General features: G+C 54.4%; 62 protein-coding genes, 2 tRNA genes and 3 pseudogenes (1 of these 67 cut by a window edge). 13 read left to right on the forward strand and 54 right to left on the reverse strand.

Translation table 11 applies throughout. The annotated features are described in order from the left end of the window. Window positions 1-167: 167 nt before the first annotated feature. A complete protein-coding gene (locus tag H8S57_RS11590) occupies window positions 168-923 on the reverse strand; it encodes an aminoglycoside adenylyltransferase domain-containing protein (protein ID WP_186908254.1) in 756 nt (251 codons plus the stop codon). A 235-nt stretch (window positions 924-1,158) separates the two neighbouring features. Between H8S57_RS11590 and H8S57_RS11595 the strand changes: the two genes are divergently transcribed. The 5 genes from H8S57_RS11595 (at window position 1,159) to H8S57_RS11615 (ending at window position 6,890) form a co-directional block, all read left to right on the forward strand. Next, window positions 1,159-3,405, forward strand: a complete 2,247-nt coding sequence (locus tag H8S57_RS11595; RefSeq protein WP_186908255.1) for a hydratase — start codon at window positions 1,159-1,161, stop codon at window positions 3,403-3,405. A gap of 27 nt (window positions 3,406-3,432) precedes the next feature. Next, window positions 3,433-4,275, forward strand: coding sequence for a hypothetical protein (locus H8S57_RS11600; protein ID WP_186908256.1), 843 nt, complete (start codon window positions 3,433-3,435; stop codon window positions 4,273-4,275). A 97-nt stretch (window positions 4,276-4,372) separates the two neighbouring features. Then, on the forward strand, window positions 4,373-5,284 hold the full coding sequence (locus H8S57_RS11605) for a metal ABC transporter substrate-binding protein (protein ID WP_186908257.1): 912 nt from the start codon (window positions 4,373-4,375) through the stop codon (window positions 5,282-5,284). Then, on the forward strand, window positions 5,281-6,051 hold the full coding sequence (locus H8S57_RS11610; RefSeq protein WP_186908258.1) for a metal ABC transporter ATP-binding protein: 771 nt from the start codon (window positions 5,281-5,283) through the stop codon (window positions 6,049-6,051). Before H8S57_RS11605 ends, H8S57_RS11610 begins: the two co-directional genes overlap by 4 nt. Continuing rightward, entirely contained in the window at window positions 6,051-6,890 is an 840-nt protein-coding gene (locus tag H8S57_RS11615; RefSeq protein ID WP_186908259.1) for a metal ABC transporter permease, read from the forward strand. The genes H8S57_RS11610 and H8S57_RS11615 overlap by 1 nt, the downstream gene beginning before the upstream one ends. 254 nt (window positions 6,891-7,144) lie before the next feature. Here the strand turns inward: H8S57_RS11615 and upp are convergent, their stop codons facing one another. The 3 genes from upp to tsaE are packed head-to-tail and all read right to left on the reverse strand — an operon-like array spanning window position 7,145 to window position 8,920. Beyond that, window positions 7,145-7,774, reverse strand: coding sequence for a uracil phosphoribosyltransferase (gene upp / locus H8S57_RS11620; protein ID WP_186908290.1), 630 nt, complete (start codon window positions 7,772-7,774; stop codon window positions 7,145-7,147). 10 nt (window positions 7,775-7,784) lie between these two features. Continuing rightward, on the reverse strand, window positions 7,785-8,495 hold the full coding sequence (gene tsaB / locus H8S57_RS11625) for a tRNA (adenosine(37)-N6)-threonylcarbamoyltransferase complex dimerization subunit type 1 TsaB (protein ID WP_186908260.1): 711 nt from the start codon (window positions 8,493-8,495) through the stop codon (window positions 7,785-7,787). After that, window positions 8,492-8,920 (reverse strand): tRNA (adenosine(37)-N6)-threonylcarbamoyltransferase complex ATPase subunit type 1 TsaE, encoded by a 429-nt coding sequence (gene tsaE / locus H8S57_RS11630; RefSeq protein ID WP_186908261.1) that lies wholly within the window; start codon window positions 8,918-8,920, stop codon window positions 8,492-8,494. The genes tsaB and tsaE overlap by 4 nt, the downstream gene beginning before the upstream one ends. 168 nt (window positions 8,921-9,088) lie before the next feature. Here tsaE and H8S57_RS11635 point away from each other — a divergent pair, with 168 nt between their 5' ends. The 4 genes from H8S57_RS11635 (at window position 9,089) to H8S57_RS11650 (ending at window position 12,196) form a co-directional block, all read left to right on the forward strand. Beyond that, on the forward strand, window positions 9,089-10,276 hold the full coding sequence (locus H8S57_RS11635; protein WP_186908262.1) for an FtsW/RodA/SpoVE family cell cycle protein: 1,188 nt from the start codon (window positions 9,089-9,091) through the stop codon (window positions 10,274-10,276). 105 nt (window positions 10,277-10,381) lie between these two features. Next, window positions 10,382-11,698 (forward strand): Ig-like domain-containing protein, encoded by a 1,317-nt coding sequence (locus H8S57_RS11640; protein WP_186908263.1) that lies wholly within the window; start codon window positions 10,382-10,384, stop codon window positions 11,696-11,698. A gap of 150 nt (window positions 11,699-11,848) precedes the next feature. Further along, a tRNA-Ala gene (locus tag H8S57_RS11645) sits at window positions 11,849-11,924 on the forward strand. A gap of 196 nt (window positions 11,925-12,120) precedes the next feature. Beyond that, a tRNA-Ala gene (locus tag H8S57_RS11650) sits at window positions 12,121-12,196 on the forward strand. Window positions 12,197-12,248: 52 nt separating this feature from the next. Here the strand turns inward: H8S57_RS11650 and H8S57_RS11655 are convergent. The 3 genes from H8S57_RS11655 to H8S57_RS11665 form a co-directional block, all read right to left on the reverse strand. Further along, entirely contained in the window at window positions 12,249-13,817 is a 1,569-nt protein-coding gene (locus H8S57_RS11655; protein ID WP_369807618.1) for a recombinase family protein, read from the reverse strand. A gap of 121 nt (window positions 13,818-13,938) precedes the next feature. Next, window positions 13,939-14,151, reverse strand: coding sequence for a hypothetical protein (locus H8S57_RS11660; RefSeq protein WP_186908265.1), 213 nt, complete (start codon window positions 14,149-14,151; stop codon window positions 13,939-13,941). 411 nt (window positions 14,152-14,562) lie between these two features. After that, a complete protein-coding gene (locus H8S57_RS11665) occupies window positions 14,563-14,985 on the reverse strand; it encodes a sigma-70 RNA polymerase sigma factor region 4 domain-containing protein (protein WP_186908266.1) in 423 nt (140 codons plus the stop codon). A gap of 306 nt (window positions 14,986-15,291) precedes the next feature. On the opposite strand from H8S57_RS11665, the gene H8S57_RS11670 reads away from it, so the two are divergent. Next, window positions 15,292-15,642 (forward strand): helix-turn-helix transcriptional regulator, encoded by a 351-nt coding sequence (locus H8S57_RS11670; protein WP_087271471.1) that lies wholly within the window; start codon window positions 15,292-15,294, stop codon window positions 15,640-15,642. Window positions 15,643-15,695: 53 nt separating this feature from the next. On the opposite strand, the gene H8S57_RS11675 is transcribed toward H8S57_RS11670, so the two are convergent. The 5 genes from H8S57_RS11675 to H8S57_RS11695 all read right to left on the reverse strand — a co-directional run bounded on the left by H8S57_RS11675 (window position 15,696) and on the right by H8S57_RS11695 (window position 19,936). Further along, window positions 15,696-15,941: a cysteine-rich KTR domain-containing protein gene (locus H8S57_RS11675; RefSeq protein WP_186908267.1), complete on the reverse strand. Its 246-nt coding sequence runs from the start codon at window positions 15,939-15,941 to the stop codon at window positions 15,696-15,698. A 12-nt stretch (window positions 15,942-15,953) separates the two neighbouring features. After that, on the reverse strand, window positions 15,954-17,015 hold the full coding sequence (locus H8S57_RS11680; protein WP_186908268.1) for a hypothetical protein: 1,062 nt from the start codon (window positions 17,013-17,015) through the stop codon (window positions 15,954-15,956). Then, window positions 17,005-17,556, reverse strand: a complete 552-nt coding sequence (locus tag H8S57_RS11685) for an RNA polymerase sigma factor (protein WP_050618675.1) — start codon at window positions 17,554-17,556, stop codon at window positions 17,005-17,007. The genes H8S57_RS11680 and H8S57_RS11685 overlap by 11 nt, the downstream gene beginning before the upstream one ends. Window positions 17,557-18,151: 595 nt before the next feature. Further along, window positions 18,152-19,498 carry a relaxase/mobilization nuclease domain-containing protein gene (locus H8S57_RS11690; RefSeq protein WP_186908269.1) on the reverse strand — a complete coding sequence of 449 codons (1,347 nt, stop codon included), beginning with the start codon at window positions 19,496-19,498 and terminating at the stop codon, window positions 18,152-18,154. A gap of 147 nt (window positions 19,499-19,645) precedes the next feature. Continuing rightward, window positions 19,646-19,936: a CD1845 family protein gene (locus tag H8S57_RS11695; protein ID WP_186908270.1), complete on the reverse strand. Its 291-nt coding sequence runs from the start codon at window positions 19,934-19,936 to the stop codon at window positions 19,646-19,648. A gap of 172 nt (window positions 19,937-20,108) precedes the next feature. On the opposite strand from H8S57_RS11695, the gene H8S57_RS11700 reads away from it, so the two are divergent. Then, window positions 20,109-20,534 (forward strand): TIR domain-containing protein, encoded by a 426-nt coding sequence (locus tag H8S57_RS11700; RefSeq protein WP_186908271.1) that lies wholly within the window; start codon window positions 20,109-20,111, stop codon window positions 20,532-20,534. 3 nt (window positions 20,535-20,537) lie between these two features. Continuing rightward, window positions 20,538-21,125, forward strand: a complete 588-nt coding sequence (locus tag H8S57_RS11705; protein WP_186908272.1) for a hypothetical protein — start codon at window positions 20,538-20,540, stop codon at window positions 21,123-21,125. A 35-nt stretch (window positions 21,126-21,160) separates the two neighbouring features. Here the strand turns inward: H8S57_RS11705 and H8S57_RS11710 are convergent, their stop codons facing one another. The 23 genes and pseudogenes from H8S57_RS11710 to H8S57_RS11820 form a co-directional block, all read right to left on the reverse strand. Then, window positions 21,161-21,508, reverse strand: coding sequence for a plasmid mobilization protein (locus tag H8S57_RS11710; RefSeq protein WP_186908273.1), 348 nt, complete (start codon window positions 21,506-21,508; stop codon window positions 21,161-21,163). Then, a complete protein-coding gene (locus H8S57_RS11715) occupies window positions 21,505-21,669 on the reverse strand; it encodes a hypothetical protein (protein WP_186908274.1) in 165 nt (54 codons plus the stop codon). Before H8S57_RS11715 ends, H8S57_RS11710 begins: the two co-directional genes overlap by 4 nt. 10 nt (window positions 21,670-21,679) lie before the next feature. Next, window positions 21,680-22,441 (reverse strand): defense against restriction DarA-related protein, encoded by a 762-nt coding sequence (locus tag H8S57_RS11720; RefSeq protein WP_186908275.1) that lies wholly within the window; start codon window positions 22,439-22,441, stop codon window positions 21,680-21,682. Window positions 22,442-22,578: 137 nt separating this feature from the next. Next, entirely contained in the window at window positions 22,579-22,947 is a 369-nt protein-coding gene (locus H8S57_RS11725; RefSeq protein ID WP_006575040.1) for a cysteine-rich VLP domain-containing protein, read from the reverse strand. Window positions 22,948-23,124: 177 nt separating this feature from the next. Further along, complete coding sequence (locus tag H8S57_RS11730; RefSeq protein WP_186908276.1) at window positions 23,125-23,910, reverse strand: DUF4366 domain-containing protein; 786 nt, start codon at window positions 23,908-23,910, stop codon at window positions 23,125-23,127. A gap of 2 nt (window positions 23,911-23,912) precedes the next feature. Next, on the reverse strand, window positions 23,913-24,167 hold the full coding sequence (locus tag H8S57_RS11735; protein ID WP_007491255.1) for a DUF4315 family protein: 255 nt from the start codon (window positions 24,165-24,167) through the stop codon (window positions 23,913-23,915). A gap of 14 nt (window positions 24,168-24,181) precedes the next feature. Further along, window positions 24,182-25,972, reverse strand: a complete 1,791-nt coding sequence (locus tag H8S57_RS11740; protein WP_186908277.1) for a C40 family peptidase — start codon at window positions 25,970-25,972, stop codon at window positions 24,182-24,184. Beyond that, entirely contained in the window at window positions 25,953-28,322 is a 2,370-nt protein-coding gene (locus tag H8S57_RS11745; RefSeq protein WP_369807619.1) for a VirB4-like conjugal transfer ATPase, CD1110 family, read from the reverse strand. Before H8S57_RS11745 ends, H8S57_RS11740 begins: the two co-directional genes overlap by 20 nt. Next, complete coding sequence (locus H8S57_RS11750) at window positions 28,270-28,665, reverse strand: PrgI family protein (RefSeq protein ID WP_186908279.1); 396 nt, start codon at window positions 28,663-28,665, stop codon at window positions 28,270-28,272. Before H8S57_RS11750 ends, H8S57_RS11745 begins: the two co-directional genes overlap by 53 nt. A 3-nt stretch (window positions 28,666-28,668) precedes the next feature. After that, a complete protein-coding gene (locus H8S57_RS11755; protein WP_186908280.1) occupies window positions 28,669-29,226 on the reverse strand; it encodes an MT-A70 family methyltransferase in 558 nt (185 codons plus the stop codon). 17 nt (window positions 29,227-29,243) lie between these two features. Further along, entirely contained in the window at window positions 29,244-30,038 is a 795-nt protein-coding gene (locus H8S57_RS11760) for a DNA-methyltransferase (RefSeq protein WP_186908281.1), read from the reverse strand. After that, window positions 30,028-30,279, reverse strand: coding sequence for a hypothetical protein (locus H8S57_RS11765; protein ID WP_087235237.1), 252 nt, complete (start codon window positions 30,277-30,279; stop codon window positions 30,028-30,030). Before H8S57_RS11765 ends, H8S57_RS11760 begins: the two co-directional genes overlap by 11 nt. Before the next feature lie 14 nt (window positions 30,280-30,293). Further along, entirely contained in the window at window positions 30,294-31,160 is an 867-nt protein-coding gene (locus H8S57_RS11770) for a VirB6/TrbL-like conjugal transfer protein, CD1112 family (protein WP_186908282.1), read from the reverse strand. Between the two features lie 11 nt (window positions 31,161-31,171). Then, window positions 31,172-31,252 (reverse strand): annotated as a pseudogene (locus tag H8S57_RS11775) (Maff2 family mobile element protein); the annotation flags it as partial. 91 nt (window positions 31,253-31,343) lie between these two features. Beyond that, a complete protein-coding gene (locus tag H8S57_RS11780; RefSeq protein ID WP_015514789.1) occupies window positions 31,344-33,008 on the reverse strand; it encodes a recombinase family protein in 1,665 nt (554 codons plus the stop codon). 6 nt (window positions 33,009-33,014) lie between these two features. Then, window positions 33,015-33,212 carry a hypothetical protein gene (locus H8S57_RS11785; RefSeq protein ID WP_015514788.1) on the reverse strand — a complete coding sequence of 66 codons (198 nt, stop codon included), beginning with the start codon at window positions 33,210-33,212 and terminating at the stop codon, window positions 33,015-33,017. A 253-nt stretch (window positions 33,213-33,465) separates the two neighbouring features. Next, entirely contained in the window at window positions 33,466-34,764 is a 1,299-nt protein-coding gene (locus tag H8S57_RS11790) for a virulence-associated E family protein (RefSeq protein WP_025579734.1), read from the reverse strand. A 13-nt stretch (window positions 34,765-34,777) separates the two neighbouring features. Beyond that, window positions 34,778-35,425 (reverse strand): CHC2 zinc finger domain-containing protein, encoded by a 648-nt coding sequence (locus tag H8S57_RS11795; RefSeq protein WP_025579733.1) that lies wholly within the window; start codon window positions 35,423-35,425, stop codon window positions 34,778-34,780. 71 nt (window positions 35,426-35,496) lie between these two features. After that, complete coding sequence (gene mobQ, locus H8S57_RS11800; RefSeq protein ID WP_096241072.1) at window positions 35,497-37,086, reverse strand: MobQ family relaxase; 1,590 nt, start codon at window positions 37,084-37,086, stop codon at window positions 35,497-35,499. Between the two features lie 159 nt (window positions 37,087-37,245). Then, complete coding sequence (locus tag H8S57_RS11805; RefSeq protein ID WP_015514786.1) at window positions 37,246-37,725, reverse strand: MGMT family protein; 480 nt, start codon at window positions 37,723-37,725, stop codon at window positions 37,246-37,248. A gap of 354 nt (window positions 37,726-38,079) precedes the next feature. Further along, a complete protein-coding gene (locus H8S57_RS11810) occupies window positions 38,080-38,394 on the reverse strand; it encodes a DUF3847 domain-containing protein (RefSeq protein ID WP_025579729.1) in 315 nt (104 codons plus the stop codon). Then, the gene (locus H8S57_RS11815; RefSeq protein WP_025579728.1) at window positions 38,391-38,729 is read right to left on the reverse strand and encodes a replication initiator protein A; all 339 of its coding nucleotides are present in this window, start codon (window positions 38,727-38,729) and stop codon (window positions 38,391-38,393) included. The genes H8S57_RS11810 and H8S57_RS11815 overlap by 4 nt, the downstream gene beginning before the upstream one ends. Continuing rightward, on the reverse strand, window positions 38,730-38,921 hold the full coding sequence (locus tag H8S57_RS11820; RefSeq protein ID WP_172455309.1) for a hypothetical protein: 192 nt from the start codon (window positions 38,919-38,921) through the stop codon (window positions 38,730-38,732). A gap of 533 nt (window positions 38,922-39,454) precedes the next feature. On the opposite strand from H8S57_RS11820, the gene H8S57_RS11825 reads away from it, so the two are divergent. Further along, on the forward strand, window positions 39,455-40,276 hold the full coding sequence (locus H8S57_RS11825; protein ID WP_025579723.1) for a helix-turn-helix domain-containing protein: 822 nt from the start codon (window positions 39,455-39,457) through the stop codon (window positions 40,274-40,276). 45 nt (window positions 40,277-40,321) lie between these two features. Here H8S57_RS11825 and H8S57_RS11830 read toward each other — a convergent pair whose 3' ends face one another. The 19 genes and pseudogenes from H8S57_RS11830 to H8S57_RS11915 all read right to left on the reverse strand — a co-directional run. Continuing rightward, window positions 40,322-41,086, reverse strand: coding sequence for an MBL fold metallo-hydrolase (locus tag H8S57_RS11830; protein WP_015540951.1), 765 nt, complete (start codon window positions 41,084-41,086; stop codon window positions 40,322-40,324). Window positions 41,087-41,120: 34 nt separating this feature from the next. Continuing rightward, on the reverse strand, window positions 41,121-41,540 hold the full coding sequence (locus H8S57_RS11835; RefSeq protein ID WP_025579721.1) for a nuclear transport factor 2 family protein: 420 nt from the start codon (window positions 41,538-41,540) through the stop codon (window positions 41,121-41,123). Window positions 41,541-41,558: 18 nt separating this feature from the next. Beyond that, window positions 41,559-41,783, reverse strand: coding sequence for a helix-turn-helix domain-containing protein (locus H8S57_RS11840; RefSeq protein ID WP_015540949.1), 225 nt, complete (start codon window positions 41,781-41,783; stop codon window positions 41,559-41,561). A 262-nt stretch (window positions 41,784-42,045) separates the two neighbouring features. Next, on the reverse strand, window positions 42,046-43,656 hold the full coding sequence (locus H8S57_RS11845; RefSeq protein ID WP_186908283.1) for a recombinase family protein: 1,611 nt from the start codon (window positions 43,654-43,656) through the stop codon (window positions 42,046-42,048). A gap of 111 nt (window positions 43,657-43,767) precedes the next feature. Then, complete coding sequence (locus tag H8S57_RS11850) at window positions 43,768-43,956, reverse strand: transposon-encoded TnpW family protein (RefSeq protein WP_002569233.1); 189 nt, start codon at window positions 43,954-43,956, stop codon at window positions 43,768-43,770. Next, window positions 43,953-44,810: an ATP-binding protein gene (locus tag H8S57_RS11855; RefSeq protein ID WP_138376207.1), complete on the reverse strand. Its 858-nt coding sequence runs from the start codon at window positions 44,808-44,810 to the stop codon at window positions 43,953-43,955. The genes H8S57_RS11850 and H8S57_RS11855 overlap by 4 nt, the downstream gene beginning before the upstream one ends. Further along, window positions 44,807-45,556, reverse strand: a complete 750-nt coding sequence (locus H8S57_RS11860) for a phage replisome organizer N-terminal domain-containing protein (protein ID WP_021610547.1) — start codon at window positions 45,554-45,556, stop codon at window positions 44,807-44,809. Before H8S57_RS11860 ends, H8S57_RS11855 begins: the two co-directional genes overlap by 4 nt. Beyond that, a complete protein-coding gene (locus H8S57_RS11865; protein WP_072851223.1) occupies window positions 45,546-45,758 on the reverse strand; it encodes a hypothetical protein in 213 nt (70 codons plus the stop codon). The genes H8S57_RS11860 and H8S57_RS11865 overlap by 11 nt, the downstream gene beginning before the upstream one ends. Before the next feature lie 184 nt (window positions 45,759-45,942). Next, on the reverse strand, window positions 45,943-47,565 hold the full coding sequence (locus tag H8S57_RS11870) for a relaxase/mobilization nuclease domain-containing protein (RefSeq protein ID WP_186908284.1): 1,623 nt from the start codon (window positions 47,563-47,565) through the stop codon (window positions 45,943-45,945). Continuing rightward, window positions 47,537-47,935 carry a plasmid mobilization protein gene (locus tag H8S57_RS11875; RefSeq protein ID WP_025486349.1) on the reverse strand — a complete coding sequence of 133 codons (399 nt, stop codon included), beginning with the start codon at window positions 47,933-47,935 and terminating at the stop codon, window positions 47,537-47,539. The genes H8S57_RS11870 and H8S57_RS11875 overlap by 29 nt, the downstream gene beginning before the upstream one ends. 35 nt (window positions 47,936-47,970) lie before the next feature. Next, window positions 47,971-48,210 (reverse strand): hypothetical protein, encoded by a 240-nt coding sequence (locus tag H8S57_RS17115; RefSeq protein WP_207723783.1) that lies wholly within the window; start codon window positions 48,208-48,210, stop codon window positions 47,971-47,973. A 313-nt stretch (window positions 48,211-48,523) separates the two neighbouring features. Beyond that, window positions 48,524-48,736 carry a helix-turn-helix domain-containing protein gene (locus H8S57_RS11880; protein WP_002586615.1) on the reverse strand — a complete coding sequence of 71 codons (213 nt, stop codon included), beginning with the start codon at window positions 48,734-48,736 and terminating at the stop codon, window positions 48,524-48,526. Beyond that, window positions 48,729-49,226 carry a sigma-70 RNA polymerase sigma factor region 4 domain-containing protein gene (locus H8S57_RS11885; RefSeq protein ID WP_005876001.1) on the reverse strand — a complete coding sequence of 166 codons (498 nt, stop codon included), beginning with the start codon at window positions 49,224-49,226 and terminating at the stop codon, window positions 48,729-48,731. Before H8S57_RS11885 ends, H8S57_RS11880 begins: the two co-directional genes overlap by 8 nt. Before the next feature lie 96 nt (window positions 49,227-49,322). Then, a complete protein-coding gene (locus tag H8S57_RS11890) occupies window positions 49,323-50,090 on the reverse strand; it encodes a class I SAM-dependent methyltransferase (RefSeq protein WP_002586626.1) in 768 nt (255 codons plus the stop codon). A 50-nt stretch (window positions 50,091-50,140) separates the two neighbouring features. After that, the gene (tet(W), locus tag H8S57_RS11895; RefSeq protein WP_002586627.1) at window positions 50,141-52,060 is read right to left on the reverse strand and encodes a tetracycline resistance ribosomal protection protein Tet(W); all 1,920 of its coding nucleotides are present in this window, start codon (window positions 52,058-52,060) and stop codon (window positions 50,141-50,143) included. Between the two features lie 652 nt (window positions 52,061-52,712). Then, window positions 52,713-52,841, reverse strand: a pseudogene (locus H8S57_RS11900) (Maff2 family mobile element protein); the annotation flags it as partial. A 96-nt stretch (window positions 52,842-52,937) separates the two neighbouring features. Continuing rightward, window positions 52,938-53,825, reverse strand: a pseudogene (locus H8S57_RS11905) (VirD4-like conjugal transfer protein, CD1115 family); the annotation flags it as partial. A gap of 41 nt (window positions 53,826-53,866) precedes the next feature. Then, window positions 53,867-54,025 carry a transposon-encoded TnpW family protein gene (locus H8S57_RS11910; RefSeq protein ID WP_081027740.1) on the reverse strand — a complete coding sequence of 53 codons (159 nt, stop codon included), beginning with the start codon at window positions 54,023-54,025 and terminating at the stop codon, window positions 53,867-53,869. 143 nt (window positions 54,026-54,168) lie between these two features. Then, window positions 54,169-55,480, reverse strand: partial view of an AAA family ATPase gene (locus H8S57_RS11915; protein ID WP_055191777.1) — the 3' portion only. It continues 560 nt past the right edge of the window; the window shows 1,312 of its 1,872 coding nt (coding positions 561-1,872); its start codon lies off the right edge, out of view; its stop codon occupies window positions 54,169-54,171.

The raw sequence follows: 55,480 nt of genomic DNA on the forward strand, positions 1-55,480 counted from the left end.
CGGACATGGTTTACAGACTCCTTTCAGAATGGTGTGTCGCAACTTCATTCTACCAGAGTTCTGCAAACCATGTCTCTTTTTATCCTCTTTTATATTTGCGCAACTTATTTTACCTTATCAACAGGGGCAGCTTCATAGCCGAAGCTGCCCCTACAAACTGGGATTTGTCAAGCTGTAATATGCCCAACCATATATTTTGCATATTCTATAGCTTCTTTTTCGTCAAATTCCATAATGCTAACGGATGCATATTCATCAAGCGCCTGTTGTATTAATTTGCTATATTTTTCGGAAACATGCACCAATCCCCATTTTCCCCCTTCTTGCTTTGACAAAATCAGATTATCTTGTTTATATGCCAAAACTCTACACAGATTAAGTGTTATATAAACAGGGTTTTCAATAATTTCTACTTCTGCCTGTTCAATATCATTCCAAATACTGTCAAAATATACCTCTCGACCAACATCTTCAAAAATAGTACTTATTTCTTGGCCATAAAGGCACAGACCTCTATGATAGATAATCATTACATGAGCCGCCAAATCTTTGTCTATTCCGTTCATTTTCAGGATATAATCACGAGGATTATTTTTATACCACTCTAAATGAGCAACAGAAAAATGTAATTCAAAGGGTGTGGGATATACAAAAGGCTTACAGACAGACTTCTTGATAATACTTAATTCGATACCCTTGGTTGGCGCGAAAGTATTTAGTTCCACAACCATATTCATGTATCGACATTTCTCTTCATCAGACATATCACTATTAATCACAACAAGCAAATCAATATCACTTGTCTTCGCATTGAAGCAGCCCATCACTGCCGAACCATGAAGATATATTCCTACCAGATTATCTCCTAAAATATCTTTACTGTGCTTCACGATTTTTTCTGTAATTATCTGCAATGTATCCATGCTTGTTTACCTGCCTTACTTAACACTTCTCTAACCATTAAAATATCTCCGTCAACTTCTGATTTGTAACTTTTTGACACCTACATGTATTTTATCATGCAGGCAAACTATTTTCAATAGCTGGTCAAATCGCCGGAGATTTTAAGCTGGAGAAAAGAGAAGCGGCGTCCCTTGCGTTTTGGGCAAAAATTTGCTATGATAAAGTATCTTGCAATCACACCTGGAGGGAACCGATATGCTGAACAGTAAGCGCGAGGGCGTCTATTACAAAAACGGCGCCTTTCTCCCGGCCCGGGAAGGCCCCGCCGCCGGGCTGCCCGCACCGGAGGAAGCCAAAAAGGGGACCATGGCCTATGCCATCCTGTCCAAGCACAACACGGCGCGGGGCATGGAAGAGCTGGCGATCCGATTTGACGCCATGGCCTCCCACGACATTACCTATGTGGGCATCATCCAGACGGCCCGTGCCTCCGGCATGACGGAATTCCCGGTGCCCTATGTGCTGACCAACTGTCACAATTCTCTGTGCGCCGTGGGCGGTACCATCAACGAGGACGATCACGTCTTCGGCCTGTCCGCCGCCAAGAAGTACGGCGGCGAGTTCGTCCCCGCCCACCAGAGCGTGATCCACTCCTATATGCGGGAACGCTACGCCGCCCCCGGCAAAATGATCCTGGGATCCGATTCCCACACCCGTTACGGCGCTTACGGGACGATGGCCATCGGCGAGGGCGGGCCCGAGCTGGCCCGGCAGCTGCTGAAAAAAACCTATAACATCGCCTATCCGAAGGTGATCGCCATCTACCTCACCGGGGCGCCCCGGCCCGGCGTGGGCCCGCAGGACGTGGCGCTGGCGCTGGTGAAGGCCACCTTCCAGCAGGGCGTGGTGAAGAACGCCGTCATGGAGTTCTTTGGACCGGGCGTAAAGAGCCTGTCCATGGATTACCGCTCCGGGATCGACGTGATGACCACCGAGACCACCTGCCTGTCCTCCGTGTGGGAGACCGACGACACCCTCAGGGACCATCTGACCGTACTGGGCCGCGGGGACGCGTACCAGCGTCAGGCGCCGGCCGAGGGCGCGTACTATGACGGAGTCATCGAGGTGGCGCTGGACCGGATCGAGCCCATGATCGCTCTGCCGTTCCACCCCTCCAACGCATATACCATCCGGGAGTTCAAAGCCAATCTGGACGAGCTGCTCCATCAGGTGGACGAGGATGCCGTGCGGCAGCTGGGCCTCAAGCACAGGCCGGCCTCTCTGCGGGAGAAGATCGTGGACGGCAAATTCCGGGTGGATCAGGGCGTCATCGCCGGCTGCTCCGGCGGCACGTACCAGAATATCGTCCGGGCGGCCCAGATCCTGGACGGCCACGCCATCGGCTCGGATGAGTTCTGGCTGTCCGTCTACCCCACCAGCCAGCCGGTGAACCTGGAGCTGACCCGCAAGGGGTATATCGCCTCCCTTATGGCCGCCGGCGCGTCCATCCGGTCCTGTTTCTGCGGCCCCTGCTTCGGCGCGGGGGACGTGCCCGCCAACGGGGCCTTCTCCATCCGGCACTCCACCCGGAATTTCCCCAACCGGGAGGGGAGCAAGCCCTCCGATGGACAGGTGTCCTATGTGGCGCTGATGGACGCGCGAAGCATTGCCGCCACCGCACGGAACGGCGGCGTGCTCACCGGCGCGGACGAGCTGCCCGAGATCCCGGCGGACCCGGCGGTGGAGCCCTTCGCCTATGACGACACGCCCTACAAGGCACGGGTCTATTTCGGCGTGGGCAAACCCGATCCGGCGCAGGAGCTGGTGTTCGGCCCCAACATCGCCGACTGGCCGGAGCAGGTGGCCCTGCCGGAAAACCTGCTGCTGACCGTGTGCTCGGCCATCTACGATCCGGTCACCACCACCGATGAGCTCATCCCCTCCGGGGAGACCTCTTCTTACCGCTCCAACCCCATCAAGCTCTCCGAGTTTGCCCTGAGCCGCAAGGATCCCCAGTATGTGCCCCGGGCCAAACAGGTGCTGGCGGTGGAGCGCCTGCGCCGCGCCGACCCCGCCGCCCCTGAGGTCCGGCAGGCCCTGATGGGCCACGACCCCGCCGCCACTGGACTGGGCTCCCTGGTCATGGCCCTCAAGCCCGGCGACGGCTCCGCCCGGGAGCAGGCCGCCTCCTGCCAGCGGGTGCTGGGCGGCGCGGCCAACCTGGCCGCCGAGTATGCCACCAAGCGTTACCGCTCCAACGTGGTCAACTGGGGCATGCTGCCCTTCATCGCCGAAGGTGTGAAGGACTGGGATATCCAGCCCGGCGACAAGCTGTATATCCCCAGTGTCCGGGCCGCCGTGGACGGCGGGGCGGAGGAGATCGACGCTACCCTGATCCAGCACGGAGCGGAAAAGCACGTCACCCTCAAGCTCCCCGGCATGACCCGCGAGGAGCGGGATATCGTTTTGGCCGGCTGCCTGATCAACTACTACGCCAAGTAAAGCCTTCCGTTCGGAAAGGAGGCCCCTATGAAGCGTATCCAGCGTCTCCTCCTCTGCGTCCTGCTCTGCCTGGCGGTGTTGCCGGTCAGCGCCTCCGCCGACACGGGCCCCAAGCCTGCGGTGACCATCACCGTGGTCAACGCCCCGGCGGGGGACTACTACCTGGATCTGCTGATCCAAGACCCGGGGGACTATCCCAACATCGACCCCGAGGACTACGACCCCACCCTGCTGGACGGTCTGCGGAGCTGGGAGGGGGAGGGGTGGTGGCCCGCCCTGCTGGAGGGCACGGATGTACCTCTCTTCGGTGACCTGACGCCGGGGGAGGACGGCACCCACCGCTTCACCTACCACGGCCTGCCCAGGACCTTCCGCATCGCCGTCTCATCCGCCCAGGGGGCCCAGGCCACGGAGAGCTCCTTCACCCGTACGGTGTTCTATACCCACCTGACCTACAACTGGGCCACCAACACCATCACGAAGGCCACCTCCACGGTGGGCTTCTACCTGACCCAGTTCCTCTCCACCCTCATTCCCACCCTGCTGGTGGAGGGGGCGCTGCTGTGGCTGTTCGGCTTCCGCAGCCGGCAGGACTGGCTGGTGTTCGCTCTGGTCAACCTAGCCACCCAGCTGGGGCTCCATGCGGCGCTGGGCTCCACCATGATGGCCACGGGGGGACACTACTTCTACTATCTGATGATACTCCCCTTGGAGGCGATCGTCCTCGTGGTGGAGATCGTGGCCTACCGCATCCTCCTCCAGGAGCACAGCACGGGCCGGCGGGTGGGATATGCCGTGTGCGCCAATGCGGCCAGCTATGCTGTGGGTTACCTGCCTCTCCACTTGGCCGTGTCCTTTTTGGCCCGGTAGGCCAAGAATCATTTTACAGGACGCGGAAAACGCGGTATAATAGGGTATGCCGGGCCATGCGGCCCGGCATACCGTCTTTTTGGAATAGGAGAACTCTATGAAAAAGATCCTTGGGCCGCTCCTGGCCCTGACGCTGCTCATCTCCGCCTGCGGCGCGCCCGCCGCGCCGGAGCAGGACGATACCCTCCATGTGCTGGCCACCACCTACCCGGTCTACCTCTTCACCACGGCGGTGACCGAGGGGGTGGAGGGGGTGGAGGTGAGTCTGCTGGTCAACCAGCAGACCTCTTGCCTGCACGACTATACCCTTACCGTCGGCGACATGAAGGCCATCGAGAGGGCCGACGTGATCGTCAGGAACGGCGCGGGGCTGGAGGACTTCATGGATGACGCCCTGGCCGCCTCGGACGCGCCCGTGATCGACTGCTCGGCGGGCGTCGAGCTGCTGCCCGCCCAGGGTCACGAAGGCCATGACCACGATACCGAGTACGATCCCCACATCTGGATGGATCCCAGCTATGTCCAGGGGATGCTCAGCGCCATCTCTATGGGGCTGGGGGAGCTGGTCTACGGCGACGACTGGGCCTCTCACGGAGAATTCCATACCGGACAGTTGGCGGCAAAGGACATGTTGGAGCAGGCCAGACAGCGCTGGCAGGAGCAGATGGAGCCCCTGCAGGGAAATGGCCTGATCACCTTCCACGACGGTTTCCGGTACTTTGCCCAGGCCTTCGGCCTGGATCTGCTCAAGGCCATCGAGGAGGAGGAGGGCAGCGAGGCCTCCGCCGCTGAGATCAAGGAGATCGTCTCCCTCGTGGAGGAGTACGATATCCCCGCGATCTTTACGGAGGTCAACGGCTCCGACGCCACCGCTCAGGCCATCGCCCGGGAGACCGGCTGTGAGGTGTATGCGCTGGACATGATCATGAGCGGCGACGGCACGGGCATGCAGCCCTATCTCGACGCCATGCAGAAGAACCTTGACACCATCGTGGAGGCATTGGGATGAGCGTACGCAAGCACGAAAACGCGGGAAGCGGCTGCGCGGGCGCCTGCTGCCTGAAGGTGGAGGGGCTGGGTGTGCACTTCGGCGGGGAAGAAGTGCTCCAAAACGTGTCCTTTCACCTTCACTGCGGGGAGATCGTGGCCCTGATCGGCCCCAACGGGGCGGGGAAGAGTTCCCTGTTCCGCACCATTCTGGGACAGGTGCCCCACAGCGGGAGCATCGTGTTCCAGCGCGCGGGGGGCGGCAGGGCGCGGCCCCTGATCGGGTATGTGCCCCAGTCCCCCAGCTTCGACCGGGGGGACCCGGTGAGCGTCCTGGACTTTTTCTCCGCCGCCATTTCGGACTGGCCGGTCTTTCTGCCCACGCCCAGACGCCTGCGCGCACGGGTGCTGGAGTGCCTTGCGCGGGTACATGGGGACAGCCTGATCGACAAACGCCTGGGCGCGCTCTCCGGCGGCGAGCTGCAGCGGGTGCTGCTGGCCCTGGCGCTGGAGCCCCTGCCCCATATCCTCATTTTGGACGAGCCGCTCTCTGGGGTGGACATCGATGGGGAGCGCCAACTGCTGGATATGCTGGACGAGATCCGCAGCCAGTACGACCTGTCCATCCTGCTGTCCACCCACGACTTTGCCACGCTGGATCAGTATGCCGACCAGGTGATCCTGCTGAAAAATTCCGTGCTGCGGGTGGGGCCGCCGGAGCAGGTCCTCTCCTCGCCGGAATTCCGCGCCGTGTTCCACCTGGACCTGGGGAAGGGGGGGACGCGCTGATGGGCGTCTGGAACGTTTTGATGGACCTGCTGCCCTTTGAGTGGGCCGACCACGGCTTTATGCGCTCGGCCCTGCTGGCGGTGCTGGTCATCTCGCCCCTGTTCGGCCTGCTCTCCACCATGGTGGTGGAAAGCCGCATGTCCTTCTTTTCCGATGCGCTGGGGCATTCGGCCTTTACCGGCATCGCCGTGGGCGTGCTGTGCGGCCTGAGCGACCCCATGTGGTGCGCGGTCCTGCTGGCGCTGGTCTTTGCCGTGCTGTTCACCTATGTCCGGCGCAAGTCCAATATGGCCAGCGATACGGTCATCGGCGTCTTTTCTTCCACAGCCGTGGCTTTGGGCATCTTTATCGCGACGCTCAATGGAGGCAGCTTTACGAGATTCAACAGCATTCTCATCGGCGATATCCTCAGCGTGGAGGCGGGGAAGATCGCCCTTCTGGCCGTCATCCTGGCCGTGGTCGTGGTGCTGTGGGTATGCTCCTTCAACCAGCTGATGCTCGCCTCGGTGCACCCCGCCCTGGCGGACAGCCGCGGGATCAAGGTCTTCTGGCAGGAGGCGGTCTTTTCCGCCGCCATCGCCGTGGTGGTCACGGTGGCCATGACCTGGGTGGGACTGCTGGTCATTAACGCTCTGCTGGTGCTCCCAGCGGCGGCGGGGCGCAATCTGGCGAAGAATATGCGGCAGTACCACCTGTTTTCCCTCCTAGGAGCCGTTGCGGCGGGAATCGCGGGACTGATGACCTCCTATTATATCGGCGCCTCCGCCGGGGCCTCCATCACCTTGTATCTGGCGGCCTTCTTCGCCGTGACCTTCCTGTTCCGGAAGCGGCGGATGTAAGACGTGATGTCTCGGGCCGCAGCGTGAGGACCTGCGCCGGCCCGGGAGCCCGGCGTACCGGAAAAAGGGGGCCTGAGGTTGTTGCGCCGCCTGCCTGCACCCGCAGGCGCGTTTCGCAGCGCAGCCGCCGCAGGGCGCCTCCCGGCGCGGAGGTGACGGCGAAGCTCCGCGAGGCGCTCCTGCAGGAGGCGTTTTCGACAAGCGGAACGGCCGGACAGCATTTGCTGTCCGGCCGTTTTTGGGATTGGCGTGTGTTATTTTGTACCGAAAATGCGGTCGCCCGCGTCGCCCAGGCCGGGCACGATGTAGCCGTGGTCGTTGAGCTTTTCATCCAGAGCGGCGCAGTAAATCTCCACGTCGGGATGATCGTGGCGCACCCGCTCGATGCCCTCGGGGGCGGCGATGATGTTCATCAGCTTGATGTGCTTGACCTCGTAGTTTTTGATGAACTGGATGGCCGCGGAGGCGGAGCCGCCGGTGGCCAGCATGGGGTCCAGGATGATCACGTCGCGCTCGGCGATATCGGTGGGCATCTTGCAGTAGTATTCCACCGGTTCCAGGGTCTCCGGGTCCCGGTAAAGGCCGATGTGGCCCACCTTGGCGGAGGGGATGAGGGTGAGGATGCCGTCCACCATGCCCAGACCGGCCCGCAGCACCGGAACGATGGCCAGCTTTTTGCCGGCGATGCTCTTGAAGGTAGCGGTGGTGATGGGCGTCTTGATCTCCACGTCCTCCAGCGGCAGGTCGCGGGTGGCCTCATAGCACATCAGGGTGGCGATCTCGGAGACGACCTCGCGGAAGTCCTTGACGCCGGTGTTCTCATCTCGCAGGATGGAGAGCTTGTGCTGGAGCAGCGGGTGATCCAGAATGTGTACCTTTTCCATGTTCATGGCGCTATTCCCCTTTGTTTTGTTCTTTTGCCAGCCGCTCCCGTTCGGCCTGGGAGAGCCGGTGATAGTCCGGTGAGAGGCTCGCCGCGTCGGTGAGCCGCCCCGTCCTGACCTGCTCCAGCGCACAGCGGGCAACGCCCCAGGCGCTCTGGAAACGCAGATGCGGCGGCGCCAGGCGGACGTCCAGCCCCGATTCCTTGAGGGTAGTATAGCATAAAACCGCGCCGTCTCCAACCAAAATTTGCGGTTTTCCGCTGGTTTTTAATTCTTCGGCCAGTTCGGCCAGGGCGACGGCACGGTCGGGACACAGGCGGAGGAGGCCGTCGCCGGTGGAGCGAAAGCGGGCGTTATAGACCTGATTGCGCCGGGCGTCCATCACGGCGCAGAGCTCCATGCCGGTGTGAGCCAGGCACCAGGCCATGGATTCCAGTGTGGAGCAGGCCGCACAGGGCTTTTCGTCGGGCCAGGCCAGACCCTTTGCTGCGGATACGCCGATCCGAAGCCCCGTAAAGGAGCCGGGGCCGGCCGCTACCGCCACTACGTCCACCTCCGCCAGGGTATGGCCGCAGTGCTCCAGCATGGACTGTACCATGGGCATCAGGGTGCGGGAGTGGGTCAGGCCGCTGTTTTGGAAGGATTGCGCCAGCAAAAATTCGTCCTCGCACAAGGCCGCGGAGCAGGCCGCGGCAGAGGACTCCAGAGCCAGTATCTTCATATTCCATCCACCCCCTGGATCGTGATCACACGCTGTCCGTCTTCCGCGCCCCGGCGCAGGTCTACCCGGACGGTGTCTCTCTCCAGCGCGCCGGCGGCGTTTTCGCTCCACTCCACCGCACACACGCCCCCCCGGCGGAGATAGTCCTCCCAGCCGATCTCAAACAGCTCGTCGGAGGAGGCGAGACGGTACAGATCGAAGTGGAAGAGAGGCAGGCGGCCGCCCTCATACTCGTTGACGATGGTAAAGGTGGGGCTGGTCACCCGCCCGGCCACACCAAGGCCCTGGGCCATCCCGCGTACAAAGGCGGTCTTGCCCGCCCCCAGGTCCCCGGTAAAGGCCACCACTGCGCCCGGCCAAAGCAGTTTGGCCAAAGCCGCGCCGAGCGCCTCGGTTTCCCCGGGGGAATTGGATCGATATTCCATGGAACACCTCAAATGTGAAATTTAACTTAAATATTGTACCACACCCGTTTACCAAATGCAAAAAAGATGATAAACTAAATCCGCTTTCCGATCCAAAGCCGGAAGCGCTGATCCCGGTACAGCCCCAACGCGCAGTCCGCAGTCCAGAGAAAAGGGAGGTGAGAGCGGTTGTCCTGGTTTTCTGATTCCATCCGTGCATTTTTCCGCAAAGGAGACCTGCTGCTGCTCTGCCTGTGTATCCTCGCCAGCGGATACGGCCTGGTCCTGATTTACAGCGCCACCCGCTACCTGGAGTTCAACCGCAACCGCAACATGATCGTCCAGACTGCGGCCATCCTCCTGGGTATCCTGGTCTACGTGGTCATGTCGTCGGTGGATATTGAGCTTTTTACGGAAAAATCCTGGAAGCTGATGCTCCTGTTCAACGCCGCCATCAACGTGCTGGTCCGCACGCCGCTGGGGGTGGAGGTGGGCGGCAACCGCAGCTGGGTCCACATCCCCGGCTTTCCGGTGAATCTCCAGCCTGCGGAGCTTGCCAAGCTCACCTTTGTTCTTCTGCTGGCCTGGCAGATGACCCGCCTGGGCGAACGGGGAATCAGCCGCCCCTGGTCTGTGTTCCAGCTGGCGGGACACACCCTGTTCATGTTCGCCCTCATTGCCGTTACCTCCGGGGATTTTGGCATGGGCCTGACGTATCTGTTGATTTTCGTTATCATGGCCTGGGCGGGCGGGGTGAAAAAGCGCTGGTTTCTGCTGGCTGTGATCCTGGGTGTGATCGCGGTGGCGGTGATCTGGCCCCACATCAGCGACAAATATTTTGCCAAGCGCATCCTGGTGGTGGTAGACCGCCTGCGGGGCAATACGGAGACTCTCTGGGAGCAGACCCAGGGCGCGGGCTGGCAGCAGTATCGCAGCATTCTGGCCATCGGCAGCGGAGGGCTTACCGGCCTGGGTTATCTCCAGGGGATCCAGACCCAGAGCGTCTACGAGAGCTCCCTGCCCGCCCGTGAGACCGATGAGATCTTCGCGGTCTGCGGCGAGGAGTTTGGCCTGGCCGGCTGCCTGCTGCTGCTTTTGATCCTGGCGGCCATCATCCTGCGCTGCATCTGGGTGGCCCGGAGGGCCTGTTCCCCCCAATCGGCACTGATCGCCATGGGCTATGCGGGCATGCTGATGGTACAGGTCGGCGTCAATGTGGGCATGTGCCTGTATGTGTTCCCGGTCGTAGGGCTGACCTTGCCGTTCATCAGCTATGGAGGCTCCTCCATCGTTACCATGTACGCCGCCATGGGCGTGGTTTCCAGCATCAAGATGCGCAGCCTGCCCAGCTGGCTGCGGGACCGCAGCAGGATTTGACACGACCGGGGCGCACGGAGATCCTCCGTGCGCCCCGGCTGCATATTCTCCTTTCTTTGGCAAAGACTATGACTACAGTCTCTACCAAATAAGGAGGTCATTCCCTTGAAACACCGTGTTCTTCTGCGCCGTGCGCTCCCCGCGGCGGCACTGGCGGCCGTCCTGCTCTCCGCGTCGCTTCCCGCGTCCGCGCTTCTCTTTCGCAATGAGGAGGCGGCTCCTACCGTAGCCGCTTTCTCCAAAAACGGCCCTGTTACCGGCGCCATCTCCTTCACACAAGCGGATTTTCGTGTGGAGGACGGTAAGACCACGCTGGACTCCATCGTCATCAGCTCGCTGCCCGACCCGGCGGCCGGCGCCCTCACACTGGGCGGACAGGCGGTGGGCATAGGCGACGTGGTGACGATGAACGCTGTGGACGGACTGCGCTTTACGCCCCTGGCCGCGGCCACAGTCTCCTCCGCCGCATTCTCTTTTGTCCCGATCTTTTCCGACGGCCGGCAGGGGAGCGGCGTGAGTGTGGGTCTCTATCTGCTTGCAGCGGAAAACAGCGCGCCGATTGCAGAAAATCTGGAATTGAGCACCTATAAAAATGTAGCGATTACCGCACAGTTTGCCGCCGTAGACCCGGAAGGGGATCTGCTGACGTTCCACATCGTCGGCAAACCTGCCCGAGGCGCCGTGACCCTATCGGAGGATGGGAGCGGCGAGTTTGTCTACACGCCCTACGAAAACAAGACGGGAAAGGACAGCTTCACGTATGTGGCGGTGGATACCGTGGGCAACTCCTCCGATCCCGCCACGGTCAAGATCCGGATCGCGAAGGCCGATACGAAGGTCACCTACGCGGATCTCTCGGGCCATCCCGCGCACAAAGCCGCTATCCGCCTGGCGGAGGAGGGGATTTTTGTGGGCGAGCGTATGGGCGCGCAGTATTTCTTCCAGCCGGACACGCCGGTCACCCGGAGCCAGTTCGTGGCTATGGCCATGGAGTGCGCCGGAGCGAAAGTACTGGAGGGGGTGGAGCGTACCGGCTTTTATGACGATGACGCCATCCCGACCTGGGCCAAGGGCTATGTATCCTCCGCTTTAAAATCCGGGCTGGTTCAGGGGAGCCGGGATGCGCAGGGACGGGTGGTCTTCAACGCCGGAGACGGCATCACCCGTGCCGAGGCCGCGGTCCTGCTGGATCGGGCTCTCCAGGTCACCGATGTGAGCGCGCCTACGATGGATACGGATGCCGTTCCGACCTGGGCCAGCCAGTCGGCGGCAAATTTGGCCACCTGCGGCGTGCTTCCGGTGAATGGAAGCAGCGCACAGGCCCTGTCGGAAGTCCTGACCCGCGGCGAGGCTGCACAAATGCTGTGTGCCGCGCTGGAACTGATGGATAATCGGGACAACGGCGGCTGGCTTCAGTGGTGAAGACGTTCCCAATGGGGAGTGCGGCAGGGTCGCGCTCCCCATTTTTAAAAATTGCGGGAAGAAATCGTGAAATTGTGTTGACAAACCTACGGGGATTTGCTAAAATAATATGCGTTCGGTCGAGAAAACGGTGTGCGCCGAACGTCATGTGGGGGTATAGCTCAGCTGGGAGAGCGCTTGAATGGCATTCAAGAGGTCAGCGGTTCGATCCCGCTTATCTCCACCAATTACAACTGAATATCGTATCTGGGGGTATAGCTCAGCTGGGAGCCCGGTTGAAGCGGTTACACACCCCTCAGAAAAATTGAATAAGAAATACTCAGCACACCCTTTTATTTGGGGGTATAGCTCAGCTGGGAGCGCGGTACAAGCGTGTAACAGCACCCCTCAACAAAACTAAATAAACGTTCTTTCCCACATCTGGGGGTATAGCTCAGCTGGGAGAGCGCTTGAATGGCATTCAAGAGGTCAGCGGTTCGATCCCGCTTATCTCCACCATATCAAGGGAAAGAACTTTTCCTCGCTTCCGAAAGGAAGCGAGGTTTTGTTTTCATGCGGCGATTTCTACGATGTCCAGTCCCAGGCTGAACTGCGTAAAATCAATGTTGAAATCAATGTGCAGCTTATAGCCCCGATAGACCTCCACCCGGCGGATCAGGCAGTTGACGATCATTTTCTTTGCCTCCAGGCTGGCCGTGTCGTAAAGATCTGCCCAGGAGATTACATTGTCGTACTGCTCCTCCAGGGAGTGCAAAACGGTCTGCCCTTCCTCATAGGCGGCTTGTGCGTCCTCAAACTGCTTTTGTAGTTCGGTGCATTTGGCCTCAGCCTCGGACACCATAGAGCCTAGCAGGTCTTTGGAAAAGGTGCTTTCCCCTCGCAGAGCCTTGATGACTTCCGCTTTGAGCATATCCAGTTCATCGGCTGCCTTGGTGTAGTCGACCCGAATGGAGCGGAGCAGATTTTTTCGTTCTTCCATCTTTTCCCGATAGCGAGCGTTGACAATCTCGCTTTTCGGGATTGCCTTCATGCGCTCAAAGATTTGCCGCACCAGCTTGTCGATGATCCTGTCCAGGATATGTGCCGTGTAGCCCGTCTGCCCGTCGCAGTCAGTCTGCTTGCGGGTTTTGCCATAGCAGATGTACCGCACCCGCTTGATTACCCGGTGGGGATCTTCTTTACAGGGATAGGCCTTGCCGCTGGTGGTGAGGTTGAGCCGGGCACCACAATGGCCGCAGTACACATTCCCGGACAAGAGCGACTGGCCCGCGATGTTGCGGGGAACGGTACGCTCCGTTTCATTGGCCCGGTTAGTACGAATCCGCTGGGCCTCCTCAAACAGTTCCGGCTCTATGATTTGCAGGTGGGGCAGCACCGGGGAGCGGCTTTCCCCGCTGCGGAGTACGCCGGTATAGGTCAGGTTACAGAGGATGCCCCGGATGGTGGCGTGGTACCACATCTTGCCGCTCCGGGCCCGGTAGCCCTGGTTATTCAGGTGGGTGGCGATTCGCTGGGCCCCATAGCCCTCATGCACATACTTGTCAAAGACAATGCGGACAACGGCGGCCTCGGTTTCATTGAGAGCCAGCTCGTAGACCTCATGCTTGCGCTTATTCACGCGCCCGCTTTTCACAAGGTCATAGCCATAGGGGGCGACGCCGCCCTTAAAGCCTCCATCCTCCACAAGCTGCCCCAGGGCAGTTTTGGTACGTATGGAGGTTTTTTCGCTTTCACCGTCCGCTTGCCAGAACCGGATGTAGTTGGTGAGTTTGTCGGTGTGGTTGTCAAACCGCTGCTCGCCCTCCTGGGTGCTCCAGACCCGGACGCCGTTCTTGACGAACCATTCCACCACAAAGGGCGTTTCATCCGCGATCCGCCCGATGCGGTCAAACATGAACACCAGCAGAATATCAAACTTGCCCTGCCGAGCCCGTTCCTTGATGATTTGCAGCTTGTCCCGGTTTTCCGCCCGTACCTTGTGACCGGAAACGCCGTCCTCCTGTTCCTCGTGAACAATTGTCCAGCCCATTTTCTCACAAAAGGCGTGGCAGGCTTTCCGCTGCATGGGAATGTCGGCCTGGTTTTTATCGTTGTGATCCACCTGCTTATCGGTAGACACCCGGTATAAACAATCAACGCGAGTGCCAGTTATCATTTGATTTTCCATGTATAAGCCATCCTTTCAAATGTCATTTAGGCAGGTGAAAAGAGGCTTTTTGTACGCAGGATTTTTGAACTTGTCAAGGTGCATAGGGACTACCCCCACCATTATTATCCCTCTGTTCCGAGGGCTTGACAAGGATGACTCCGGGCCGGGGGGATGAGGTCTGCGCCACAAAGGACGAAAGCAAAATCTGCTTGACCTGCCCGATGGCCGTTGTGTTTTGTGACTCTGCAAAGGTGGCGGATATTTCAAACCCATCAATGGCAAAAACGGCATTTGCTTTTGGCATATACGGCCTCCTCTCTCATGGACGGACTGACATAAACAAACTCCCCGTTGTCCCGTGGGGCAAGGAACAGGGCCAGCACCGTTTCCGATGCTGGCCCTGTTCCTTGCCTCACTTCTGGACAAAGTGTCCATAGGTCTAAAGATGGGGCCGCCGCGCTCATTTCCTTGGCCTGTCGTTAGACAGCAATACTCGGCGCAACGGCCCCGCGCAAAGGGGCGGCGGCCCGGACGGTCAGGCGGCCAGCCTGACCCGGCGGATCGTGGCCGTGGGATGGCCTGTCCCACTTGCGGCGCTGGTGTCAGACACCCGCCGCTAAGCTCCCCACGCTATATCGGGGCCCCGGTGTCCATTTGCGGAGAGGAACCTCCTCTCATATACCCCCAGAAAAAAGGGGCCAAATGGAGATGGCAATTAGAAATTTTCCTGCAAATATTTTTTCATCTGCTTGATACCGCTCTCCACCGAGTGCCGGACGGCGCTTTTGTCTACGCCCTCTTCGCGGGCGATCTGACGGTAGCTTTTGCCCAGAATCAAATAGGCGTCCACGCGGCGCCCCTGGATCTCCGGCAGAGAATTGAGGGCGTTCCACAGACGAAAGAACAACTCCTTGCGATCCATGAGTTCCTGGGGGCTGGGCTCGTGCAGGCAGGCGGAATATTCGATCCCATCGTCACAATCCAGGGAATAATAAGCCTTGTTGTAGCGCGCCCGTTCCGTATGGGCGGCTTCGCGCCGCCTGCTGGCCATGAGCTCCTCGGCCACTTCGTCAGAAACCTCTGTGTATTCATCGTGGGTGTACCACGGGTAAAAGTCTTTCAGATTGATGGTCGTCATTTGTAATTCCTCCGTTCAGATGGTTAGGGGGTGAATGGCAATCTGAACGGGGGAAGGTGGAGAGCGGCATCGAAACTCAACTCGTTTCTTTTTTCTTGATATGAATCGCAGTACACTTTGTTTTCCGTACCGAACTTCTATGCAACATTGAAATTCACATTCGACAACTCAGAAAACCAAAGTGGCCTGGGATTCATCGAAACCTCCCTTCACCAAACAAATGAATTGTAATACCTAAAAAAGGCGCACTGTGATGAATTTAGTCAGAAAAGAGTGTATTGTAAAATATTTTTGAGGTGAATTACAATGCAATCTTATTCTAGGCCTTTAGGCGACGCAGTAAAGCGTGCGCGAGCTGAACTTGGTTTCACCCAGAATCAAGTTGCAGAAGCGGCAGATATTGATGTGCGTACAGTACTGAACATAGAGAACTATAAAGGCAATCCTAAAATGGAAGTGCTCTTCCCTCTTGTACGTGTGTTGAAAATGGACTCTAGAGAGATTTTCTATCCAGAAATGCGTCGTGAAAGTCCAGCAATTCGCCGGTTGCGCTTCTTGATAGAAGAATGTAGCGAAGAAGAAGCAGAGGCTTTAGCACCTGCGATAGAGTCTATTCTGTCTGTATTGAGATCAAAAACAGCTGCTACGGTTGGCTAATCATAAAAAAGAGAGCCTGCGTCCCTTATATTGGGGAAGCAGGCTCTTCATGCCTAAGTGTCAGGCTCTTTGCTTACTACCATTTTCAGTTGTACGACATCTACCCTGATTTCCTTTTTACATTTAGGGCAGTAAAGGGGGAATTTCACAAGGACAGTATCTGCAAATATTTTTGTTCGTGTCTTTCCACCACAAATTGGGCAGCAAACCCACAGTGAGCCTTGTTGATCGTTTTTTACTGGTTCTATTCCGTCGTGTCTCTGCGTTAATCGGCGGGATCTATCAGACGAAATATACATACCCTCAAAAGGTCAGTTGGCTTCAAGCGAGATTTGATGATTTCCGTATTTCACATAGTCTACCTGAGACAGATCCAACGGAGCGGCGAACACATAATACTCCATGCCTTCCATACCCGCAGTCTCACTAATAGCTACTGTGGAGCCGTCCTTTAAGACAACTTCCAAGGGACCGACATACGGAACAATGCGGTTGTTGTTAGGTTCTGTAGCGGAGTAACTGAAAGTAAGGCTCAAAGGCGAAAGAGTTAGGTTCTCCAGCGTACTGGTATATCCGTATTCTTCATCCGTCCAGGTCAGGCCAGCCGTATCCAGCGAGAGTATCTCGGTATCATTATAAAGGGTAATGTCGAAGGAAAACTCTCCACTCAGAATTTGAGTATATTCCTTTTCGGGAGTCTGAAGCCATAGCCCATGAAGGGTAAGCTGCTTGGACACCTCGTCATTGAAACGGACATCGGTTCCGGTTTGAGCTCCAATCCAGATAACAACTTCTTTCAAATTATCCTGGGGATTTTCATCAGGGAGCCAATCACATTTGAGGATGTAACCACTATCGGAATAGGCACCATCCTCAAAGGTAAGCTCCAATGCTTCACCAGGCCCAAAAAGCTGGTAGCATCCATCTGTCTTGCTATCATAATCGGGTAGAATCATATCTTCCGGTGCCTTGATCTGGAGACGGAGATAGTAAACGTTTTCGTCGGCCAGAGCTGCAATAGGTGTAATGGTTGTGCCGTTGCTGGTTACACCATTCTCAAAAGTCTTTCCCATCTGGTCAATGACCTGAATCTGGCCATCCGAAAGAGAGCCATTCTTTTCAGCAAAGAAATTCTGAAGCAGCGCTCCCGCACCGAGTACATGACCAACTGCCAACGCAGAAACAGTAAGTGTAGAAATGATTGCTGCAACCGCCAAAAAACGAAGTGGACGGACGTGTTTCCGCGGTTTATTCATTGATACTTTATTCATAGTTAACTCCTTAATCCGTGACGAGGAGTAAGGAGTAGTAATGCCCAAATCCAAACCCTCTACCGGGTATGAATCCAGCAAATCGGAAATATTACGCTTCATTAACAAATCCCTTCCTCGTCAGTATTTCTTTTAGTTTTGCGCGACCTCTTCTAAGCCTGGTTTTGATGGTTGATTCATTGATTGCCATGCTAAGGGAGATCTCTTGAATCGTTTGAGCGTAGTAATAATATCGTAAAAAAATCTCTTGATCTTGTTCTGGCAACGATTGGATTGCTTTACGAACGAGCTGTTGCTCCTCGGCCTGCTCAACATCATTCAGCGGATCATTGGGGCCGGGAATATCAAGAAAATCATCTTCTAGTGGAAGAGTTTTTCCCATCTTCCGTAACTTGTTTTTTGCTTTATTTCTCGCAACGGCAGCAAGCCACCCTTTTACAAAACCCGGTTTCAATTCGGATGATTGCTGCCATGCAGCCAGAAATACATCTGATACGACCTCCTCTCCGTCCTCCTGGGACATAGCACCGCGAAGAATATTCCATACCACAGTAGAAACATAAGGTATGTAAATATCCATAAGTGATTCTAGCCCAGACGGATCACCGGTTTGCATTTTATGCAATATGGCATCTTCTCTCATAAGAAAGGCTCCTAACTGTCTTTGAAAGCTGCTTTCGCTTATAATATCACACCATTTTGATGCTAGGTTTCAAAAATTTTTGCTTTTGACGGCTACTGAAATCGGTAGCAGTTTTGGGAATATTCATCGATGAATTTGAGATATTGTTCACGGCTCGTAATTTCTAACGGTAGTCCGTTTTCCGTAGTATGAAATGATACAATGTGATTTTCCTCGTCAATCCATACGCGCCATGATTCGCACAGATCTTTTTCTACTTCCATTCAGTATCCCTCCATCTACCATGGTTGCTTAAGAAAATTCTTTATAAAGTTGATTGTTGCAATAAGGACAGAATTTGTTTTATATCGCCTCGCATCACTAATATCACATAAAAACTGTGCGTAGTTTCAAAAATTAAAGAGGAAATATATGGAATATATAGCGCGTGTGGCATTGCAATTTTGGCAAGCAATTCGGGTGTGGCCACACTCCGAAATTTTCACAGGCCGCAGGCCCGTGAAAATGCTTGTTGGGGAGCTCCCCAAACCCGCTGAACTTCTGGACACTTTGTCCAGAAGTCCCGGCGCAAGCGCCTGTTGTCGGTGGCCCGGCGCTAACGCTCCTGGGCCTTATTTTTTTGCTCGTCCGCGTGGCCGAGCAGGTGATCGATATTCGCCTTGACTGCTACGGCCTGCCGCATATCCGCCTGGGCCTTGCGGTATTCCGCATAAAGGGCCTTTTTCTTTTCGGAGAGTTCCCGGTGCTCCTTTTTCAGCGTGTCCATTTTAGGGAGCTTTGCCCCGCCCAAAAGCTCACTCATGGCCACCTTTGCCATCCGGTAGTCTGCCAGCTCCGCCTCGTGCTGGGCCAGATATTTTCTGCTATACCGGGCCGCTTTGTAGCCGTCAAACACGGGCCGCGTCTTTGCGTACTGCACCACCGCGCCCATGAGCTCGGAGGTTTTGGAAAGGGTGGCCTCCGTGTCCCGCAGCTCCTCGGCCAGCTTGTGAGCCCGATCCACCGCCGCCTCGGTGCTTGCCACAAGAGCCTCGTAATCGGCAAGCCCATGCTCCCGGAGATACAGGAGTGCGGCGGCCATCTGCTTTATGTTATAGACTTTGGCCCACCGCTCATAGGCCGGGCCCTTGCCCTGGGCCATGCGTTCTTGAATGTCGATGATCAGATTGACGCGCCGGGCTGGGGCTGGGCTATCCTGGGGGAGCTCTGGGATGGGCCGCTCCCCGGCAATTGCCGCCCGGATGTCATCGGGATCGAAACCTGGGCCCAGGGTGGATGCCCGCAGGCGGGTGTACTTATCCTGCCCCGGCACAAGGAACGAGATTGCACCGCCCCGCCCCTGCTTCACTTGAAAGCCGGACTCCTCCATGAGTCGCAGAAACGCCGGGAAGTCGGCGGGCTTTTGCTCCAGAGCCGCCACGATCCCCAGCCGCACCCGCTGCTGGGCCGAGGGCGGCTTTTCTCCGATCCATTGTCCATAGTGGAGAAAGCGGCCCTTGCTGTGCTGCTTCGGATTTTGAATGACAGACAGCTCGTGCTCAATGCACACCCGGTCAGAAAGCCGCCGCACCGCAAAGCTGGAGCCAATGAAGTTATGGAATTTCCGGGAACAGTCCTGGGCGGTGGAGTTGTAATAGATGTGGTTGTGAATGTGGCCCTTGTCAATGTGGGTACAGACAAAGAACTGATACTTGCCCTTTGTCCAGCGCATGGCTGTTTCATAGCCGATTTTGTTTGCCTCCTCCGGCGTGACCTCACCGGGCGGGAACGCCTGCCGGATCTGAAAGAACAGGGCCCCGCGCTCCACGGCCCGGCCCGTTTCCGCCTGGTACTGGCTTTTCAGCAGCAGGAACTCAGCGGGGGCGGATGCCGGATCACAGAGATAGGCAGACACGGCCCCCAGCTTTTTCGGATTGAGCCCATAGGCAAACCGCTCCTCCATCGTCTGGATGGCCGTTTTCCCAGCGGCTACCTTATAGGGCCGGATGTAGGTTGTAGCGATAGCCGCACCTCCTTTCCCAGCAGAAAAAACGGGCGGCGGTCTGTTCCACCCGCCGCCCGGAACTTCTGGACAAAGCGTCCAGAAGTATCAGCTTGCCATAAAGTCCATCGCCGCATACTTTACACCATACAGGCGCTCCACCAGCCAGCCGCCCAGGGCCGGGAGCCCAAAGGGGGAAACCAGGAACGCCAGCACCAGCATGGCGATACACCCGGTATGCAGCCCTGCAAAAAAGGCGCAGGCCGCCAGCAGGACGAAAACCGTACACGCCAGCCAGCACACCGCCCCCGCTATGCAGGAGAGGAACGAGAGCACCGCCACAGTGAGCATCAGCGCCAGAACAAAGGGGGCTGCGATAATTTTTATGATTGTCCGCATCGTTCATACCTCCTACAAAAGTTCGTTATTTGCCTCTATATGTATATTATAACTCCGCAGGAGAGGGCCAACAAGGATGCCTCCAAGCCCTTATAAAGCAAAGAGAATATTTGACGTGAACCCAGAAAAATGGTAAAATTATCTTAATATAGTTTATAAGGGGTGATTGTTCATGGCAAAGAAAAAGATCTTTGTTTCTTTTGATTTTGAAAAAGATAGGCATTACAAATACGCTTTAAATATGTGGGATAAAAATCCTGAATTTGAGTTTACTTGTGACGATAGATCTCCAAGTGAAATTCAAACGGATAGTGTAGCTGTTGTTAAAAATGTTTTATCTAGAAAAATAAACGAAGCAACTTATGTAATAGTCATTGTCGGCGAAGATGCAAATAAGTTACATAAGGACTGGAGAGAAATTGGCTATCGTAATTGGCAGAATTATGAAATTGCAAAAGCCAAACAACTTGGGAAAAGGATTATTGCTGTTCAGATTAACTCGCACTACGAATATCCGGAAGAATTGAAAGGCGTAAACGCTGTACGGGTGTATAGTTTTACTCAAGATGCTATTATCAAGGCTATAAGAGGTTATTAAGTATTGGAGAAGATTGATTTACTCTACGATCATTATAAAGAAACAATGCAACTAAGCCTCAATATGCAGAAAAAGAGAGGTACGCTTTTTGTTGTATTTTGCATTTTTGAACTACTCAACTTTTCCATGCTACTGTTCCCCGAAAAAATAACAGCAAGTATATCACAATATATCCTTTCACAATATAATATCTCAGTTGATTTTAGCATAGCAATTTTACAATCTGCGATTTGGATTGCCCTATCATATATTATGATCCGCTATTACCAGACAAATATCTATATTGAACGTCAATATAAATATATTGCTGTGTTAGAAGATAAAATATCAACCATGTTGAAAGAACCCTGCTTTAAACGTGAAAGTGATAACTATTTAGAAAAGTATCCCATTGTTTTGGACCTAATTTCCATGTTTTATACATGGATTATCCCTCTTTTGATTATAATTATCAATATAGGAAAACTTTGGATGGAATTTAGGACAGCAAGCAATTTATGGAGCGTAATATTTGATACACTGTGTTGCGGTTTTACAGCAGTGCTAACAATTATGTACTTAGCGATGATGCACCCACGCCATAAAAACTAATAAACGGGTGTAAGAGGGGGGAGAAATCCCCCCTCTTACATATTGATAACGGCGGAGAGCTTTTCCAGTAGATCGGAAAGGGGCCGCCACAGCTTTTCATAGTCCCGTTGCAGAGCTTTGATCTCCTCCGGGTAAATGCCGCCGTAGGTATTCGCCTGGATTGCCACCTGGTTTAGATTGTTGGAGCACCGCCGCTGGAGCGACACCAGCTCCTGGACGGGTGACAGGTCAACGTGGAGCACATACCCATTGAGGGCCATTTTCCGCATATAGGCTCCCATGTTGCGGATGCCCGCCTCGGCCATGCGTTCCCGGATCAGCGCCTGCTCTTCCTCAGACACCATTACATGGAGATGGATGGGGCGGCGGCGTTTCTTTGTCACCGCTCCTCCCGTTCCAGGCTCCGGCAGACGCGGGGCGGCTCCTTTACCTTGTCCAGCGCCTTTTCCCGTTTCGGGGGCTGGGCAGGGATCGGCGTATTGAATACCCCGGAGAGCCGCAGGGCCTCCTGGTTGGCAAAATCCTGTTCACGCTTCTTTTCCATAACAGTTCTCCTATCTGTCACCCCGGTCAGGGGCTTTCTTTTTAGGGCCGTCCGGGGCCCGCTGCTCCTGGGCCTCCCGTTGGGCCGCTTTCAGTTGTTCGGCAATCGGGGGCTGGTGTTTGGCCTCCTTGTGAGCCCGCGCCACCTCCTGGCGTTCAATGCTGTGGACACGAACGGCCAGTTGCTCCGGGGTGATGTATTCTTTCACCACATAACTGCCGAAGTCAGGGTAAAACCATGTCAGCCGTTTCTGATCCGGGACACGGTGAGCATCCTCCCATTTCCCCACCACCTGGGCCTGGGCATCCATCTGCCTCCGAATGTCCAAATTTTCACGGGCGGGCCGAAGCTCATAGTCCTGCATTTCCCGATCTGTCAGGGGATGGGCATAGATGATGGCTCCCCACGCCTGGAACGACTCACCGGGCACTTGCTGTCGGGTAAAGTACAAATCCATGTGGACAGGGCGGTTAAAGTAGCTGTTCGGGTAAGTGCCGATGTCGATGGGCCGCTGGGTGGAGTAGTATTTGTAGGTTTCCTTATCCGGGGCCTGCTCTATCTCAAACACATGATAGCGCCGCTGATAGTCCTCTGCCCGATTGTGCAAATCCCGTTCCGCCATATCGGGCTCGTTGTGGTAGTGGCCCCAAAAGAAGTCGCGGTGTCCGTCCTGCTCATTGAATTGCCATGTCACATAGGGGTTAGGGGCCTTGGGGTTTTCGCCCAGCACAAAGCCGCATTTGTTATCAAACAGGATCGTGCAGCGGATCACATAGCCTTGATTTTCTTCCAGAATAACACCTCCTTGATGTTGACAGCATCCGGGCCAAACAGGGGCAGGCCGTAGAAACACACGGCCCACCCCAAAAGCGGCCCCGAAAAGCCTTGTAATCAGCGGGTTTCGAGGGCCTAATTGTCAACGCCCCAGCCCCGCTTTTTCCGCATATATTCCCGCTGTTGGCGGCGGTGGGCTTTCTTTGCACAGGCCGCCGAGCAGTAAGCCTGCCGCCGATCCGGGGCAACGGGCCCGCCGCAGATAGGGCAAATCTTAAAATCCGGCCTGGGCCCCTCGGTCAAGAGGGCGGCCTCCAGCGCCGGATCGAGGGGCAGCACCGCCTCCCGAAAGTAGCGGCACAGCGCCCCCGTCCAGCATTTCCCCAGCATATAGCACTCGCAGTCCAGGGGCAGGCAGCCGCACTCCCGATCATAGTTGGCACACCATTTTGTTACCAGGGCTCGGATCGCCCGTTTTTCCTCGCGCGTCAGTTCACGGGCCAAGCCGTCACCTCCCGCCAGCCGGGGCCCACATAAGCTCCCGGTAGCAGGACACGCAGCCAATCCCGCGCCAGTAGGGACACCCGGAACACCGGGAGCCCCTAGGCGGCTTTGCCGGGGTCGGAGCCTGGGGGCGGGGCTTCTGCTGCATCATCTTTTCATAGGGGCTGTTGGTAAACCTCATTTGTCCGCCTCCTCTCCGTCCTCGTCCTCCTCGTCCCAGGGCGGGCCGTCATCGTCATCGTCCCCGTAGCCATCCGGCTCGTCATAGTCCGTGAGCTCGTCGCCGTAGTCCTCCTGGGGCGCGGCGGCTTTCTGCTGTTTGGGGCGCAGCACCTTGAAATAGAACGCCGCTCCGCCGCCCACCAGGGCCACAGCCAGCACCGCCAGGAGCATCCCCGTGTTGCCGCTCGTTTCCGGCTCGCCCTCCTCCGGGGCGGGCTCCTCGGTTTCCGTGGGCTCCGGCTCCGGCTCCGGCTCAACACCCACGCACTTGTTCATATTGACAGAGCAGACGGCACAATCCGTATTGACGGCCCCTGCCTCGCATTTTTCAGAGCAGGAGCACACCGCCTGTTCCACGCCAGCGGCCTCCGCCGCAGCCAGCAGATCGGCCTCGTCCACAACGCTGAAAAAGTAGGTTTCGTACTGTTCGCCCTCTTCGTCCACGGGCTTGTCATAGTCAATGACGATATAGAACGTGTTGCCGCCGCTGGTCTGGACGGTAATAAACTGCTTGTTGGTGTGCTCGTCATAGAGCAGATCGCGGGTCACAAGGTTGCCCTCTTCGGAAAAGCCCTCGCCGGGCTTAATGGTGGGCTCCGGGGCGGGAGTTTCCTCCGTCATGGTGGGATCGCCGTAGTCCGCGCCCTCGCCGCCGTCCGCGTAAGCATACGCCGGGACGCTAAAACCGCATAAAAGAACGACGGCGCAAAGCGCCGCCGCCATCACCCGAAAGCGTTTCATCTTCAATTTTCCTCCTTTCCGCCGTCCTCGGACTTCTGGACACTTTGTCCAGAGGTACCGCCGTCCCGGAGCCGCTGGAGCACCAGGGGCAGCTCCTCCAGGGAAACGCTCATGCCCCGCACAATGTCCACGATCTCCTCGTTTTCCGCCTCCCGGTGCTTTTGCTCCAGCTCTTTCAGCCGGGCCTGCTGTTCGCTGATTTTGGCCTTGACCTTATCAATCTCGGCCTGGATTTTTTGGCTTTTGCTTGCCGCCATAGATAACCTCCTTGTCAGGATAAACGCCCGTAGGCGTAGAAATGAGATTGCCAGTAGCTTGTATTCAGGTTTGCATATTGGATGGGATCGCCACAATGGATCATCATCCCGTCCCCCACATAGATGCCACAATGGGACACGCCCGCCGTGTCATAGGTGCCGACAAAGAACACCAGATCGCCGGGGCGGGGTGCGCTGGTGGGGGTGCAGATGTTATAGAGCCCCTGGGCTCCCAAGCGGCCCACATTCCAGCCGGAGTGATTGATCACCCAGGACACAAAACCGGAGCAGTCAAAGGACGTGGCCGGAGAGCTGCCACCCCACACATAGGGATAGCCCAGGTATTTCTCCGCCTCGCCCAAAATGGCCTCAAAGGTTTCATCGTCCAGATATTCCACCGGCACGTCATAGTCAGCGGGCGGGTTTGTGATGTATTTCCCCACATAGGCTGACTCCGGGAACAGATCGGGCCTGTTCCCCAGGGTGGACATATAGAGGGAGTAACGGGCCATTTGTTCCTCGCCCATCATTTCCAGGGGCAGATGGGAAAGGTTTTTGTTTTCCAGCGTGACATAACAGATGTACCAGGAGTAGGGATCGCCGTCGCTGTCATACCGGGTTTCCCGCACCACGCGCTCCGTCAGGATATACTGGCGGTCAAAGAGGTTTTCCAGGGTGCCCTGCACCTCGTCCGCCGTCCATTCCCCCTCATGGAGCACACAGAGGATAGAGATCAGCACATAGGGATCGTGCTCGATCTCGTCCAGGTCAAAATGGTATTCGTCATAGCTGTGGGTGGCGGTATAGGTGTCCAGGTAGCTTTGCAGCTCGGCCTCCATGCCGGAATAGGCCGCCTCCGCCGCCAGGATCTCCCCGTCCTCCGATGGGTAGGTGGTAGCGCCCACGGCCCCCGCGCCGGAATTTCCCAGCATTACCAGGGAGGAAGAACAGGACTGCATCATAAAGAGCAGGAGCACACAGGTCAGGGCCAACAGCACCCCCACGGGATGCCGCTTCACAAAGCCCGCGATCTTCGCCCCGGCCTTTTCTGTGGCGGCGGCGGTCTTTTGGGCCGCGCTTGCCGCTCCCGTCTTTGCCGCCTCCCGCGCCCGCTTTTGATACTGCTTTTTCAAGCGGTGCTTGCGCCACATCCGGGAAACGGGGGTGCCGGACATTTCCGGGTGCTCCTGGGCAGCCATGCGGAAATGATAGTCCGCCGTGGCCTTGACATATTTGGACTCGGCCCGCTGGACAGCCTTTGCCGGGTGCTGCCTGATTTTCTTTTGCACAAACCGCTTGCCATGCCGCAGGACGGACTCGCCCACCAGCTCAGAGCGGTGGGCCCCCTCGATCCCCACGTTTTCCTGTTCATTCTCATAAATCTTGCCATGCACAAAACCGTGGGCGGCCCCGCCAGCGGCCCGGCCTATCCGCCGCACCGGGCCGGGCTTTTTGGGCGGCTTCTGTTTTGCCAGCTTATCCTTTGCCCGTTCCAGCTTTTCCCCGCGCTCCTCCATGCGGAGCTTGGACGCGGCGGCCTGCTCCTGTTTGCTTTTCTGACGGAACTTCGTCGTCGCAAACTTCGCTTTGGCTCCTTCGGCGGCGCTGCCGCCAAAATCCGCCCGCTCCGTTGCTCCTCCTCTCCCCACAAAGTCTTTTGACTTTGCGGGGTACCCCATGTTCTGGACACTTTGTCCAGAAGTGCCGCTGTCCGCAGCCCCGGCCCTGCCAGGATCGGCGGCGCTCTCCCAGGAGCCGGGGCGCTCCCTGGGCTCCTGTTTGGGCTTATTCGGTTTTCGCTTCATTCTTCAAATCCTCCGGGCGGGTAGTCAGCAGGTTATAGATTTCTCCACGGGGGAACCGATCCACAAAGGGGATCGTCACATCCCCATAGAACAGCAGGCCCTCGCCGGAATTGCTATGGGTGATGTAGGAGAGCTGGTGCTCCGAAATGCCGAGCTGCTTTGCCAGAATTGCCCGGTCACTTTGGGCCTGGGACAGCAGGATCATAAAATCCGTGTTGTCCAGAATGGCCTCAATCTCCCGGCTGGCCAAAAGGTCTTTGACGTTCTGCGTCAGGGCCGAGGGTACACAGCCCTTTTTGCGGAGCATTTTCCACACGGCCACAAAGTAGCTGGCGGTGAGCGCGTCCCGGAGCAGGATATGGAACTCGTCAAAATAGCACCAGGTAGAAACGCCGCTGTGAAAATTCACATTGACCGCCGAAGTTACAAAGTCGTTGGTAACGTGCATGGCGATCTTGCGGAGGTTTTCTCCCAGCCCTTTGAGAACGATGCACACGATATGGGACGTGAGCTTTACGTTGGTCTGGTGGTTGAACAGGTTAAGGGAGCCGGTGCAGTAGAGCTCCAGGGCGGTTGCCACACGGCGGGCCTCCGGCTCCGGCTGCTTCAAAAGCTCCTCGTACAAGTCCTGGAGCAAGGGCGGCTTGCCGTCCCCGATCCCCAGGGCCATGTCCCGGTAGATCAGCCGCACACAGCGGTCAATCACGGTTTTTTCGATGGGCTGCAAGCCGTCCTTGCCGCCCACCACCAGCTCACACAGGGACAACAAAAAATCCGCTTTCATGGAAAGCGGGCTTTCGTCATCGTCCAGGTCAAGCTGAATGTCCATAGGGTTAATGTGGCTGGGAGAGCCGGGAGCGATCTCCACCACCTGGCCGCCCAGCCGACGCACCAGCGGGGCATATTCGCCCATCGGATCAACAATGATAATGCGATCCTTTGGGATAGTGAGAAACACATTGATGATCTCACGCTTTGCGGCAAAGGATTTGCCGGAGCCCGTGGAGCCGAGATAGAGCCCGTTGGCCGATTTCAGTTTTTTGCGGTCAGCCATGATGACGTTATGGGAAAGGGCGTTCATGCCGTAGTAGAGGGACGGCCCGGCCATGCGGAGCTCCCTGGTCATAAAGGGAATGAAAATCGCCGTAGAGCTGGTGGTCATGCCCCGCTGGATTTCCACCTCGTTATAGCCCAGGGCCAGAGAGGACACAAACGCCTGCTCCTGCTGCCAGTCCAGCCGCTTCAAGGCACAGTTATATTTCTGCGCGATGCCGCCCACGGTAAACACATCGTTTTCCAACCGCTGCCGGGTGGGGGCGATATTGATGACCGTGAACGTGAGCAGGAACATTCGCTCGTTGCGGGACTGGAGATCAGCCAGGAGCTCCGCCGCGTCCTTGCTAAACGTGATCAGGTCAGGAGGCAGAATGTCGGGATCGTACCCGGCCCGCACCGCCTTGCGCTGTTCCTCCACTTTCATTTTGCCGATGTCGGAGAGCTTTCCCTTGATGGTCTTAATGGCTTTGAGCTGATCCACCGTCTGGATGTGCATGGTAACGGTCATTTCCGCATCCAGCTCCAGGATTTCCGCCAGGAGCTTGTCAGAGAGCTCGGACGCCAAAATCTGCAAGTAGGATGCAGCGCCCCAATACTGACCGATGCGGAATGTCCGGGATTGCCGGAAGTCGAAGCTGTCCGGGGCAATAAAGTCCTTTGTCCCCATGCCCGTCCGGGGAATGTCCTGCCAGGAGAAGCGGAACGGCTCCCGGCTGCCGGGGTGCATCTGACTGTGAAGCAGCGCCAGCCGTTCCTGCCCGTCCATCGGAGCAGAGGGAACGCCCAGCCGTTTCAGATTGCCTGTCACATCGGCCTCCACCCGTTCCAGGCGGGGCCGGGCCTCCGCGATCCCCTCGGCAGGCAGCCCAAACGTGATGTATTTAGACCGCTCGATGCCGTTGTTGCTTTTGGCAATCTGATTTTTCAGCATACTTGTGAACTCGGCCCGGATGCGGTCAAAGTCATCCTGTGCCGGGGGAATATTGACCTTGTACTTGCTCCGGGAACGGGAGCGGCGGTTGATAAAGGAGAGCTGAAACGGTAGGGAGCTGTCAAAGTAATTGAGGAACGAGCTCCACCCGCTGAAAATCGCCGTCTGATCCTCGGTAGAAGCCACGGAATAATTGATGTCCTCATATTCCACGGTTTTCGTGTAGAGCCCACCGGGGAGCTGGCACACCCCGTCCGGGTGCATCACCAGATAGGGGATCGTCTGCTGGGCAGACAAAGCAGCTTTCCGGTTAGCGGCCTTTCCGGGGCCGCGCTTTGGGCTTTTTGCTTTTTGCAATCGCATCCTCCTTTCTCACAGTGCCCCGCTGGGTAAACGGGGCGTAAATATTCTGCGTCTGATAGGGCCTCACCCCAGGCCGCAGGAAACGAGCCCGCAGGACGTTCCGCACCACCTTTTCAAAGGGGAGCCCGTCTTTTTCGTACATCGCCAGCAGGAACGCCGGGAGCGCCACCGCCATCATCAGGAACATGGCTCCCGTGTTGCCGATGGAGCTCCGGGCCAGCAGATAGGACGGGATGCCCACCGCTGCCGCGATCCCGAAACACACAAGCTGGCGTTTCGTCAGGTTAAAGGCCAGTTTGGTCTTGATTTTGGATAAGTCGTTGGGAACATTCACATAGGGCATGGATCAACCTCCTTTCGCGCCCACCTCTGGACACTTTGTCCAGAAGTCCGGGACGGTGCTTTCCACCTCGTTGCCCCACACATCCCAGCCGGGCGGGGACTGCCGGGCAAACAGCTCCACCCTGGGCACATCGCCCATGAGGGCCACGATCTTATCACGGGCCTCGTCCGGCTTTCGGCTGTGCTCCTGGATCGGGGCAATAATGAATTGATGGACATTTGCCGCCTGCCGTTTCGGGTGTCCCCGTGTCGCCAGCAGGCAGATCTCCGCGTTGCCCCTTGTCCAAAAGCCCAGGCCGTAAAACCAGCTCTCGGACTTTCGGTTTTTCTTCAGCCAGACGAAAGCCACGGACTTATATTGAAAGCCCCACGCCTTGATCAGCCGCAGGGCCTCTGGGAGCTGGGGGAACGTGGCCCACAAAAAAAGCACGCTGTCCGGGGCCGCCAGATCAGCCACCGGGAGCGCGCATATCTCGTCAATCCCCATTGTGGGGTAATGCTTCTCCGCCGCACCCTGCAAGCCCTTTTGCGTGTAGCGCCAGGGGGGATCGGCATAGATCACAGAATACTGTCCGATAGTTACACTCCTTTCTCCCCGGCCTCCAATGCTGACCGCGCCAGACGGATGCGCTCTGTGGCGGCGGCGTAGTAGGCGGGGACGGTTTCAAAACAGATGAAGCGGCGGCCCGTATTGAGGGCGGCCACCGCTGTTGTGGCAGAGCCCGCGCAGATGTCTGCCACCACCTCGCCGGGCCGGGTGTAGGTTTTGATGAAATACTCGCACAGGGCCACCGGCTTCTGCGTGGGGTGGGCGGTGCGTTGGACGGCTGGAAAGGTCAGCACGTTTCCGGGAAAGCGCAGGCCGTCCTCCGATCCGCTGCCGGAACGGGTAAATTTCCCGTAGTTGGTGCTGTTCCCACGGTTGCCCGCAATTTTCTTGTAGGGCTTGCCCTGCTCAAACTGCGGATTGTAAAGCGGGAGCTTCTGATAGAATACCAGAATATTCTCCGTCTTTTTCAGCGGAGCGCGGCGGGCGTTGAGAAAGCCTGTGCAGCGGCTTTTGTACCATACCCACTCATAGCGGAGCATGGACAGGTTGGATGCCCCCAGCACCTTGTCATAGGGGCATTGTGCAAAGAACAGTACAGCGCCGTCCGGCTTGACTGCCCACTTGACCGCCTCCCACAGCTCCGGGAGCGGCAGGGGCACATCCCAAAAGTTCCGGGTAGTGCCGTAGGGCGGATCGGTCAAGAGCATATCCACAGAATGACGGGGCAGGGAGCGCAGGCCCTCAATGCCATCCATGAGGAACAGACCCTCCGGGAGCGCCGGGGACTTCTGGACACTTTGTCCAGAGGTGCCCTTATCGGTCATCCCTGGCCTCCTTGCCCTTTGCCGGGGCGGGGCGGGCGGCGTTTTCACGGGCGGCCTGCGCCCGCCCTTCGGCTAACTGCTGGGCAATTTTCTTCGCGTCATCCCTGCCGCCCAGCAATTCCCGCTTTTGCAAAACGGACTCTGTTTCCGCCATAAAGCGGTAAACATCGGCCTGGTTGAAGTCCTCCGGCGCTTTCCCGTTCCACAGGCGCGACCCGTCGGGCCCATATCTTCTCGGCATATAACACCCCTTTCTCAATGTGCGCTAAAGATACTTCGCGCAATCGTCCCGGTTTTGAACAGCATGAAGCAGAGCAAAACCGTATAGCCTACGGTGCCCCATATTGCCCCGATGGGATCTCCGCCCGTGGCAATTCTCTGGATCAGCACCGCATAAATCGCAACACACACCAGAATGAGCAGACCCTGGAAGCCTACGGCAAACAGGGAGCGCAGATAGTTCTGCCCGATCTGTCCCACCTCCCGATGGGAGATTGTTGCCATAGGGATGGGGGCCAAACTGGTGAGCAAATAGATTTCCAACATTCTGCCATACACCAACACAAAAATGACGATGCCCAGCGCCCACATAGTAACGCCAATAATAGAGGATTGGAGCCACAGGCCCAAAAGCGGCCCTAAATCCATCCCCTCCAGGGTGGTTTCCAGCTCCGCCATCATATCCGGCGTGATGTCCGTGGAGCCCTGGATCAGACCGCCCGCCTGGGCGATCACCGTCTGCGACACGTCAAAGACGGCCATCACAATATTAAAGGTGTTTGAGAGAATGAAGATGGCACAAGCCGTTTTGAATATCCATTTGTAGATATTCGCCACGTCAAAATCGTGCATATTGTTTTTTTCCAATAGCATCTGTATCAGCTCATAGGTGGCAACAAAGGTCAGCACCAGCCCGGCAATCGGCAAGATCACCGTTTCGGAAAGCTGGCGGATGAGGGAAAATACCCCGGCGTTCCACGCCGCCGGGGTAGTCCCCACCTGTACCGCAATCTCTCCGACTTGGGTATTGACGTAATCAAAGAGCCCCTCCAGGTTCCCCATGATCCCGCCAATCAGCAGCTCTTTGAGCCAGTCCGTGAGCCAGTCGGTGAGAAAATCCATAGGCCGCTACCTTAAAACAGGCCGGACAGCAGAGGGATCAGGGTGGTGCCCAGCAGGATGATGCCGCCGCCCGCCATGAGCTGTTTCATACCCAAATAGGTGTAGGAAACCGGCTCGATGGCGGGCGGCGGCGTGTCAAGAAATATCTATGGAGTTTTTTTAGAACCGCCCCGGCGGGGCAGGTCAGGCTGTGACCTGCTCCACTTCCGGGAGGGGTTTGAGATTAAAATGAATTTCGATAGAAATGTGTCTTGTTTTATCGCTGTCTATGCTCTCATGGACAACGATTTCTTTAATCAGGCGATTAAGGGTAGCTGCGTCCAGTTCCGTGATGTCGGCGTATTCCTGAATGGCTTCTACCCACTGGCGGGCGTCATACGCAAGCCGGATTTCATCGGCCAGCTTCTTCCGGCCTTCCTCAACCCTCGCCTTCAACTCGGCCTGTTCCTTCTGCGTCTTTTCCATCAGCAGATTGAAGTTTGCTTCGCTGATACGTCCGGCAACCATATCCTCATACAGCCGCAGAACCATCTTTTCCAGAACGTCAATCCGTTCCTCGTCTTTGGCAAGGGAGCGTTCCAACGCTTCCCGCTGGCCTTTCTGCTCGGCTTCGCAGGTGTCGGACAGCTTCCCGGCAACGGCTTCCCCGTCCATCAGGGCGGCTCTGGCACACTCCCGGATTTTGTTCAGTACAAGCCGGTACAGGGTGTCGTACTCAACCCGGTGCTGGGAACAGTGCTGTTTCCCGTAGGCATTGTAGGTCTTACAGGAATAAATCTGCTTCGGGTGCTTCTCGTTGGTGTAGCGGATAGTCAGCGACTTCCCGCACTCGCCGCATTTGATAAGCCCCGCAAACAGGCTGATTTCCCCGGTCTGGCGGGGGCGCTGCCGGGATTTCAGCTTGCGCTGCACGATGTCAAAGGTCTTGCGGTCAACAAGCGGCTCATGCTGGTTCTCCACGACAATCCATTCCTCCGGCTTCTTCTCCCCGATGGTGCCGATTTTGAAGCGGTATTCCTTCTTCTGGGAAGCGATAGCGCCGGTATAGACGGGATTCATCAGGATGTCCTTAATCACGGTAAAGTCCCAGATATACCGCCCATTTACCGGGTCTTTCTTTTCCCACTTGGTTGACACGTTCCGCAGCCCCCGTACCCGGTTCCAGTAGGTCGGACAGGGGATTTTTTCTTCTTCCAGCCTGCGCCGGATGTAGTTGGGGCCGTGTCCTTCCAGCGCCCACGCAAACAGACGCCGGACAATGGGTGCCGTTTCCTCGTCAATCAGCAGGTGGTTTTTGTCCTCCGGGTCTTTCTGGTAGCCGAAGGGGGCAAGGCAGCCGGTAAACTGGCCTTTCTGCGCTTTCAGCAGATAAGAGGAATGAACCTTCTTGGAAATGTCCTTGCTGTACATCTCGTTGAGGATGTTCTTGAACGGCGCAATGTCGTTGTTGTCCCGCATGGTGTCGATACCGTCATTCATGGCGATATAGCGCACGCCGTGGCGGGGGAAGAAATCTTCAATCAGGAAGCCGGTCTGCAAATAATTCCTGCCTAACCTCGATAAATCTTTCGTTATCACAAGGTTGGCCTGCCTGCGCTCGATGGCTTTCAACATCCGTTTCAGGTCGGGGCGCTCCATGTTCAGCCCCGTGTAGCCATCGTCCTGATAGACTGCAACAACCTCCCATCCCTGCTTCTCGCAGTAGTTTTCCAGCATATCCCGCTGGTTTGCAATGCTGGCGCTCTCCCCGTCAAGGTCATCGTCCTTGGAAAGCCTGCAATAAATAGCCGCCCGGAAGCTGCCCGCCAGTATTGCGTCCATGCCTGTATATTCCATTCCGTTCATCATAACCGTTTACCCGCACAATCCAGACGGAACACGGTCATGCTGAACCTTGTCTTTATTATACTCTAAATCTTGCTTTTTCGCAAGATATTCTTTATCATTTCTCTGGCTGTATTTCTGTGCAATCAGGCTCACGAAAACGTCCGTAGCGTCCAGTTCGCCGTCAAATACCGTTGTGACATGGATTTCAGTTTTGTTTTTTGCCATAGGCAGTTACCTCCATAAATGAAATAAGCCAGACAGGAGAGGGTCGGCAACGAAGTCCGGCAACGGGCTTCAAAAAACCTCGAAAACAATCTCTGTCTGGCGGGTTATTGTTTATTTACTTTTTCTTTTATTTTTCTGTTGCTTTGGTTGTCAGAGGGGAGAAAAGCCCGCAGTTACGGGCTTTTTCCCGGCAACCGGCTCGGCAACGGGATAGCAACGGGGTCGGCAACCGGCTGTGATTTTCCCGGATATTTCAGAAGGGAAGTTCCATCTGCTCCGTGACTTCCACAAATCCGTCCGGCGTTTTTTCACGTCCGTTGTCAGCGCCCGTTGCCGGGGCTTCCTGTTCCCAGCCCTTCTGCCTGCCGTATCCTTCAAATATCCGGGGATTGGAGAAATACTTCCATCCCGTGATACAGTGGTTCATGATGTCATTGACCTCCCGGATTTCCCATTGCTTCGGCTCGTCAAAGGGGTGGTTCAGGGCTTCTTTGAAAAGCTGCTTGGAGCATACGGCGCTGCCAGTGTAGCGGTCAAGGTATGCCTGTATCATCCCGGCCTTGGTGTCCTCCGGCATGAAATCCCGCTGGTGTTCTTTGAGGTACTGTATCATTTCGGGCGTAAAAGACAGCTTAAAATCGCCACTTTTGTAGGTTGTCATGGCTTCCGCCCATACCTGTTCAATATAGGCTCTGGAAGCGGCTTCATCGTCCAAAATGTGTATCTCGGCCTGTCCGGGGTAGACCATGACCGGCAGGAAGCGCCGGTTCCCGGAACGGTCAAGGGGCAGGAAGTCCAGCGCATTGGAAGTCCCGCCGAACACGCATTGCCGCAGCCTGTCCTCCGGGTGGGTTTCGTAGGGGATTTTATAGACCTCCTTCTGGCGGCTTAAAAATGACTTGATTTCCTCTATGCTCTTGGCGTTTGCGGTGGCAATCATCTCCGACATTTCAATTATCCAGTGGCCTTGTAGCTTGCGGTACACGTTATCATCGTCCAACTTCCGCAAATCATCGGAAAACCACTCGTCTTTTACGGCCAGCAGCCGGAAGAAGGTGGATTTCCCGGCTCCCTGACCGCCAACCAGACAGAGCATGACCTCAAACTTACAGCCGGGGCAGAAAGCCCGGTGGATGGCTCCCAGCAGGAACAGCCGCAGGGAATGGTAAGTGAAGTTGTCTGTGTCGGCTCCCAGAAAGTGACGCAGGCAGTAGCGGATACGCTCTTTCCCGTCCCAGACAAGGCCGTTCAGGTAGTCCCGGATGGGATGGTAGCTGTTGGCGTCTGCGGCCAGATCAGCGGCGTCTGCTATCTTTTTCTCGCTTGTCAGGCCGTAGGTATCTTCCAGATACAGCCGGATATATTTCATGTCCGTGTCGGTCATGGCCTTGCTGCCGGTTCTGCGTTTCCTGCCGATGGGCTTTAGAAGGTCAATACGCTCGGTCAGGAGATTTTTTGCAACCGCCCCGGAAAGAATGGGGTCATACTGGAACACGGTCAGGCAGTTGTGGATACTGTTCCGCACGCCGCCTTTCTCGGTGCCCTCCAGCATGGCCTTGACTTCCTCAACGCTCCGGGGCGGGGGTGCGGCTTCGATGGTGTCCGTCACGGCCTGCCGCAGTTCGGGCGGCAAGGTCTGCCATTCTCCGCTCAAGGTTCCTCACTTCCTTTCCGTAGCTGGTAATCAGGGCAGCCCGTTCCCCTATGTCGGAGAACAGCAGCACATCCAGCAGATATTCCACATGGGATTGTTTCTGCAAGGCTTCCACGAAAAGCGGGTGCCATTCTTCCTCCGGCGTCTTGGGGGCATAGTCCCGCTTCCAGCGGCGCAGCAGATTGTGATAGTCGGACAGTACCCGGAAGCAATATCGCTCCATGCGCTTAAATTGCTGTTCCGGGCTTTCCTTCCGGGGATTTCGCTTCGGGCGGCTCCTGCTTGGTGGCTCCTTATCCTCATAGGGGATGGAGAAGTCCTGCGCCAGCATGAGGGCGGCTTCCCTGGGGCTGACGTTTTCCAGACGGGAAACAAAGTCAATCACATCCCCGTCTGCCTGACAGCCGAAGCAATGGAAGCGCCGGTCAACCTTCATGCTGGGGTTTTTATCGTCATGGAAGGGGCAGACGCACATCCCGTTTCTCCCTACCAGGATACCGTAATGCTCGGCAGCCTGCCGGGTGGTAACAGACTGTTTCACGGCTTCAAATACATTCAATAGGCAAATCCTCCTGAAAATAGAAAAAGCGCCTGTCATTCTCACGGGGAAAATGGCAAGCGCCTGATTGGTTAAAGTTCCATATCCTGTTTTTGCTGGCGGCGGGGCTGCTGGTGTTTCTCTGCCTGTTCCTCCCGGATACGCTGCTCCCGGCCTTTGACCGCCTGCTGGATGGACGGTTTCTTTCCCGGCTCTGCGGTCTGGCGGTACTGCTCGGATGGTAAAACCTGATTGAGCCAGTGGCGCACATCCCGCAAAATCTTTACATCCTCCTGTACGGCAGTCAGCGCTTCCGTCTTGGAAGCGATATTCTCTGAAAGCTGTGCCTGTTCCCCGGCCAGCTTCTTTGTGCTGTACTTCGCCCCATCAAGGTGAACCTTGAAATACCGCAGGGCAGCGTTGTAGGCGTCCAGTTCCTCCTTATGGTCGGCGGCAAATTTCTCCTTGGGTTTCTTCCAGCGGATAGCGGCATATTTCGCATGAACCGGCTTGTTTGCTTCAAAGTTCCCGATATGGAAAAGCAGCCGGTCAATCTCTTTCACACGTTTCTCCATCGGCCTGATTTCCTCACGGATGGAAACGGCCTGTGCGCTGGCTTCATCCAGATAGGCGTCAAGGCTCTCTACGGTGGAAATCTCTTTCTGCCGCAGGAAGTCAAGGGCTTCCATAACCTTGTTGAAATCGCCAACGGTTCCTTTTAACTTCCCCTTGGAAGTCCAGCCGGTACGTTCCTCGCTCCGTTTATCCAGATACCGGGAAAGCAGTTCGGGGATGGTCGGCTCCTTTGCCTGTTCCAGCGCTTCCAGCAGCGCCGCCTTTTTCTCTTTCAGGCCGGACAGCCAGCCCTTTAAGCTGCGTACCATCTGCCGGATAGACTGCATGAGGGAATTGGCGGCTTTGATGTCCCGGTTCAGGTTGCCGATGTTGGTCTGTATGCCTTTTTTCTCCAACTGGCTGACCGCTGGCCCCATGTGGACAGTGGGGATTTTATCAATCCCCTGTCGGACATAGGAGCGAAGGTCAAGGCGCTCCGGGCTGCCGATGGCTTCCAGATAGCGGTTCGCTGTGTCAGCCCAGCCCTGCCGCCATATCTCAGCGTACTTCTGGTCGTTCCAGTCCACGGTATCCTCCTTGTGGCTTTTCCATCTGCCGGACGCAAGCCGGATACGCTCGCCGTTCTCGTCAAGGTCGTAGACCTTCCGGCTCTTGGGAAGCCACTTGCCCTGTTCGTCCATCGCCCGCATGGTAAGAAGGATGTGGGCGTGGGGATTTCCGTCCCCCTTGTCATGGATGGCAAAATCGGCAATCATGCCCTTGGAAACGAAAAACTCCCGGCAGTAGTCCCGGATAAGGTCGGCGTACTGTGACCGGGGAAGTTCCCTCGGTATGGCAAGCACGAACCTCCGGGCAAGCTGGGAGTTCCATTGTTTTTCGATGGCTTCGGCGGCGTTCCACAAGGTATTCCGGTCTGCGTACTCCGGCGGGGCATGGGGCGGCAGCATGATTTCGGTGTGGACGATTTCGCTTTTATGGGAATAGTATTTCTGTTTCTGGTCGTATTCGGAAAACAGCCGTTCCCCGCTCTGGTAGGCGGCAGACGCAACGGCTGACTGGCGCTTGCTGCGCTGGATGATTTTCACATCAAAGTGCGGGCATGGCAAGTCGTGTCCTCCTTTCTCCCGGCGTCCGGGCAAAAAAAGAGCAGGGAACCTGTTTCAAGATTTCCTGCTCGGTGGTGCCGCCGGTGGGCGGCTGGTATTCAGTTTTGAAAGTTCGGGTCAGGTTGGCCCGATGATGGGATATTTTACAACTCAAAATTCCTATCTCAAATCAAAAAGAACGCTTTCATAGTCCTTTACGAAATACTTTATATTTGTGCGTCCTTTCTGAATAATTGTGTGGCCTTCTGCTTCCAGTTTTTCCTTTTGTGCTTCTATACCGCCGGGATATTTTGCGTTCAATTCCCCGTTTGCCTTTAAGGTTCGCCAATACGGGGTTTCATCTTCGGAACGCTGGTAACTCGCCCATGCTGCAATAGATACAAAAATTCCTGCTGTAATAGGCTCTGTGAAATCCGCTCCATTCAGTTCAGCAAAATATTCACGGATTTTTCCGACAGTAATTACTTTGCCATAAGGAATTAGTTTCATTACCTTGTCATAATCGATTGGCGGGGCAAAATACATTCTGCTTCCGCCATATTTCTCAATGCTTTTCTGGTCGGTAATGGTCTGAAATTTAGGCATATCCTTGCTATCGTGTAGCATGGCATTAAAATCTTTTTTATCTTCATTCGCCATTTCTCAACACCTCCTGCCTTAATTATAGTGGAGTAGACTACTCCATGCAATGAGACGGTTTGAAAATAATCTTGAAAAATGTAATTGTGATTGGATTTGAATAAACTTGCTGAACGGGAACAGCTTGCAGCGCAAGGTGTTTCCGGGCGGCAAGTCCACAAAGGGGTAGCTGGCGGCAGCCAGCGCAGGGGAAGTGTAGCTTCCCCTGTGATGATTGGCTGGAGCCGGAACGCTGCGGGCAATCATCCGCTTTCCGCAGGAAGCCCCGGCAGGGCGCAACACACTACCTTCAGGTGGTGTATAGTTGCGCCCTCTTTCAGAGGGGCAGTCCACGGGCTGCGGCTCTGAAAGCAATCATGGCCGTTTCCGGCCTGCGTCCTCTCCCTGAAAATTACCGTTACCGGCAAATACTTTTTCCATGAGCTGACGAGTGCTGTCTTTGTGGAACAGCAGCTTCAAGAACAAACTGACCTGTTCATCCGTGATGGCTTCCGGGTGGGGAAGGTAGCTTTCCAGCATGGCGGCTCTGGTGCAAAGCCGGTGCGTCCGTTCCTTCCGTGTCAGCGTCTTTATCTGGTGTTCCAACATCTTTTCTTCATGCTGCGCCCTCTGCAGCTTCTTTTCCGTTTTCTCTATCTCCTGATTGAGTGCTTCCAGCTTTTCATTCATAGGCGGCTGTCCTCCTTTTTCGGAATGAGTACATATATCTTGTTGGGTTCCCCGAAGCCCTGACGCACTCGCAGTATCAGTCCGGCGTCCTCCAATTCATTCAGGGAACGCTTCACGGTCATGGTGCTGCGGGCAAGTGCCGCCGCCAGTTCCACGATGGGGAAATGGATAAATAAAATCCCATTGGTGTCCTCTATGCCGGATACAAAAACAATATCCAACATCCGGGCGTACATGACCTTGGCGGTGCTGCTGATCGGGAGCCGCAGCATGGCTCTCGGCAGCGGCATACAGGGCGGCAAGGGGGTGTCTGCGGTCATAAATTCAACTTCCATTCAATCGGTGTCCTCCTTTACTTTTCGTTTTGAGCGTTTGGAAAGATAATGGGGGCAGTCCACAATGACCGCCCGGAAACTCTGCTTGCAAGTACGCTGGCATTTCCGGCAAAGGTCGTTGTACGTTACCCGCCCCCGTTCATTGAGGAAGAAAGACAGTTCCAGCTTCCTCTTTTTCGGCATTCTCGGCATGGTGCCTCCTTAAACAAAAATCCGCCCATTTCAGCCGTAACAGCCGCAATAGACGGATAACAGATTTTAGTGTTGTGTTTCGGGGCGATTTTCAAGGGAAAAGCGGCCATAGAGCCGCCCGGAAATCCCCCGTAGTATTACGGATAGGGTAGACTATGCCCTATCGGATTGTTGTGTTTCGGTATCAATTCGGTGTTCATTTTCGCCGGTTCTCCCTGATGTCGTTCCTGCCCCTGGCTCTCACAACGGCGTTTCGCTCCCTTTGGTACGCTCGTTGCGGTCATGGTTCCTCCATTTCCCTGCCGCAAGTCGTTGCGCTACATCGCCGAGGAGCATATCCCATACAGGCCGGTCATTCGATTGGAATAATCCATCGATGAACTAAGCCCATTATGGCACATTTTTGAGCCTTCTCCCGTATATCCACAAAGTAGGAAAACCGTCCCAAAAACGAAAATTTCCACGATTGCGGAACGGGTATGGTATAATGGGATGGACGGCGGCAGCCAGCCGCAGGAAGGAGCGATGTATCTATGAAAACCCGCATTTCCGTACAGGAACGCCTGAAAGATTTACGGGTGGAACGGGGCTTAAATCTGGAAGAACTGGCGCAGGAAACCGGCATTTCAAAATCAGCCCTCGGCAGCTATGAAAACGACAACGATGAATACAAGGAAATCAATCACGGCAGCCTGTTGAAGCTGGCAGACTTTTATCAGGTGTCCGTTGACTATCTGCTCGGCCTTACCAACAATCGGAAATATGAAAACACGCCGATAGAAGAATTACATTTGAGTGATGAAGTCGTGGAACTGCTGAAAAGTGAACGCTTCAACAACCGGCTGCTGTGTGAGATTATCTCCCATGAAAAATTCAGGGAACTGTTGGCAGACGCAGAAATCTATGTGGACGGGATAGCAACCATGCACTTTCATGACACAAACAGCTCACTGGCTGCTTTACGGGCTATGATACTGGAAGAACATCCCGAAGCTACGGCAGACCGGGCAATCAAAGTATTGGAAGCCTGTCAGGTAGAGGAAGAAGATTTCTTCTGCCATGTGACGCACAAAACATGGGATGCCATTCTCCACGACATACGCAAGGCGCACGAAAATGACAGTGAAAGTGCGCCGGATACCACGCCCGCCGATGAACTGATACGGGAAGTACAAAAGGCCATGCAATCGCCGGGGGACAGGGTTCAGCAATTCACGGAGATATTCTGCAAGGCGTTTCAGCTTAAATATAAGCGGCTCTCACAAGAGGAACGAAGCCTTTTGAAGAAGCTGTTCAAGAAATCCCCGCTGATAAAACAGTCCGGTATGAACTTCCGGCGCAGGCCGTGGAAATGAAAACTGCCGTTGTGGGAATGGTTGTTCCTGCAACGGCAGCTTTGATTATATATGAATTTGGAAATCCTGAAACTTAAACAATCCATTTCCCTGTTTGAGTTTTCCGGCTCTCTCTAATTGTGCAAATCCGGCTTCAATATCGGCTATCAAAGAAACGGGAATATCCAACTGATGGTGTCCGGGCAGAACTTTTTTTATATTGTATTTCCGTATTCGCCTTATAGATTGATAGAATAGCTTCGGGTCGGTAGTTGGGTAAAATGCGTCCAGGCTTCCCTTGTATATCAAATCCCCGGAATACAAATAGTTTCGTTCTGGTTCGTAAAAGCAACAATGTCCGGGAGAATGTCCCGGCGTGTGAACAACTTGAATTTCCCGCCCGCCTAAATTTAGAAAATCGCCATCGTGTAAAATTCTTTGTGGGATACCTTGAAAAATCTGATAAGCGTTAATATCAAAATCTCTTGGAAAATCACAAGGAAGCCTTGTCAAATTATTCTTCACAACTTGCAATGGTATCGGAAACCTGACCGATAGCCAGTCCTTTTCCGCTTCATGTACGGCGATATTATCAAAATACTTATGCCCGCCAATGTGATCCCAATGAACATGAGTTGTAACTGTCATAACAGGCAGCTTTGTCAGAGAGTCCACAATTTTTCTGATGTTGGAAACGCCTAAACCTGTATCAATGAGAATAGCATATTTTTCCCCACATAATAGATAACAATGTGTTTCTTCCCAGTGCTTGTATTCGCTAATAGAGAATGTATCACGGTCTATTTGCTCAATGGTAAACCAATTATCCATTCCGCATAATTACCTCCAGCAACTGAATTTCCAGTTAAAACCACTTTGCATTTTCATCTCTGAAATGTGGTATATTGCCATCTTTATAAGGGTCATACCGATTTTCGTTACAACCAAATTCTTTTAAGAGAGCAATCTTGCCATCTGGCGTCCATTCTATCAGTGACATTCCATCAAACGCTTCTACGTTACCGGCGTCCATCTTATTTTTGAAATACCATTCAACAATGGTTTGATTGCCTTTATGGAAAAATTGCTTGATGTCCCATTGCAAGACAGTTCCACGGGTATTCCATTCCTCAAACCAAAGTTTTATTTTCTTGGAGCCGTGGTACTCTGGCCCCCAACTTTCAATATATACGGCATTATCAGAAAATACATTAAATATACCCAAATCTTTTTTTGCAAGCCACATATCAAACCAAAGTCTGATAATTTTTTCTCTATTGTCCATTTCGCAGCGCCTTCCTTGTCAATTTAATTTTTCAGCGTCTTTGTCCTGCTCTAATTCAATTACATCCAAAATGCCACAATTCAGGGCTTCGCAGATACGAACCAGCGTTTCCATGCTGATGTTTTTGCCTTTACCCATGTTGGCAATCATATTTGTGGTAAGACCGGCGGCAATCCGCAAGTCCTCTTTCCTCATATTGCGCTCAACCAGCGTGTGCCAGAGGGGTTTATAGCTTATGTGCATTTATCCTCCTGCCTTTCTCCCGGTTCCGGGGTTTCTGTTCCCATTATATCAAAGTTCTTGCTATTCCACAAATATTTCTTGACACAACCGCCGGTTCCGTCTGGATTGTGCTTTTCCTTTCTTTTCTTGATTACATCTACTTAGCCATAAGCTGCTTCATGCCCTGGCTTTTTACTGATGTGCGATAAAGAAGTAATAGAAGTGTAAAAAATTTTGCCGTTCCTATCCGGCACTTAGCTCTTGTGTCGGATAGGTCGGGCGGTTATTCGGGCAAGTCCACCTTGCCAACAAAAGAATAATAAATCTCAATGTCCTGTCTGCGGGTCTTGTTCTCGTCATAGCTGCACTCATGTACAACGATTTTCTCTACAAACTCCCGCAGCAGAGTAGGGGTAAGTTCTTCAAAGCTGGTATGCCGCCGAACAACATTCATAAACTTTTCTGCGTTCACGGTGGCTTCCTGTGCTTTGGAAAGCTCCGCTTGGATAGCGGCGGCTTTTTCTTTCAGTTCCCGTTGCTCTGCTTCATAGTCTGCCGACAGCTCTGTGAAACGCTCGTCTGATATGCGCCCGGTCACGCTGTCCTCATACAGCCGCTTGAAGATAGCGGATAACTCGGCTATGCGTTTCTCGGCGGCTTCCAGTTCCTTTTTCTTGGCGGCGTTCCTGCGCTTGCCCCCGTCCTCGTTCTGCTCAATCAAGAGCTTTATAAACCGGGCTTCGTGCTTTGCCGCATAGCTGGTCACTTTCCGCAGATTGGAGAGAACGCCCGCAGTCAAAAGGTCAGTGCGGATAAAATGCGCGGTGCAGTCATGGGTACGCTTCTTGTAATTCCCACAGATATAGCAGTCCTGTTTCCGCTTATCGGTCTGGTAACGCTGCTGATACATGACACTGCCGCAGTCTGCACAGAACAGTATGCCGGAGAACAAGCCCACTTCATCATAGCGGTTGGGGCGTTTGCGCTGCTTGCGAAGCTCCTGCACCCGTTCCCATGTTTGGGTGTCTATGATAGGCTCGTGGTGGTTCTCGAATATCGCTTGCTTTTCCTCCGGGTTTTCTACGCTGTGCTTGACTTTGTAAGAGAGTTTTTCCGTCTTGAAGTTTACCAGACAGCCTGTGTATTCCCGGTTTTCAAGGATATGCACTACGGTATTGGTCGCCCACTTGCACTCATAGCCGGGGTGGTAGCGGCGGGTGCTGCCCGTCCTGCGGTATTCCAGCGTTCCCGGCGTGGGGATTTGCTGCTCTGTGAGCATACGGGCTATCTTGGTCGGACCATTCCCGGCAAGACAGAGGTTGTATATCTGCTTGACTACGGGTGCAGCTTCCTCGTCAATAATGAAATTTTCATCCTCGTCCATGAGGTAGCCATACACAGGCTTGCTTGTGATGGGCTTGCCATTCATGCCTTTTGAGCGTTTTACTGCTTTGATTTTCTTGCTCGTATCTCTCACCAGCCATTCGTTAAAGATATTCCGCAGCGGGGCAAAGTCATTGTCGCCCTGTGCGCTGTCCACTCCATCATTGATAGCGATGAAGCGGACACCTTTCTGTGGGAAAATCATTTCCGTGTACATTCCCACTTGCAGGTAGTTTCGCCCTAACCTCGACATATCCTTTACGATAACTGTCCCGACTTTTCCGGCTTCAATGTCCGCAAGCATGGCTTGAAAACCGGGTCTTTGAAAGTTCGCACCAGAATAACCGTCGTCCGTGTACCAGCGCAGATTGGAAAAGCCGTTCTGCTTTGCATAGGTTTCAAGGATACGCTTCTGATTGGAAATGGAATTGCTCTCGCCTTGCAGCTCGTCCTCATGGGAAAGTCTTGGGTAAAGGGCGGTAATTGGTTGTTGGTTGGTCTGTCTTAACATAAAATCCTCCGTTTCCGACAGCCAGCCCCACTATTCCGTACCTTGATTGTACCACATGGGGCGGCTGTCTGTATAGCGGCAAAAGCGTCAAATCTGCTTCTTTATGGTCGGTCAAATCGCCGTTTTTTGTGTAGCAGCTTCCGCTTCCAGCACTTTCATCATCTTGTCGGCTGCGGTGTCGGTTGCGCCCTGCTTGAAGAAGCCGGAAACGGTAAGGACGGAGTTGCCCATGCGGATTTCCGTTACACAGTCCGGGCGGCGGTCTGTTTTGGTGGTGCTTGTCTGTTTGGTTTCTGTCATAGGCTCTCCTTTCGCTGCTTCATCAGTTGCTTTAATCGTTCCAGCTTTTCCTGTGCGGTTTCCTTTCGGAAGTTGCTGCCCGTGAAGCGGACGGGGGCGCACATGGAAGTCAGCCTGTCATAGATACGGGCGTGGGGCGTGTCCTGCGGGTGCTGCAATTCCTCCAGCGTGAGGTTGGTCGTGGCGATCAGCGGCTTGCCGCTTCGGTAACGGCTGTCAATCACGCTGTAAACCTGTTCCAGCCCGTATTCTGTCCCTCGCTCCATACCGAAATCATCAAGTATCAGCAGGGGGTAGCTGCAAAGGCGGGAAATATACTCGTTCCTGCCCTCAAAGCTGGCGGCAAGGTCATTGAGTATCGTTGCAAAGTTTGTCATGCAGACGGCAACCTCTTTTTCCATAAGGGCGTTGGCGATACAGGCAGCAAGGTAGCTTTTTCCTGTCCCCACACCGCCCCAAAACAGGTAGCCGATATTTTCAGCCTGCATGGTTTCCCAGCTCTCCACATAAAAGCGGGCGGTTTCGGTCTGCGGGTTTCTGCCGTTGTCATGCTCGAATGTCCAGTTCCGCATAGCAGGGTCGGTAAATCCCCGGCGTTTCAAGTCCTCCACTGTTTCAAGGTGCTTCTGTCGGCTTTCAGCGGCTTCCCGTTTTTCACGGGCTGCCCGTTGGCAGTCGCACTCTGCCGGGTGTCGGTCATGCCCTAACCATTGGGCGGTTTCTTTTGAAAAGTAGGCTTCTTTGGGCGTATGGCACTTGCCGCAGTATAAAAGCCCGTCCTCGCCTGTGTAGTCCTCCGCTTCGGCGGTAGTGGTTGTAATGTCCGTAATCATAGCTTCAATCTCGTTTTTCATAAGCTCTCGCCCTCCTTGCATGAATAATCGGGTATGCCCTGTTTCGGGGCAGCCTTGCCTTTGGCAGCGTCCTCCTGCGCCCACTTGTAAATGGTGGCTGCATGGCTGTGGTACTGCTTCCCGGTGGAAGCGATATGGCAGGAAAGCCGGTCAATATAATACTCCCACTTGTCGGGCAGCTCTGTTTTCAGCCCGGAAAGCTCTGTATCGGTCAGTATCACATTGTTGTATCTGCCATAAGCGGCGGGGGCGGGGTGTCCCGTTTCTCCCTCTCTCTCTTTTTCTATCTTTATCTCTTTCTCTAACTCTATCTCTATCTCTGGTGGACGAATGTCGGACAAATGTCCGCCTTTTGTCCGGGACGGTAAAAGTGCCTTGTTTTCCAGCCTTGCAGCCCGTTTCCTTTCGGCTTCGGTAGAGGACTGTCCTATCATCAGTTCAATGTCGGTCATATAGAAAGCCCCGCTGTCAAGCTGCTCCACAAGCCCCAACTGCCGGAAAATCTCTAAAGCCCTCTCAACCGTCCCTATCTGGTGGCGGGTCAGTGTCGCTATCATCTGTGCTGTGTAGGGGATATGCTCGTCAAGCTGCAACTTCCCGCCGTTTTTCAGCGATTTTAAGTACAGCTTCAAGAGGATATTGGAATATAAAATTCCGTCTTTCATATCTTCCAGCAGCACAATGGAGTCGCTGTCAAAAAAGTTCTCTTTCAGCTTGAGGTAGTAATACTTGCGGTTATCTGCCATTGTCCCTGTCCTCCTTTTTCCGGCGTTTGGAGTAGTAGCGGGGGCAGAGTATGATAACCGCCCGAAAGCTCTGCTTGTAGCTATGGGTACAGCCCCGGCAGAGGTCGTTGTATGTGATACGGTCGCAGGTGGTATTTCCGACTTTTACTTGCCGCAGGAAAAAAGACCATTCCAGCCGCCGTTTCTTGCTCATTCTTGGCATGGGTGCGCTCCTTTCTGCCGTTTCCGCTGGTGTGGCGGTATCGGCGGTAATTCTGTATCATCTCGGTATCATTTTCGGGGTTTTTCTGCCCTGTAAGCCCGTTAAAAAATCCTTTGGTATTGCGGATAGGGTGCGGGGCAGCCCCCTTGTTCTGTATGGGTTCGGGTACATTTTGGGGCGGTTTTTATCGCTCCTGTTCCTGCCTTTTCACAGGCTTGCGTTCCCGGCGTAAAATCTGGTCGATATTGCCCTTGACAGTCTGTAAGCGGCGGTATTCCTCCCGTTTTGCCCGGTAATCGTTGTAGCCGCTGTTTTTCTCTTTGATAAGGCTTTCAATCTCTGCTTGCAGGGCTTTATAGCTCGGCAGCTTGGAAATGCCGTTCTCCCTGAAATAACGGGCGGCTGCGTCTGCTATGATAAAGTCGCTTTCGTGCTTCTGACGGTAGGCTGCTTTTGCTTTGGCGTTTTTCTGCTGTTTCAGCCCGTCCCGGACAGGGCGGGTCTTGGAATAGGCAAGCACCTGCCGTTGCAGCTCCTTTTTCCCGTTCAGCGTCTTTTCCACCTGCTTCAGCTCTGTAAGGCTTTCCTGCATGGCGGCATAAGCGGCAGAACAGGCTTCGTCCAGTTCCTCCGGGGAAGAAAAGCCATACTGCTGATAGGCGGTAACGGTAGCTGCCATTTGCTTTAGGTTGTGCTTTGCCGCCCAGCGGTCATAGCCCACGCCCTTGCCCTCGGCTCGCTTGGCTTCCCGGTCAACCATGCGCTGCAAGGTGTTGTCTGCCGGGGTGGTTTTTGCGGCTTTTTCCTCCCGCAAGCGTTCCTTTTGGGTGTGTGGGTATTCGGGTATGTCTGTGGTCTGTTCGGCGGCTCTGTGGGCGTTCTGCGTGAGCAGGGCAAGGACAGCAGCCTTGTCAAAATCGTCCCCCAGCTTCCGGGCTGTGATAGGCTTTGTCCTGTCCGGCGTGAGGTAGGAAAGCCGCCCCCGGCTCTCCTTGACGGTCACGCCCTCCCGCAGCAAAAGGGAAGAAAACTCGTCAAAGCTGGTAGCTTGGGAAAGTGCCTGCCGTATCGTCCGGCGCAGCTTCGCCTTGTCCGTTTCAAACTTGGTGGGCTTGGTCGGCTGTCCTGCGGCTTCTCTGGCAGCGTTCTCTTTATCAAGGGCAAGCTGCCCTTTCTTTGCCGCCCAGTATTCCCGTTCCGTTATCCGTTCCTTGCTGCCGTTCAAAAGATCGATTTGGTAAAGCCCCTCCCGGTGGCACATCTCCATGACTTCACTCTTGAAATATTCCATAGCGGCATTGGTGCAGCGGTGCTTGTAGCCCTCCCGTGTGTCGGCTGGTCTGTCCATGTAGGGCAGAAGCGGGACTTCATAAATCCGCAGGGAGTTGAGGACGATATGCACATGGATATTGCCGCTGTGGTTATGCCCGTCCGGGTGGGTGCATACAAGGGCTTGGTGTCCGGGGAAATGCTCTTTACAGAACTTCTCGCCCAGCTCCTGCGCCCGGTCTACGGTCAAGCCGTTGTCTGTCCCGTCCCGTGGGTCAAAGCTGATGATATAGTGGTGGCTTTTCACATCTTCCCGTTTTTGGTTTTTCTCATAGCGAAGATTGGCTCGCATACAGGCAACGGCGAAATCTTCGTCCCCGCAGTTGATGGAAGAAATGCGGTAATCCTCCCTCGGTATCAGCCGCCCGTTTTCATCAAGAGTGGGCTTCATGGTAAACTCGTCATGCTCAAATGTGAGATAGGCTTCCGCTGCGCCATAGTCGGCATTTTTAGAGCTGATATGTTTGAATGTTGCCAACAGCGTCACCCACTTTCTGCAAAACTTCAAACTTTAGGGCAGCAAGGTCGGAAACCGCCGCCCGTACCTCCCCTGCAAGCTGCGGGTAGGGGCTGTGCCACTCGTTCAGCGTCCGGGCTATCTGGTTTAAGTTGCCGCCGATCCTGCCGTATTCGGCGGTCAGTTTCCCGACAGCGGCAAGCAGCTCGTCATTGACAGGAGAAACGGTTATGATGGGGCGTATGGCTGCCCCGGTTATGGCTTGCCGGATAAACTCGGCTTGGCTCATGTTGTAAGCAGAAAGCCGTTGGGCAAACTCGGCGTATTCTTCCTCGGTCATGCGTGTTTTGACTACCCGGCTGCGGTGCGGTGTGTTGTATCGTTTTCGCATGGTAAAACCTCCTTTCTGTGCGTGGTGTCCTCTCACTAATAGGAGAAAAACGGGGTGTGAAGCGGAACTGTTTTTGAAAAATCCGAAAAAATATTTTGAAGGATTTTTAAGCGGCGCAAGCCGCATAAGCAGGGTTTGGGGAAGGCACTCCCCAACAAGATTCCCGCAGGGGCAAAATGAGCGAAAAGCGAATTTTGGTACTGCGGTAGAATCTTGCTCTCCGTGACTGCAAACTTTCTCTCACTTCCGTCCGCCACTTTTTTGGAAAACTGCAACCACAAAAGTTTGTTTCTCTTTTTCTGCTACTACTAATCCTGTAAAGGGCATTCCTGCCCGCTTTCGCTAAAATGACACCGGACGCAGTGGTTTCTACCCGGTGTTGGAGAAATCCTTTCTCTTTGCCCTCTACTACGGGTAAATGCTCCAAATGCCAAACACCAGGGCAGAAAAATTCCCTCCTCGCTTACTACTACAACCGGCAGGGGGCAAAATGGCCGGGAGCGGAGCCGGACAACAAAAAAAGCAGTAAATCTTTTTCAAGACTTACTGCTTTCGCTGGCCGCGTCGGTGGCGGCTGGTATTCAGTTTTTATGACTTGTCCGGTGGTTCGTCAAGCCGGAACTTGAATTGACAGTCAATTAACCGCTGCTTTACATAGTCCTCCACCTCGGCGTTGACCTGCCCGTTCACTTTTGAGAAATAGCGGATATATCCGGCGTAGTGGAGCAGGACAGCGTTCACGGCTTCTGGGTCGCCCTCACGGGCTTTGAGGATTGTTTCATAGGGGAGAAGTCTACTCATACCGGCTCACCCCCATTTCTTCGCGTAGCCGCTGCAAGGCAAGCTGGATATGCCGCCCCGCTGTGCTGCGTGACCGGCCAATACACGCGCCGATCACGCGCTGCGGCTGGCGCAGAAAGTAATAGCGCAGGATTTCTTCCCGCGTCTGCTCCGGCAAAACAGAGATCGCGTCGGCAAGGGCGGCGTTGCAGAGCAGGACGGTCTGACCGCAGACGGTAAATGGGTATTCCTCGTCCGGCTCCGACGCGGCAAACTGGACAAACTTCTCGTTCATCAGATAGTCAAGGGAAACTTGCCGTTCCCATTGCCGTTTAAGCTTCAAAATCTTGTCCAAGGCGGCACAGCGGATAACAGTCTTGCAAAAGGCGTTGTACCTGCGCTGGATATATTCTTGATAGGCTATCTGGTCGGTCATGGAAATTCCCCTTTCTGAATAATAGTGCGGGGCGGTGGCACTTCTTGCTGTCGCCCCTTGATTGCCTACCAGCAAAGGCGGGCGGGGCTGTCAACGGCTGCGCATATGCGCCGTTCATCTTGACCGTTGACTGGCTCGGCTGGGTTTGCTATTTACCCGACAAACTTGAATTTATTTTAAGCTATCACGTTTTACCTTCTTAAGCCTTACTATCATTACCATAGGAATTTCTTTGTTGGTTTTAAAACATTCTTCATAAAATCCATCAATGACAAATCCAGCTCTAAAACAAAGGTTAAAAATATCTTGTATGGAACGATGATAATAAATCTGCTCTTTCGGTTGCCCTTCAATCGCTATATCATAGTAACTGTGCGGTGTCATATATTTTTCAGTCAACGTGACAAAACAAGGGTGTTGCGTTGCAAAGACAAAAATTCCGCTTTCCTGCAACAGTTCATAAACAGCCATAAGAAGTGGTTCAATATCCGTAATATCCATAATTGCCATATTAGAAACTGCTTTCGTAAAGGCTCGATTTCTTTTTAATTCTAATATACTTTTTCTATCGGTCGCATCCGCCACACAAAATTCAATTTGTTTTGCATATTGTGATTGCCGTCTTTTAGCCAATTCTATCATTTTTTTGCTGTAATCAAAAGCGACAACCGAAGCGCCTCTTTGTGCAAGATACGAAGAATAATTTCCATTGCCACACGCAATATCCAAAATGTAATCCGCAGGATTAGGAGATAGAAGTTCCGTTACTTTGGGACGCACTACCTCTCTGTGAAATTCATTAGATTCGTCACCCATTGCATTATCCCAAAATTGTGCGTTCTCCTCCCAGATTTTTTTACTTTCCTCTGTTCCCATGTTCTCTCCCACTCCCCAAATTTGCTTTTTTGCTTCCATTAAATCTTCCTTACTATATTCCATTGTTACCCTCCATAACTTCTGATTGTTGCCGTCTTGACGATTATGTATCTTTACATTACCTTCTGAAACATATGGCGCACCTTGTCCAGGCGGCTGTTTGGACGGCGGGGCTGGATGACCGGCTGACCGACAGCGGCCTGATATCCTTTCAGCTCTGTAAGGCATACGCTCCGCCCGTTGGTGTAAAAGGCCAGATCAGTACGGTATGCCTGTATACAGCGGGCGGGAATCTCGCCAGTAAAGACAACTTCATCCTTTTTTACCTGGGCCGTTTCGATGGTGGCACAGTATTTCGGTGCATCATGATAAGCCCTGGAAAGGTATTCCTGGGGCGCATAGAGGATGAAGGAGAGATAAGGTTCCAGCAGCTGCGTCCCCGATTCCTTCAATGCCTGTTCCAATACAATCGGGGCCAATGAGCGGAAGTCCGCCGGCGTGCTGACCGGACTGTAATAAAGCCCGTATTCAAAGCAAATCTTACAGTCCGTTACGTTCCAGCCGAACAAGCCCTGCTCCAGCCCGTAACGGATACCATCCCTGACAGCGTTTTGAAAACTCTGGTTCAAGTATCCCAGCGAAACCCGGCTCTCGTATTGTACACCGGAGCCAAGCGAGAGTGGTGTAACAGACAGTCCTATGGATGCCCAAAACGGGTTGGGCGGCACCTCGATATGGATGGTGTGGCTGGCTGCTTTGAGCGGCCGCTCCATATAAATGACGGAGGGTTCCTTTACCACTGTTTCAAGCTTGTATTTTTCCGACAGCAAAGCGGAAACAACCTCCAACTGCACCCGGCCCAAAAAAGAAAGAATGATCTCATGGGTGATGGAATCCACTTCGCAACGCAAAAGCGGGTCAGTATCCGCAAGTTGCGTAAGAGCGTCCAGCAGCCGTTCTCTTTGCGCTGCCGTTTTCGGCGCAATCGTCGTCCGCAGCATGGGGAGGGGGTCCTCGCGCCACCTTTTACGAGGGAGCCGGGTTTGGTCCCCTAATACATCGTTTAACCTCACGCTGTCGCTGGGAAGGATAACAATTTCACCCTGATAAGCGGTGTCTGTCCGAACAATTTCCCCTTTGGATGGAATACGCATCTCTGTGATTTTCAGCTTTTCTCTCCCGGCCAGGGCCACCGTATCCCGCAGGCGCAGCGTTCCGCTGTATAACCGTAGATAGACACGCCGCTGGCCGCAATCGGTGTACTCAACCTTGAAAACGCTGCCGCATAGGGCGGCGCCCCCCTGTTCCCCAATCGGTTGGAACAGCCCTGTCACCGCATCCATCAACGGTTGAATGCCAAGGCCATTTTTGGCGCTGCCATGATAGACTGGGAACAGGGAGGCGTCTTGAACCCGCTGCTGTTCCTCCCGCGCAAGTTTTTCCCGGCTGATTGGTTCTCCTGCGATATACTTTTCCAATAATTCATCGTTATTTTCGATGACCGCATCCCATGCTTCTATGTCGGTATTTTCCTCCAGGACTATTTCCGGGGACAGCGACACCGTCTGCTTGATGATAATATCGGCGGAGAGCTTATCCCGAACAGACTGAACCACGCTCTGCAAATCAACGCCAGCCTGGTCGATCTTGTTGATAAAGATAACGGTGGGAATGTTCATTTTCCGCAGGGCATGGAACAGAATACGGGTCTGGGCCTGCACGCCATCTTTAGCGGAGATCACCAAGATGGCCCCATCTAAAACAGCCAAAGAGCGGTACACCTCCGCCAAAAAATCCATGTGGCCGGGCGTATCCACAATGTTAACTTTACATCTGTGCCACTGGAAGGAAGTGACTGCCGCTTGAATGGTAATCCCACGCTGCCGCTCCAAAAACATGGTGTCCGTCCTCGTTGTCCCTTTTTCGACGCTCCCCGGTTCTGAAATGGCTCCGCTGGCATATAGCAGGCTCTCCGTCAAGGTCGTCTTTCCAGCGTCTACATGGGCAAGAATTCCAATATTGATTATTTTCATGTGATTGTCCTCCCTTTACAGCCCCAAAGGGCATAAAAATCCCCAGCAGTAAAATACTTTTACCACTGGGGATTATAAGTTGCGGACATACACATATACAGCATACACCTGTTTGTGATTGCTGTTTTTGGGGATATGTCAAAATTGATAAGGCAAAAGTATTCTTAAATTGGGTACAAAAAACTAAGCCCCTACAAAAGGAGCTATCATAATCCTTTGTTCCCACTATTTGATTATAGTTTTATTTAAGAATACCTTGCCGCATATTTTTTACTCCTTTTCTGGATTAAATCATTGTATCACATCAGTTTTAGGAAAGCAAGTACCTAAAAGAAATTTTTCTTCCCCTTATATGTAACAATCATACCGGCTTCCTAGCGTTCAGAATGTTTTCTGCTGTCTGCTGTGGTGTTTGGTTGGAATTGTCCAACCAAAAGCCGATCCGTGGTGTTGTCTGCATTTTACTAAATACAAATTCAATGTATACAGAAAGATATAAGGAGTGGGAGGGATTCCGCCGTAGTTGGCATTGTAGGAAAATCCAAAAGTTTAGATTTTCCCACAATGCTTATCTTTTGGTCTTTGGTTCGGAATAGTGTAGTGCTGGCGGTCTATCTCTTGTTTTCGGTTGCTTGCTTCCTTACCGTACATGAGCATTGGAGCCAGGATTATCGCTGCCGTACCCCTCCAGGAGATTGACAACGCCCCACACGCCCAGGCCAGCGCCCAGAGCCACAACAAGGGTCTGCAAAGTATCAATAGCGGAAGAAAAGAACTGCATATAGCCTCCATTTCTCCGGGGGTTTCCCCGGCCATGAAAAAAGCCGCCCATACAGGCGGCAGGTTACGACCTCTGGACACTTTGTCCAGAAGTGCTTTATACATAGGCATCCGGATCGTCCACATCGTCGTAGTTGAGGATGTCCTCGTCCTCGCTTACGGGCCCCGTGTCCGATACGTCTACCTCGTACACCTCACAAGCCTCGTTCAGCCCAGGCCGCCTGCGGCGGTTAATGAACTTATCAAGGTCAAAGGCGTTTTTTTGTTTGTCAGCCTCCGATGTATATTTGTAGTTCGGGTGCTGCTTCAAATCGTATTTGGGCGAAAAGAACGGAGGCAAGCCCCGCAGCTGCAAAATGCACTTATCGCCCGGCATGGTAGCCAGCTCGCTGGGTGTCATCAGCTCCCGGCCCAGCCGCTGGGTGTTCTGGTTGTAGCTTTCCGACTGCCCACGGGAGCGGCCCTCGGTCTGCATGGAGATCGTGGCCTTGCCAAGCCAGTTTTCGGATATTTCCTTGATGGTGGAGCTTTCCCGCCCGCCCAGGAAAACCACGCTGTCCATGTTTCCCAGGATTGTTTCGGCATTGTCCTTGTATATGGCCTTGCATTGAGCGTACTGCTGGTAGAACAGACACAGGCTCACCTCGCGGGAACGGATCACGGCCACCAGCTTCTCCAGCGAGGGCACCTGGCCTGTGTTGGCCGCCTCGTCCCACAGCACCCGCACATGATGGGGCAGGCGGCCACCGTGAACATTGTCCGCCCGTTCACACAGCAGATTGAACATCTGCGAAAAGGCCAGGGCAACAATGAAGTTATAAGTGGGGGTTGTGTCGGAAATCGTGAAGAAAACCGCCGTTTTCCGATCCCCGATGCGGTCAAGCTCCAGCTCGTCATAGCTCATGATCTCCCGGAGCTGGGGGATGTCAAAGGGGGCCAGCCGGGAGCCGCAGGAAATCAAAATGCTTTTTGCGGTCTTGCCAGAGACGAAAAGTCAAGGACTTTTTCATCAAATTCAAAAAGAAGTCACATTTTGCGGACTTCTTCACGGAGCATACGCTTGATTTTGTCCTCCATCGTCTCCTTGGCGGTCTCGCTGAAATGGACACGGACGATATAGGTGGTCTTGCCAATCTGCTTTCTGACAGTCGGGCAAGTGGTGGTGTTGGTTGCGGTATTGTTCATTCAAAATCCTCCTGTAAATGAAAAAGTGCCCGGTAACTATTCATCATCGGGCGGTGTCGGTATGAGGGAACAAGGCAAGGCGGCAACATTAAGGTATCTATAAAAACCTTGCCGTCTTTGCCACGCTTGCCGTGTTCCTGTTGTCAGTCTCGGAGATAGCAGACCCATGCTGTGCTGTCTTTCTCGGTCACAAGCCTGTCTCCGATACGGCTCTTTGCCGTTCTCATGGTGCGTGAGGAAATCCCACGCTCATTGACTGCCTTTTCCAGCTCTGCACTCGGCATACGCTTTCCGTTTGCAAGCAATTCCAGAATGAGCATTTGCGCCTGTGCGGTCTTGCTCTCGGTCTTTGCGGTGTCTGTCCCGGCAAGAAGCTCGTCAGCGGTAATGTCATAAGCCCCTATCCACTCAAAGCCTTTCTCGTCTCCCAGAGAAAAGGCAAGGGACTGTCCGGGCGGCGCAAGGGAGCTTTTCTCATGGATAAGTACCCTTGTTGTGGGGCTGTCCCTCAGCTTGCCAATAAAGAGCAGACTGCGGACTGCCGCCGTAATGTCGATAGACCCTAATCCCCGGTAGGTGCTTTGCGTTCCTGCGGCTTTGTTGAGGTGTCCGATCAGCACGATAGCGCACCCGGTAGCCTGTGCAATGTCTCCCAGACTGCGGAATATCGGGCGCACTTCATTTGCCCGGTTCATGTCCACATCTGCGCCCAGAAACGCCTGCACCGGGTCAATGATAACCAGCCTTGCGTTGTTCTCACGGATTGCCCTTGCTATGCGCTCATCGGCAAGGGTCAGCGGCGTGTCTCTATCGTCAATGACAAGTACTCTTTCAAGGTCTGCGTCCGCTTCCATCAGCCGGGGCTTAACGGTATCGCCCAGACCGTCCTCGGCGGTCTGATAGATGATATTGAAAGGCTCAAGTGTCTCCATACCGGGTAAAGGCTTTCGATTGGTGCAAGCCGCCGCAAGGCGCATAGCAAAGTAGGTCTTGCCCTCGCCGGGATTGCCCTGGATAATTGTCAGCTTTCCAAAGGGGATATACGGAAACCATAGCCAATCCACGCTCGTCAGCTCCACATCTGCCATGCGGAGCATGGGGACAGGCTGGGCGGTGGGCAGCTCTCGCAGCGTGATTGTCTCGGCTATGAATTTGCGGCTGGGAATGTCCCCTTGCTGACGGAGAACATCGTTCCAGTCTTTCCTTGCCGGGACAAGGCGAATGACGGCGATCTCGCTGGGAATGTCCTGCGCCAGTCGGAAGCAGGCTTCACCTCCTGCGGTGTCGCTGTCAAGGCAGAGGAATACTTTTCGGGTGTCCTTGCGTTCAGAAAGAAAACGGTCAAGGGCTTTGCCCGAAACGCCGCCCAGGGCAAGATAATTTCTTGTCTGCCAATCCTGCGGATAAAGGCAGATAAAGGACAAAAGGTCAATCGGCGCTTCAAAAACAAAAAGC

The organism is Lawsonibacter hominis (assembly GCF_014287895.1).
Classification (GTDB): Bacteria; Bacillota; Clostridia; order Oscillospirales; family Oscillospiraceae; genus Lawsonibacter_A; species Lawsonibacter_A hominis.

Coding starts and splice junctions, on each gene's coding strand:
- H8S57_RS11590 (WP_186908254.1), bottom strand. CDS start 923: ATGGATACATTGCAGATAATTACAGAAAAAATCGTGAAGCACAGTAAA.
- H8S57_RS11595 (WP_186908255.1), top strand. CDS start 1,159: ATGCTGAACAGTAAGCGCGAGGGCGTCTATTACAAAAACGGCGCCTTT.
- H8S57_RS11600 (WP_186908256.1), top strand. CDS start 3,433: ATGAAGCGTATCCAGCGTCTCCTCCTCTGCGTCCTGCTCTGCCTGGCG.
- H8S57_RS11605 (WP_186908257.1), top strand. CDS start 4,373: ATGAAAAAGATCCTTGGGCCGCTCCTGGCCCTGACGCTGCTCATCTCC.
- H8S57_RS11610 (WP_186908258.1), top strand. CDS start 5,281: ATGAGCGTACGCAAGCACGAAAACGCGGGAAGCGGCTGCGCGGGCGCC.
- H8S57_RS11615 (WP_186908259.1), top strand. CDS start 6,051: ATGGGCGTCTGGAACGTTTTGATGGACCTGCTGCCCTTTGAGTGGGCC.
- upp (WP_186908290.1), bottom strand. CDS start 7,774: ATGGAAAAGGTACACATTCTGGATCACCCGCTGCTCCAGCACAAGCTC.
- tsaB (WP_186908260.1), bottom strand. CDS start 8,495: ATGAAGATACTGGCTCTGGAGTCCTCTGCCGCGGCCTGCTCCGCGGCC.
- tsaE (WP_186908261.1), bottom strand. CDS start 8,920: ATGGAATATCGATCCAATTCCCCCGGGGAAACCGAGGCGCTCGGCGCG.
- H8S57_RS11660 (WP_186908265.1), bottom strand. CDS start 14,151: ATGCCAAAAGCAAATGCCGTTTTTGCCATTGATGGGTTTGAAATATCC.
- H8S57_RS11665 (WP_186908266.1), bottom strand. CDS start 14,985: ATGACGACCATCAATCTGAAAGACTTTTACCCGTGGTACACCCACGAT.
- H8S57_RS11670 (WP_087271471.1), top strand. CDS start 15,292: ATGCAATCTTATTCTAGGCCTTTAGGCGACGCAGTAAAGCGTGCGCGA.
- H8S57_RS11675 (WP_186908267.1), bottom strand. CDS start 15,941: ATGTATATTTCGTCTGATAGATCCCGCCGATTAACGCAGAGACACGAC.
- H8S57_RS11680 (WP_186908268.1), bottom strand. CDS start 17,015: ATGAAGCGTAATATTTCCGATTTGCTGGATTCATACCCGGTAGAGGGT.
- H8S57_RS11685 (WP_050618675.1), bottom strand. CDS start 17,556: ATGAGAGAAGATGCCATATTGCATAAAATGCAAACCGGTGATCCGTCT.
- H8S57_RS11690 (WP_186908269.1), bottom strand. CDS start 19,498: ATGGAGGAGCGGTTTGCCTATGGGCTCAATCCGAAAAAGCTGGGGGCC.
- H8S57_RS11695 (WP_186908270.1), bottom strand. CDS start 19,936: ATGCGGACAATCATAAAAATTATCGCAGCCCCCTTTGTTCTGGCGCTG.
- H8S57_RS11700 (WP_186908271.1), top strand. CDS start 20,109: ATGGCAAAGAAAAAGATCTTTGTTTCTTTTGATTTTGAAAAAGATAGG.
- H8S57_RS11715 (WP_186908274.1), bottom strand. CDS start 21,669: ATGGAAAAGAAGCGTGAACAGGATTTTGCCAACCAGGAGGCCCTGCGG.
- H8S57_RS11730 (WP_186908276.1), bottom strand. CDS start 23,910: ATGAAACGCTTTCGGGTGATGGCGGCGGCGCTTTGCGCCGTCGTTCTT.
- H8S57_RS11735 (WP_007491255.1), bottom strand. CDS start 24,167: ATGGCGGCAAGCAAAAGCCAAAAAATCCAGGCCGAGATTGATAAGGTC.
- H8S57_RS11740 (WP_186908277.1), bottom strand. CDS start 25,972: ATGAAGCGAAAACCGAATAAGCCCAAACAGGAGCCCAGGGAGCGCCCC.
- H8S57_RS11745 (WP_369807619.1), bottom strand. CDS start 28,322: ATGCGATTGCAAAAAGCAAAAAGCCCAAAGCGCGGCCCCGGAAAGGCC.
- H8S57_RS11750 (WP_186908279.1), bottom strand. CDS start 28,665: ATGCCCTATGTGAATGTTCCCAACGACTTATCCAAAATCAAGACCAAA.
- H8S57_RS11760 (WP_186908281.1), bottom strand. CDS start 30,038: ATGACCGATAAGGGCACCTCTGGACAAAGTGTCCAGAAGTCCCCGGCG.
- H8S57_RS11765 (WP_087235237.1), bottom strand. CDS start 30,279: ATGCCGAGAAGATATGGGCCCGACGGGTCGCGCCTGTGGAACGGGAAA.
- H8S57_RS11770 (WP_186908282.1), bottom strand. CDS start 31,160: ATGGATTTTCTCACCGACTGGCTCACGGACTGGCTCAAAGAGCTGCTG.
- H8S57_RS11780 (WP_015514789.1), bottom strand. CDS start 33,008: ATGATGAACGGAATGGAATATACAGGCATGGACGCAATACTGGCGGGC.
- H8S57_RS11785 (WP_015514788.1), bottom strand. CDS start 33,212: ATGGCAAAAAACAAAACTGAAATCCATGTCACAACGGTATTTGACGGC.
- H8S57_RS11790 (WP_025579734.1), bottom strand. CDS start 34,764: ATGCTGGAGGGCACCGAGAAAGGCGGCGTGCGGAACAGTATCCACAAC.
- H8S57_RS11805 (WP_015514786.1), bottom strand. CDS start 37,725: ATGGCGAATGAAGATAAAAAAGATTTTAATGCCATGCTACACGATAGC.
- H8S57_RS11810 (WP_025579729.1), bottom strand. CDS start 38,394: ATGAATGAAAAGCTGGAAGCACTCAATCAGGAGATAGAGAAAACGGAA.
- H8S57_RS11815 (WP_025579728.1), bottom strand. CDS start 38,729: ATGGAAGTTGAATTTATGACCGCAGACACCCCCTTGCCGCCCTGTATG.
- H8S57_RS11820 (WP_172455309.1), bottom strand. CDS start 38,921: ATGCCGAGAATGCCGAAAAAGAGGAAGCTGGAACTGTCTTTCTTCCTC.
- H8S57_RS11825 (WP_025579723.1), top strand. CDS start 39,455: ATGAAAACCCGCATTTCCGTACAGGAACGCCTGAAAGATTTACGGGTG.
- H8S57_RS11830 (WP_015540951.1), bottom strand. CDS start 41,086: ATGGATAATTGGTTTACCATTGAGCAAATAGACCGTGATACATTCTCT.
- H8S57_RS11835 (WP_025579721.1), bottom strand. CDS start 41,540: ATGGACAATAGAGAAAAAATTATCAGACTTTGGTTTGATATGTGGCTT.
- H8S57_RS11840 (WP_015540949.1), bottom strand. CDS start 41,783: ATGCACATAAGCTATAAACCCCTCTGGCACACGCTGGTTGAGCGCAAT.
- H8S57_RS11845 (WP_186908283.1), bottom strand. CDS start 43,656: ATGTTAAGACAGACCAACCAACAACCAATTACCGCCCTTTACCCAAGA.
- H8S57_RS11850 (WP_002569233.1), bottom strand. CDS start 43,956: ATGACAGAAACCAAACAGACAAGCACCACCAAAACAGACCGCCGCCCG.
- H8S57_RS11855 (WP_138376207.1), bottom strand. CDS start 44,810: ATGAAAAACGAGATTGAAGCTATGATTACGGACATTACAACCACTACC.
- H8S57_RS11860 (WP_021610547.1), bottom strand. CDS start 45,556: ATGGCAGATAACCGCAAGTATTACTACCTCAAGCTGAAAGAGAACTTT.
- H8S57_RS11865 (WP_072851223.1), bottom strand. CDS start 45,758: ATGCCAAGAATGAGCAAGAAACGGCGGCTGGAATGGTCTTTTTTCCTG.
- H8S57_RS11875 (WP_025486349.1), bottom strand. CDS start 47,935: ATGCGAAAACGATACAACACACCGCACCGCAGCCGGGTAGTCAAAACA.
- H8S57_RS11880 (WP_002586615.1), bottom strand. CDS start 48,736: ATGAGTAGACTTCTCCCCTATGAAACAATCCTCAAAGCCCGTGAGGGC.
- H8S57_RS11890 (WP_002586626.1), bottom strand. CDS start 50,090: ATGGAATATAGTAAGGAAGATTTAATGGAAGCAAAAAAGCAAATTTGG.
- H8S57_RS11910 (WP_081027740.1), bottom strand. CDS start 54,025: ATGAACAATACCGCAACCAACACCACCACTTGCCCGACTGTCAGAAAG.